This window comes from Arthrobacter sp. UYNi723, assembly GCF_054057635.1.
Window position 1 is genome coordinate 57,672 of sequence record NZ_JBSRZM010000017.1, and the last position, 42,061, is coordinate 99,732.

At 65.7% G+C, this 42,061-nt stretch carries 38 protein-coding genes, 1 tRNA gene and 1 pseudogene (1 of these 40 running past the window's edge); 10 read left to right on the top strand and 30 right to left on the bottom strand.

From position 1 onward, the window contains the following. A protein-coding gene (locus ACVWY0_RS13985; protein ID WP_485837220.1) for a pyruvate carboxylase crosses the window boundary here: on the bottom strand, nt 1–2,937 show its 5' portion. Its footprint begins 465 nt before the window's first position; the window shows 2,937 of its 3,402 coding nt (coding positions 1–2,937); the start codon lies at nt 2,935–2,937; the stop codon falls past the left edge of the window. A 301-nt stretch (nt 2,938–3,238) separates the two neighbouring features. On the opposite strand from ACVWY0_RS13985, the gene ACVWY0_RS13990 reads away from it, so the two are divergent. After that, nucleotides 3,239–4,060 (top strand): ParA family protein, encoded by an 822-nt coding sequence (locus ACVWY0_RS13990; protein WP_058929402.1) that lies wholly within the window; start codon nt 3,239–3,241, stop codon nt 4,058–4,060. A gap of 105 nt (nt 4,061–4,165) precedes the next feature. Here ACVWY0_RS13990 and ACVWY0_RS13995 read toward each other — a convergent pair whose 3' ends face one another. The 5 genes from ACVWY0_RS13995 to gcvH form a co-directional block, all read right to left on the bottom strand. Beyond that, nucleotides 4,166–4,762: a MerR family transcriptional regulator gene (locus ACVWY0_RS13995; RefSeq protein WP_056342309.1), complete on the bottom strand. Its 597-nt coding sequence runs from the start codon at nt 4,760–4,762 to the stop codon at nt 4,166–4,168. A gap of 237 nt (nt 4,763–4,999) precedes the next feature. Continuing rightward, on the bottom strand, nt 5,000–5,503 hold the full coding sequence (locus ACVWY0_RS14000) for a bifunctional nuclease family protein (protein ID WP_056342311.1): 504 nt from the start codon (nt 5,501–5,503) through the stop codon (nt 5,000–5,002). Then, nucleotides 5,503–6,219, bottom strand: coding sequence for a transcriptional regulator FtsR (ftsR, locus tag ACVWY0_RS14005; RefSeq protein WP_056342316.1), 717 nt, complete (start codon nt 6,217–6,219; stop codon nt 5,503–5,505). Before ftsR ends, ACVWY0_RS14000 begins: the two co-directional genes overlap by 1 nt. Nucleotides 6,220–6,242: 23 nt before the next feature. Then, the gene (locus tag ACVWY0_RS14010) at nt 6,243–6,719 is read right to left on the bottom strand and encodes an FHA domain-containing protein (protein WP_485837221.1); all 477 of its coding nucleotides are present in this window, start codon (nt 6,717–6,719) and stop codon (nt 6,243–6,245) included. 145 nt (nt 6,720–6,864) lie between these two features. Beyond that, on the bottom strand, nt 6,865–7,251 hold the full coding sequence (gene gcvH / locus ACVWY0_RS14015; protein WP_056342321.1) for a glycine cleavage system protein GcvH: 387 nt from the start codon (nt 7,249–7,251) through the stop codon (nt 6,865–6,867). Nucleotides 7,252–7,396: 145 nt separating this feature from the next. On the opposite strand from gcvH, the gene ACVWY0_RS14020 reads away from it, so the two are divergent. Together ACVWY0_RS14020 and ACVWY0_RS14025 are read left to right on the top strand one after the other, a co-directional pair. Next, complete coding sequence (locus tag ACVWY0_RS14020) at nt 7,397–7,987, top strand: hypothetical protein (RefSeq protein ID WP_485837222.1); 591 nt, start codon at nt 7,397–7,399, stop codon at nt 7,985–7,987. A 3-nt stretch (nt 7,988–7,990) separates the two neighbouring features. Continuing rightward, complete coding sequence (locus ACVWY0_RS14025; protein WP_485837223.1) at nt 7,991–8,860, top strand: Fpg/Nei family DNA glycosylase; 870 nt, start codon at nt 7,991–7,993, stop codon at nt 8,858–8,860. Between the two features lie 78 nt (nt 8,861–8,938). Here ACVWY0_RS14025 and ACVWY0_RS14030 read toward each other — a convergent pair. The 10 genes from ACVWY0_RS14030 to ACVWY0_RS14075 all read right to left on the bottom strand — a co-directional run bounded on the left by ACVWY0_RS14030 (nt 8,939) and on the right by ACVWY0_RS14075 (nt 18,605). Further along, nucleotides 8,939–9,015 (bottom strand) — tRNA-Pro (locus ACVWY0_RS14030). A gap of 147 nt (nt 9,016–9,162) precedes the next feature. After that, nucleotides 9,163–10,713, bottom strand: a complete 1,551-nt coding sequence (gene der, locus ACVWY0_RS14035; RefSeq protein ID WP_485837224.1) for a ribosome biogenesis GTPase Der — start codon at nt 10,711–10,713, stop codon at nt 9,163–9,165. Nucleotides 10,714–10,723: 10 nt separating this feature from the next. After that, nucleotides 10,724–11,404 carry a lysophospholipid acyltransferase family protein gene (locus ACVWY0_RS14040; protein ID WP_485837247.1) on the bottom strand — a complete coding sequence of 227 codons (681 nt, stop codon included), beginning with the start codon at nt 11,402–11,404 and terminating at the stop codon, nt 10,724–10,726. 31 nt (nt 11,405–11,435) lie between these two features. Then, nucleotides 11,436–12,149, bottom strand: a complete 714-nt coding sequence (cmk, locus tag ACVWY0_RS14045; protein ID WP_252600713.1) for a (d)CMP kinase — start codon at nt 12,147–12,149, stop codon at nt 11,436–11,438. Then, nucleotides 12,149–13,258 carry a prephenate dehydrogenase gene (locus ACVWY0_RS14050; protein ID WP_485837225.1) on the bottom strand — a complete coding sequence of 370 codons (1,110 nt, stop codon included), beginning with the start codon at nt 13,256–13,258 and terminating at the stop codon, nt 12,149–12,151. The genes cmk and ACVWY0_RS14050 overlap by 1 nt, the downstream gene beginning before the upstream one ends. Before the next feature lie 3 nt (nt 13,259–13,261). After that, nucleotides 13,262–14,533 carry a pseudouridine synthase gene (locus ACVWY0_RS14055; protein WP_485837226.1) on the bottom strand — a complete coding sequence of 424 codons (1,272 nt, stop codon included), beginning with the start codon at nt 14,531–14,533 and terminating at the stop codon, nt 13,262–13,264. Between the two features lie 110 nt (nt 14,534–14,643). Further along, a complete protein-coding gene (scpB, locus tag ACVWY0_RS14060) occupies nt 14,644–15,267 on the bottom strand; it encodes an SMC-Scp complex subunit ScpB (RefSeq protein WP_058932704.1) in 624 nt (207 codons plus the stop codon). Between the two features lie 35 nt (nt 15,268–15,302). Next, nucleotides 15,303–16,115, bottom strand: coding sequence for a segregation and condensation protein A (locus ACVWY0_RS14065; RefSeq protein ID WP_485837227.1), 813 nt, complete (start codon nt 16,113–16,115; stop codon nt 15,303–15,305). A 7-nt stretch (nt 16,116–16,122) separates the two neighbouring features. Next, complete coding sequence (locus ACVWY0_RS14070) at nt 16,123–17,022, bottom strand: ParA family protein (RefSeq protein ID WP_056342349.1); 900 nt, start codon at nt 17,020–17,022, stop codon at nt 16,123–16,125. 236 nt (nt 17,023–17,258) lie between these two features. Then, nucleotides 17,259–18,605 (bottom strand): cation:dicarboxylate symporter family transporter, encoded by a 1,347-nt coding sequence (locus tag ACVWY0_RS14075; protein WP_485837228.1) that lies wholly within the window; start codon nt 18,603–18,605, stop codon nt 17,259–17,261. 141 nt (nt 18,606–18,746) lie between these two features. Here ACVWY0_RS14075 and ACVWY0_RS14080 point away from each other — a divergent pair, with 141 nt between their 5' ends. Together ACVWY0_RS14080 and ACVWY0_RS14085 are read left to right on the top strand one after the other, a co-directional pair. Further along, nucleotides 18,747–20,387: a sensor histidine kinase gene (locus tag ACVWY0_RS14080; RefSeq protein WP_485837229.1), complete on the top strand. Its 1,641-nt coding sequence runs from the start codon at nt 18,747–18,749 to the stop codon at nt 20,385–20,387. After that, on the top strand, nt 20,384–21,097 hold the full coding sequence (locus ACVWY0_RS14085) for a response regulator (RefSeq protein ID WP_485837230.1): 714 nt from the start codon (nt 20,384–20,386) through the stop codon (nt 21,095–21,097). The genes ACVWY0_RS14080 and ACVWY0_RS14085 overlap by 4 nt, the downstream gene beginning before the upstream one ends. Before the next feature lie 15 nt (nt 21,098–21,112). Here ACVWY0_RS14085 and ACVWY0_RS14090 read toward each other — a convergent pair whose 3' ends face one another. From ACVWY0_RS14090 to ACVWY0_RS14100, 3 genes are all read right to left on the bottom strand, one after another. Beyond that, entirely contained in the window at nt 21,113–22,210 is a 1,098-nt protein-coding gene (locus ACVWY0_RS14090; protein ID WP_485837231.1) for a pyridoxal-phosphate-dependent aminotransferase family protein, read from the bottom strand. A gap of 41 nt (nt 22,211–22,251) precedes the next feature. Continuing rightward, entirely contained in the window at nt 22,252–23,691 is a 1,440-nt protein-coding gene (locus ACVWY0_RS14095) for an NCS1 family nucleobase:cation symporter-1 (RefSeq protein ID WP_485837232.1), read from the bottom strand. 267 nt (nt 23,692–23,958) lie between these two features. After that, nucleotides 23,959–25,857, bottom strand: a complete 1,899-nt coding sequence (locus ACVWY0_RS14100; RefSeq protein ID WP_485837248.1) for an acetate--CoA ligase — start codon at nt 25,855–25,857, stop codon at nt 23,959–23,961. Nucleotides 25,858–26,030: 173 nt separating this feature from the next. Between ACVWY0_RS14100 and ACVWY0_RS14105 the strand changes: the two are divergent. From ACVWY0_RS14105 to ACVWY0_RS14120, 4 genes and pseudogenes are all read left to right on the top strand, one after another. After that, a pseudogene (locus ACVWY0_RS14105) lies at nt 26,031–26,691 on the top strand (GntR family transcriptional regulator). Further along, complete coding sequence (locus ACVWY0_RS14110; RefSeq protein WP_485837233.1) at nt 26,684–28,204, top strand: MmgE/PrpD family protein; 1,521 nt, start codon at nt 26,684–26,686, stop codon at nt 28,202–28,204. The pseudogene ACVWY0_RS14105 and the gene ACVWY0_RS14110 overlap by 8 nt, the downstream one beginning before the upstream one ends. Before the next feature lie 33 nt (nt 28,205–28,237). Beyond that, nucleotides 28,238–29,143, top strand: a complete 906-nt coding sequence (gene prpB, locus ACVWY0_RS14115; protein ID WP_485837234.1) for a methylisocitrate lyase — start codon at nt 28,238–28,240, stop codon at nt 29,141–29,143. Nucleotides 29,144–29,217: 74 nt separating this feature from the next. Continuing rightward, nucleotides 29,218–30,357, top strand: coding sequence for a bifunctional 2-methylcitrate synthase/citrate synthase (locus ACVWY0_RS14120; protein WP_058929420.1), 1,140 nt, complete (start codon nt 29,218–29,220; stop codon nt 30,355–30,357). Nucleotides 30,358–30,465: 108 nt separating this feature from the next. On the opposite strand, the gene ACVWY0_RS14125 is transcribed toward ACVWY0_RS14120, so the two are convergent. From ACVWY0_RS14125 to ACVWY0_RS14170, 10 genes are all read right to left on the bottom strand, one after another. After that, nucleotides 30,466–30,939: an 8-oxo-dGTP diphosphatase gene (locus tag ACVWY0_RS14125; protein WP_058929421.1), complete on the bottom strand. Its 474-nt coding sequence runs from the start codon at nt 30,937–30,939 to the stop codon at nt 30,466–30,468. 30 nt (nt 30,940–30,969) lie between these two features. Beyond that, nucleotides 30,970–31,953, bottom strand: coding sequence for a site-specific tyrosine recombinase XerD (xerD, locus tag ACVWY0_RS14130; protein WP_485837235.1), 984 nt, complete (start codon nt 31,951–31,953; stop codon nt 30,970–30,972). After that, entirely contained in the window at nt 31,953–32,615 is a 663-nt protein-coding gene (locus tag ACVWY0_RS14135) for an NUDIX domain-containing protein (protein ID WP_485837236.1), read from the bottom strand. Before ACVWY0_RS14135 ends, xerD begins: the two co-directional genes overlap by 1 nt. 25 nt (nt 32,616–32,640) lie before the next feature. Next, complete coding sequence (pyrG, locus tag ACVWY0_RS14140) at nt 32,641–34,386, bottom strand: CTP synthase (RefSeq protein WP_485837237.1); 1,746 nt, start codon at nt 34,384–34,386, stop codon at nt 32,641–32,643. 88 nt (nt 34,387–34,474) lie between these two features. After that, nucleotides 34,475–36,214 carry a DNA repair protein RecN gene (gene recN / locus ACVWY0_RS14145; RefSeq protein WP_485837238.1) on the bottom strand — a complete coding sequence of 580 codons (1,740 nt, stop codon included), beginning with the start codon at nt 36,212–36,214 and terminating at the stop codon, nt 34,475–34,477. A 3-nt stretch (nt 36,215–36,217) separates the two neighbouring features. Continuing rightward, a complete protein-coding gene (locus ACVWY0_RS14150; protein WP_485837239.1) occupies nt 36,218–37,243 on the bottom strand; it encodes an NAD kinase in 1,026 nt (341 codons plus the stop codon). 13 nt (nt 37,244–37,256) lie between these two features. Beyond that, on the bottom strand, nt 37,257–38,069 hold the full coding sequence (locus tag ACVWY0_RS14155) for a TlyA family RNA methyltransferase (RefSeq protein WP_252609107.1): 813 nt from the start codon (nt 38,067–38,069) through the stop codon (nt 37,257–37,259). Between the two features lie 2 nt (nt 38,070–38,071). Then, nucleotides 38,072–38,302 (bottom strand): hypothetical protein, encoded by a 231-nt coding sequence (locus tag ACVWY0_RS14160; RefSeq protein WP_485837240.1) that lies wholly within the window; start codon nt 38,300–38,302, stop codon nt 38,072–38,074. Between the two features lie 9 nt (nt 38,303–38,311). After that, nucleotides 38,312–39,301 carry an HAD-IIA family hydrolase gene (locus ACVWY0_RS14165; protein WP_485837241.1) on the bottom strand — a complete coding sequence of 330 codons (990 nt, stop codon included), beginning with the start codon at nt 39,299–39,301 and terminating at the stop codon, nt 38,312–38,314. Nucleotides 39,302–39,307: 6 nt separating this feature from the next. Continuing rightward, a complete protein-coding gene (locus tag ACVWY0_RS14170; RefSeq protein ID WP_485837242.1) occupies nt 39,308–40,201 on the bottom strand; it encodes a hypothetical protein in 894 nt (297 codons plus the stop codon). On the opposite strand from ACVWY0_RS14170, the gene ACVWY0_RS14175 reads away from it, so the two are divergent. Then, nucleotides 40,154–41,035, top strand: coding sequence for a hypothetical protein (locus ACVWY0_RS14175; RefSeq protein WP_485837243.1), 882 nt, complete (start codon nt 40,154–40,156; stop codon nt 41,033–41,035). The genes ACVWY0_RS14170 and ACVWY0_RS14175 overlap by 48 nt on opposite strands. Nucleotides 41,036–41,644: 609 nt before the next feature. On the opposite strand, the gene ACVWY0_RS14180 is transcribed toward ACVWY0_RS14175, so the two are convergent. Beyond that, the coding region (locus tag ACVWY0_RS14180; RefSeq protein ID WP_485837244.1) for a transposase at nt 41,645–42,061 on the bottom strand (417 nt) is incomplete at its 5' end.

Sequence of the window (42,061 nt, forward strand, 5' to 3'; positions counted from 1 at the left end):
CTCGACGCTCTTGAGGTAATCCTTGGTGGGGCCTTCGAAGAGCAGGCGGTTCAGCGTGCTCTGGCGGGTCTTGGAATCGCCCTGGAGCGCGGCGCTGTCCTCGGGGCTGAGGTCAACGTCGCGGACCTTGATGCTGCGGCCCTGGAGCGCCTTGGTGCGGAAGGGTTCCGGCCATCCTCCGGGCGGGTCACCGAGTTCGCCGGACAGGAAGCCGATGACGGAGTCCGGGATGTCGTAGTTCTGCGGGTTTTCGTTGAAGTCCGAGGGATCCGCGTTGAGGCCAACGAGGTGCAGTGCGAGGTCGCCCACCACCTTGGACGACGGCGTGACCTTCACCAGGCGGCCCAGGATCCGGTCCGCCGCGGTGTACATGTCCTCGATCGCCTCGAAGCGCTCCCCGAGACCCAGCGCCATGGCCTGCTGGCGCAGGTTTGACAGCTGGCCGCCCGGGATTTCGTGCTGGTAGACGCGGCCGGTGGGGCCTGGCAGGCCTGACTCGAACGGCGCGTAGACGCGGCGCACGGCTTCCCAGTACGGCTCAAGGGAGCTGACTGCCTCAAGGCTCAAGCCGGTGTCCCGAGGGGTGTGCGCCAGCGCCGCCACCAGGGCGGAGGCGGACGGCTGGCTGGTAGTCCCGGCCAGCGATGCGGAGGCAACGTCAACAGCGTCCACGCCGGCGTCAACTGCCGCCAGCAGGGTAGCCAGCTGGCCGCCTGCCGTGTCATGCGTGTGGAGGTGGACCGGGAGGTCGAAGCGTTCGCGCAGTGCGGCCACCAGTTTGGCGGCCGCTGCCGGGCGGAGCAGCCCGGCCATGTCCTTGATGGCCAGGATGTGCGCGCCGGCGTCCACAATCCGCTGGGCCAGTTCCAGGTAGTAGTCCAGCGTGTACAGCTTCTCGTCCGGGTTCAGCATGTCGCCGGTGTAGCACAGGGCTACTTCGGCCACTGCGGTGCCAGTGGCCCGGACGGCGCGGATGGCGGGGGCCATCTGGTTCACGTCGTTCAGGGCATCGAAGATGCGGAAAATGTCGATACCGGTGGCTGCGGCCTCGTTGACGAAAGCCACCGTCACCTCTTCCGGGTACGGCGTGTAGCCCACCGTGTTCCGGCCGCGCAGCAGCATCTGCAGGCAGACGTTGGGCAGCGCCTTCCGCAGGGCGGCCAGGCGGTCCCAGGGGTCCTCGCCGAGGAAGCGAAGGGCCACATCGTAGGTTGCGCCGCCCCAGGCCTCCACGGACAGGAGTTCCGGCAGGAGGGCTGTGACCGCGGGACCGGCGGCCACGAGGTCGCGGGTACGCACGCGGGTGGCCAGCAGGGACTGGTGGGCGTCGCGGAAGGTGGTGTCGGTGACGGCCACGGCGGTCTGCTCCCGCAGTGCCTTGGCGAAGCCTTCGGGGCCAAGCTCAAGGAGGCGCTGGCGCGATCCCGGCACCGCCTGCTGGTCCCCAACGGCCGGGAGTTTGGCGGCCGGATCCGAGTGCACTTTCAGCTCGCCGTTGGGCTTGTTGACCGTAACTTCGGCCAGCCACGTCAGGAGCTTGGTGCCGCGGTCGGCGGAGACCCGGGCCTTCAGCAACTGCGGACGCTCGTCGATGAAGTTCGTGGCGACGTTGCCGGCAATGAAGTCGGCGTCGTCGAGCACGGCCTGGAGGAAGGAAATGTTGGTGGACACACCACGGATGCGGAACTCCGCGAGGGCCCGGCGTGCGCGGGCCACGGCGGCCGGGTAGTCGCGGCCGCGGCAGCTCAGCTTCACCAGCAGGGAGTCGAAGTGCGGGCTGATTTCGGCACCCGAGTACACGGTGCCGCCGTCGAGCCTTACACCGGCGCCGCCGGCGGAGCGGTAGCCGGTGATCTTCCCGACGTCGGGCCGGAACCCGTTGGCCGGGTCCTCGGTGGTGATGCGGCACTGCAGCGCTGCGCCCTTAAGCTGGACCGTCTCCTGGGAGAGGCCGAGGTCCGCGAGGGTCTCGCCGGAAGCGATCCGAAGCTGTGCCTGCACCAGGTCAACGTCCGTCACTTCCTCCGTAACGGTGTGTTCGACCTGGATGCGGGGGTTCATTTCGATGAAGACATGCTGTCCGGCGCGTTCGCCAACGGTGTCCACCAGGAACTCCACGGTTCCGGCGTTGACGTAGTTCAGGGCCTTGGCGAACTTCACCGCGTCACGGTAAAGGGCCTGGCGGATGCCCTCGTCCAGGTTGGGCGCCGGGGCGATCTCAATGACCTTCTGGTGACGGCGCTGGATGGAGCAGTCACGTTCGAACAGGTGGATGACGTTGCCCTCAGCGTCGGCAAGGATCTGCACCTCGATGTGGCGCGGGCGGAGCACGGCCTGCTCCAGGAACATGGTGGGGTCACCGAATGCAGCATCGGCTTCGCGCATGGCGGCCTGCAGCGCCTCGGGAAGGGCTTCCCTCGTGTCGACGCGGCGCATGCCACGTCCGCCGCCGCCGGCGACGGCCTTGGCGAAGATGGGGAAACCGATCTCGTCGGCTGCAGCGATCAGCTCATCCATGTCCTTCGAGGGTTCACTCGATTTCAGGACCGGAACACCGGCCTCACGGGCAGCCTTCAGTGCTGCCACCTTGTTGCCGGCCAGCTCAAGCACCTCAGCCGGCGGGCCAACGAAGGTGATGCCCGCTTCCTGTGCAGCGCGGGCCAGGTCGGGGTTTTCCGAAAGGAAGCCGTAGCCGGGGTAGATGGCGTCGGCGCCGGACTCCTTGGCGACGCGGACCACCTCGGCAACATCCAGGTAGGCCCGGACGGGATGCCCCACTTCGCCGATCAGATATGCCTCATCGGCCTTCTGGCGGTGGATCGAGTTTCGGTCCTCATTGGGGAAGACAGCAACGGTCTTAGCGCCCAGCTCGTAGCTGGCACGGAAGGCCCTGATCGCGATTTCGCCGCGGTTGGCCACCAGAATCTTGGAAAACATAATTCTCCTGCATCATTGCGGGTGTATCGGTAAGTGGTCACAGTGTCTAAGACCCGCACTTAGAAATACAAATCATTGTGGCCACAGTCACAGAAGCTTCCGTCATGTCCCGCGTGCATCGACAGAGGCTGGCAGAACCGGCCACCCATACCATCGCCGTGCCATGCCGCGTCCCCATAAGACGGGATTCACCGGCGAAGCCACATATGATGAGTAAGGCGGCTCGAGCCGCCGGCTTCGGCAGTGCCGGAGCAAACATTACCCCCAACACGGCAGCCGGCGTTAGGTTTTGGTCTCACAAGTGCAAGTAGTCAGCATCAGCAGCCTCAAGGGCGGAGTCGGCAAGACGTCCGTCACCACAGGATTGGCGTCTGCGGCGCTTGCCGCGGGCATCCCCACACTGGTGGTGGACCTCGATCCCCATGCGGACGCGACCACTGCTCTGGGGGTCCAGGCCGGCGACCAGCTGGACATCGGCAGGATGCTCAAGAGCCCCCGCCGGGCCAAACTGGCAGACAATGTCGCGGGCAGCTCCTGGACGGCACGGGCGCATGCCAACGGATCCGGACCGGCCGTGCTGGACGTCGCCGTGGGTTCGGCGTACACCGGCATCTACGACCGCCCGGACCTTGGCCGTCGGGACCTCCGCAGGCTTTCCGCGGTCCTGGCTGGCGCCGACCGCTACGAGCTGGTCCTCATTGACTGCCCGCCGTCGCTGAACGGGCTGACCCGGATGGCCTGGTCCGCGAGTGACAAGGTGGCGCTCGTGGCCGAGCCGGGACTCTTCTCGGTGGCGGGAACGGAACGGACCATGCGCGCCATCCAGCTGTTCAAGCAGGAATTCGCGCCGAACCTATCCCCCGCAGGCATTGTGGCCAACCGCGTTCGCACCGGCTCCTCCGAACACACGTACCGGCTCGCGGAAATGGAATCGATGTTCGGTGACCTGCTGCTGAGCCCACGCATCCCCGAACAGGCGAACTGGCAGCAGATCCAGGGCGCGGCCCACCCGGTGCACCACTGGCCCGGCGAATCCGCGAAGACATCTGCTGCGTTGTTCGACGCCCTCCTTGTCAACCTCCTGGCGACCGGAAGCGGCCTGCGAAACCGAACCCAGCGTTAACCCTTTGGGTGCAGCCCCGCTGCAGCCAAAGGTTCCGCGGACAACAAGAAGAGGCCACCCCCGCCGGGGGTGGCCTCTTCTTGTTGGTGTTGCGCCAGCCTGTTGTCAGCCGATCTTGCGGGCAGCGCGCCGCTTGCTCAGCTCGTCGTCGGGAAAGGAGTGTTCGGCGGCGTGTTCGCTCGGCAGGGAAGCCAGGCTGCCCTCGACTTCGCGCCAGACCCTGCCCACGGCGATGCCGAAGACGCCTTGGCCGCCCTGGACAAGATCGATGACCTCGTCTGCGGAGGTGCATTCGTAGACGCTCGCGCCGTCGCTCATGAGCGTGATCTGTGCCAGATCCTCCACGCCGCGTTCGCGCAGGTGTTCGACTGCCGTGCGGATCTGCTGAAGGGAGACGCCGGTGTCCAGGAGCCGCTTGACTACCTTAAGTACGAGAATGTCCCGGAAGCCGTAGAGTCGCTGCGAGCCGGAGCCTGCGGCGCCGCGGACTGCGGGCTCAACCAGCCCGGTGCGTGCCCAGTAGTCCAGCTGGCGGTACGTGATGCCGGCCGCCTTGCAGGCCGTGGGGCCGCGGTAACCGGCGTCCTCGTCCAGGACGGGAAGATCTTCGGTAAACAGGAGGCCCTGGGCACCGCTCGCGGGCACAGCCACACCAGCCGTTGTGGGCTGCTTCAGCCCGCCTGCTTCGCCTTTGGGACTCACCTGGATCCTCCTTGTCATAAGCTCCCGGGGACCACTGCATCAGCCGGTGCACACATGAAGTTCATGCATGTAATTTCGCGGGGGTCGTACTTTTACAGTGTGACTTGCGCGGCTGCTGTAAGCAATGGGAGCTTGTACCTTCGACGTTAGGCCCGCTGCGCCCCAAGGTCAAAGATCTAGGCCGCTTGGCGCAGGCGTGTCGGAACTTTCAGGCTCAACTTTAACCTTAATGTGACCTCAGCCGTCGAAGTCTTCGGGCTCCACATCGTCCAGGAACTCACGGAAGCGCCGCAGTTCGCGCTCCTCGTCCACGGTGGGGCCCGGGTCAGTGTCCTCTCCCTCGTCATGCTCGGTAATACGGACTCCGGCTTCATCCATTACCGAGTCGGCACACCAGATGCGGCATTTGGCCCGCAACGCGATCGCGAGGGCGTCCGATGCCCGCGAGCTGACGGTGGTGCCGTTCTCGAACTGGAGCTGGCCATAAAAGATGTTGTCCTCAACCGCCACAATGTTGACGCTGACAACCGAATGGCCCAGGGACTCCACCACGTCCACCAGGAGGTCGTGGGTCATCGGGCGCGGAGGCACTACCCCTTGCTGGGCCAGGGCGATGGCACTTGCCTCTGGAGTCCCGATCCAGATGGGCACGTGACGTTCGCCGTGGATCTCGCGCAGCAGGACGAGCGGCTGGTTGGACGGCAGTTCGATACGAACGCCTACGATCTCCACTTCGATCATCAGATGTCCATACGTGAGATACGGTCCTGGACCAGTGCCCGGTGCAGGACCAGGCAGAGGTCGCTGATTTCGCGGGCCGCTTCCGCAGCCCGCGCCTGTGACGCGGAATCGCGCCGGGACGCGAGCGGCGCAACTGCGCGCTCCACGAGTCCGAATTCACGTTCCGCGGCGGCCTGGAACGGCCGCAGGTGGCGCGGCTCAAGGCCGTGGCTCTCCAGTTGCACGCAGGCACGGGCCACCTGGAGGGCGTGCTCGTCGAACTTGCCGTTGCTGTGGCTGATCAGCCCGAAGCTCAGCAGCGATTGGAGTAACGGAATGCTGGCGCCGGACTCGGTCCGCAGCTGTTCCTCGCTGAATTTCCGGCCGCGGTTCTGAAGCTCCACGGCCAATTCGTCCGAAACGATCCGCGGCGAAACCACGACGCCGGGCGGCAGGTTCTCGGGCCGCTCTCCCCTGTCGATCGCATCAAGGTAGTCCTTGATGACTTTCAGTGGAAGGTACTGGTCCCGCTGCAGCGCCAGCACAAAACGGAGACGTTCGACGTCACTGTCCGAGTACTGCCGGTATCCGGCCGGAGTACGGCGCGGATTAATCAGTCCCTTTTCCTCGAGGAACCTGATTTTCGACGCGGTCATACCCGGAAAGTCGCCGCTGAGTTGCGCGAGGACTTCCCCGATGTTCAAAACTTGGGGCCCCCGGCGTTCCGGTTGTGCCATTGCCACAGGCAAGTGTCCCGGGATCAGGCGCGGCCTGCTGCGCGGGCAGGGCTCAGGTAGAAGGTGAGTCGGAACTTGCCGATCTGGACTTCGTTCCCGGACTTTAGCTCAACACTGTCCACGCGGTCGTGGTTGACGTAAGTGCCGTTGAGGCTACCGGTATCCACCACTTCAAAGCTCCGCGCCGTGCGGCGGAACTCGACGTGGCGCCGCGAGACGGTGACGTCATCCAGGAAGATGTCGGCGTCAGGATGACGGCCGGCCGTGGTGTTGTCCGTGTCAAGCAGGAAGCGGGCACCCGCGTTCGGGCCGCTGTGGGCCACCAGAAGCGCGGAACCGGCCGGCAGCGCCTCCACGGATGAACGCTCGTCCGTGGACAGCTTGGGGGCGATGGTGGGCTCGTCGGAGACGGGGGTGAGATGGATCGAGGTGGTCTCCGAAGCCCGGGCCGCACCTGTGCCGTACTCGCCTTCGGCAGGGTCCTGTTCGTGGCCAACCATGGATTCCTCCTCTTTCGCTGCAGCTCTCACGCCTGCAATCAACTTTTGCCCTGACAGATCCGCCTCGCGGATCCGTTGCCGGGCCCCGATCCGGCCACTGACGTGCGAAGACGCCCGTTGGCCGGACCGGATGAACCCGTTAGCTTCAGCCTACCTGCTGTTCGTACTCGGATGCACTGAGCAAGGATTCCACAGCGTCCGCTTCTGCTAGCCGGATCTCGATCAGCCAGCCGTCGCCGTACGGATCGGAGTTGATCAACGCCGAATCAGTATCGAGGGATTCGTTGCGTGCCACGACTTCGCCGCTGACAGGAGCATAGATGTCGCTGACGCTCTTGGTGGATTCGACTTCGCCCACGACTTCGTTTGCGGTGACTTTGGTGCCTGCTTCCGGCATCTGGGCATAGACAACATCTCCGAGTGCGTCCTGCGCGAAGTCGGTGATGCCCACCCGGACCACGCCGTCGGCGCTCGGTGCGGATACCCACTCGTGCTCGGCGGTGTAGGACAGGTCTTCGGGAATGTTGCTCATCAGGGGCCTTTCATCGGGTCAATCACCAATGTCAACGGGGCCTGGGAAACAAGCCGCCGCTGAAAGTATAGGCACAACTCCACGGGCGTTCGAGGAGGATTCTGACATGATGAGACGCATGAGAACACACTCACAGGATTCCCCCGTGAAACAGGCGAACTGGGCTGCGCGGATCATCCTCGTTGCGGTGGCGCTGGTGGTCCTCGCTATTGCTTACTTTGCCTTTGCGGCCATCCTCCCGGTCTGGTGGGCGAATGTTATCCGCAACCAGGTCCAGGGCAATCTTGGGGCGGGCATCCTGGTGGGGATGTTTTACGGGTTCGTTTTCACGTTCGTCCCCCTCCTGGTGGCCTGGCAGGCCACGCGCAAATCCGTGAGCTGGCCCTGGAAGCTGACTATCCTCGTCGCCGCTGTGGCTCTCGCGTCCCCGAATCTGCTGACCGCCGGGATCATGTTCGGCAGCTCGCAGGCCGCCCATAACGGACAGCGGATCCTTGGCACCGAGGCAACCTGGTTCCCGCTGTGGACACAGATCTCAGCCATCGCAGCCGCCGTCATTTTTGTGGTTGGCGTGATCCTATGGAGGGTCTGGCGGCAGCGCGGCAAAAAGATGAAGGTGTTCAAGAAGGCAGATGCCGAGCGTTCCCTGGCTGCGAAGGCGGCCAAGGGCTCCGCCGCCAGCTCACCTGTCCCTGAGGCGCAGTCCGCAACCGACAGCCAGGCTGACCGCAGGTAAACCATGCCGGAGCTTCCCGAGGTTGCAGGCCTGGCCGGTTTCCTGGACGAGCGCCTGCGCGGAGCGGTGGTGCGGAAGGTCCAGACCGTTTCTTTTGCCGTGCTGAAGACAGCGGATCCGCCGTTCACAGCGCTGGAGAACTGCACCGTCGCCGGCGTGCGGCGGTTCGGAAAGTTTGTCAGCATTGACACCGACGGGCCGTCGTTTGTCTTCCACCTCGCCCGGGCGGGCTGGGTCCGCTTCACGGACTCCCCCACAGACACCCAGCTCCGGATGGGAAAGGGCCACATCGCCATGCGGCTGGCGTTCACCGGGCCGGACGGTGCCCATGGCATGGATCTCACCGAGGCGGGGACCAAAAAGAGCCTTGCCGTGTACGTGGTGCGCGACCCCCACGATGTGCCGGGCGTCGCGGCGCTCGGGCCGGACCCGTTCAGCACAGCGTTCGACGCCGACATGCTGGCGGATATTCTCGGCTCCACTTCCCAGCAGATCAAGGGCGTCCTACGGAGCCAGAGCGTGATCGCGGGGATAGGGAACGCCTACAGCGACGAGATCCTGCATGCTGCGAGGATCTCCCCCTTTGCCACCGCCAAGTCCTTGGACCGCGGCACGGTGCAGGTGCTTTATGACGCCATCCACAGCGTGCTCGGAACAGCCCTGGCCGAAGCCGAGGGCAAGCCACCAAGCGAGCTCAAGGACGTCAAACGCAGCCACATGCGGGTCCATGCCCGCACCGGCGAGGCTTGCCCGGTGTGTGGTGACACAGTCCGGGAGGTGTCCTTCGCGGATACTTCCTTGCAGTACTGTCCCACGTGCCAGACCAAGGGAAAGATCCTGGCGGACCGCAGGACATCGAAGTTCCTGAAATAGGCCAGGCCGCCAAACATCCGAAAAGGACGGCACAAAACAGAAGCGTCCCGGAGAAAATTCTCCGGGACGCTTCTGTTTTGGTCGGGCTGACAGGATTTGAACCTGCGACCCCTTGACCCCCAGTCAAGTGCGCTACCAAGCTGCGCTACAGCCCGTTAGTTCCGCCGTTCTCCGCTGCGTTTACTCCTGATGTTAGCCAGGATTTCAACTCAGCAGTCCGGCCGAACCACCTTGAAAAGCTTACACGATTCCGGAGGGTGCAAGTGACACTTTGCCGCCTGCACGCCCCCGGTGTGTCCTAATTAACGCTTCTTGCCGCGCTTTTCGCGGACGCGCATGTTGACCTCGATGGGCGTGCCCTCAAAACCGAACGTTTCGCGGAGCCTGCGGGTGATGAAGCGGCGGTAGCCCGGGTCCAGGAATCCGGTGGTGAACAGCACAAACTTCGGCGGCCGGCTGGACGCCTGCGTGCCGTACAGGATGCGCGGCTGCTTTCCGCCGCGGACCGGGTGCGGGTGCGCCGCCACAAGCTCGCCGAGGAAGGCGTTGAGCTTACCGGTGGGGATGCGCCTGTCCCAGTTCTCCAGGGCCAGGTCCAGGGCGGGAACCAGGCGGTCCTTGTGCCAGCCCGTCAGCGCGGAGATGTTGACCCGCGGCGCCCAGGCCACGTGGGCCAGGTCCTGCTCGATTTCGCGCTCCAGGTAGGTGCGGCGTTCGTCGTCGAGCAGGTCCCACTTGTTGAAGGCCAGCACCAGGGCGCGGCCCGACTCGATGGCCAGCTGCAGGATGCGGACGTCCTGCTCGCTGAGGACCTCATCCACAGCGAGAAGAACGACGGCGACCTCCGCCTTTTCGAGCGCGGCCTGCGTCCGGAGGGAGGCGTAGTAGTCGGCGCCCTGCGCCATGTGCTGGCGGCGGCGGATGCCTGCCGTGTCCACAAAGCGCCACGTGCGGTCGCCGAGTTCAATGAACTCATCCACCGGATCACGCGTGGTGCCGGCGGTGTTGTCCACTACTACACGCTCAGACCCTGCCAGCTTGTTCAGCAGTGATGACTTGCCCACGTTCGGGCGGCCGATCAGTGCGATGCGGCGCGGGCCGCCCGAGCGTTCCATGCCTTCAATCGTGGAGAACTCCGGCAGGGTGTCCATCACGTGGTCCAGGAGGTCGGCAACGCCGCGTCCGTGCAGGGCGGAGACGGGGTAAGGCTCACCGAAGCCGAGGCCCCACAGGCTGGCGGAGTCCGCCTCCTGGGCGAAGTCGTCCACCTTGTTGGCCACCATGATGACCGGCTTCTTGCTGCGGCGGAGCATCTTCATGACGCCCTCGTCCGTTGCGGTAGCGCCCACCGCGGAGTCGACGACGAAGAGCACGGCGTCAGCCAGTTCCACGGCCATTTCGGCCTGTTCAGCCACGCGGGCGTGGATGCCGCGGGCATCGTGCTCCCAGCCGCCGGTGTCCACCACGGTGAAGTTGCGCCCGTTCCAGTGTGCCGAGTACATCACGCGGTCCCGCGTCACGCCGGGAGTATCCTCGACCACGGCTTCGCGGCGGCCCAGGATACGGTTCACCAGCGTGGATTTGCCCACGTTGGGACGGCCGATGATGGCAAGCACGGGATCGAGCTTGACCGGACCGTCGAAGTCCTCGTCATCGTAGTTCCCGCTCAGCAGGGCGGCGTCTTCCTCGTCGAGCTCGTAGTCGTCCAAGCCGGCGCGGAGCGACGCGGCACGCATCTCCGCTTCGTCGTCGTCGATGGCGGCCAGCCGCTCGGCCACCTGGTCCGTGCCGGTGGGCGTGTATTCATCTTCGCCGGCGCCGGAGTGGCTGGAGGTTTGAGTCGTATCGCTCATTGCACTTTCCTTAGTGGTCATCTGCCGGCGTCCCGGCTACTGCTGTGAAGTTCATGCGGAAATCCGCGTGGGGCAAAGGCTGCCCACTGTGTTGGATGGTCTCCTGGACGTGCCCCGCAAGCGCAGCGCGGATTTCCATTCCCGCCCTGTCCATTGAAGCACGGCCCGTTTCGCCGGGGTTGCGGCTGAGGGTCAGTGCGTTGCCGAAGCTGACGTGGAACCGCTGCCCCGGCCTGGGTACCGTGTCGAGGTGTTCGTTGCCCGTCCGGGTGCCGAGGATCGCCACGGGAACCACGGGGGCGCCCGAGTTCAGCGCCAGCCAGGCCACCCCGTTGTTGATGTCTGTTGCCTGGCCGCTCCCCCGAGTTCCTTCCGGAAGAATCCCGATGCAGCGGCCGGCGTCGAGCATGTTCTTGCCCAGCAGCAGCGCAGCCCGGTCCCCGGAGCGGTCAACAGGCAGCTGGCCGGAGGCCCGAAGGACCCGACCCAGCAAGCCCTTGAACATCTCCTTCTTGACCAGGATGTGCATGGGACGCGGCGACGCGCCGAACATCACCGGCCCGTCCAGGAAACTGATGTGGTTGCCGGCAAAAATCACCGGCCCGCCTGTAGGCACGTTGTCCCGGCCAGTGACGGACGTCCGGTACACCACGTGGTCCAGGAGCCAGCCGACGGGCCGGCTCCAGGTCATGGTCAGGCCGGAGGGAAGCCGCACGCCGCGGTCAGTCACGGTTAAGCACCTTCGTCACGATCACGAGCGCCGCGTCCACGGTCTCGGCGAAGTCCAGATCGGAAGAATCCAGGGTGACAACACCGTCGGCAGCCTGGGTGAAGTTCACCACCGTGGAATCCTTGGCGTCACGGTGGGTGACCTGGGCGGCGAGCTGCTCCGCATTCTGCGTGCCGCCCAGCTGGATGCCGCGGCGGCGAAGCCGGGCCTCCTCACTGGCGGTCAGCAGCATGCGGACTTCCGCGCCCGGGGCCACGACGGTAGTGATGTCCCGGCCCTCCACCACGATGCGGCGGTGGTGCTTTTCAATAAGCTCACGCTGCCGGCGGATCAGTTCGGTCCGGGCACCCAGGGTGGTGGCCACCGCACTGACCGCCGACGAAATTGCCGGTTCCCGGATGGCGTCCGTGACGTCGGCGCCGTTCACGCGGACGTATTCCTCCCGCGGCGTGGTGCTCAGTTCCAGGACCAGGTCCCGGGAAGCCTGCTCCACGGCGGCGGCGTCACTGAGATCAATTCCGCTGGTGACGCAGAACCAGGTCAGGGCCCGGTACATGGCGCCGGTGTCCAGGTAGGCAAGGTGCAGCCGGCGGGCCACTTCCTTGCTCACGCTGGACTTGCCGGAGCCTGACGGCCCGTCGATGGCAACCACCAGGGGCCTGCCGACGCGCAAGGCCGGAAGGGTGTCAAGAAGTTCTTGTGTCATTACTGCAATACCCGCCATCCGCGGTCGTTGAGTGCTTCGATCAGATGGTCATGCTTGTTCGGCAGCACGGACAGTTCCACCATGCCCACGTTCTGGCCCGAGGAATGGTCCAGCCGAAGGTCCTCCACGTTCACGCCGATCTCACCGATTTCGGTGAGGAGCTGCGCGATCTGTCCCGGCCGGTCATCCACGAGGACCGTCAGCCAGGAGTAGGCCTGCGGCGGGCCACCATGCTTGCCCGGAATACGGGCCTGCCCGGCATTGCCTTCGCTGATCAGCTGGGCCAGGTCAAGCCTGGCGCCCGGCGCAAGCGGTTCCTCCAGCGTGCCGATGAGCCGGTTCAGGTCCTCGCGGACTCCGTAAAGGATCTCCACGACCTTCCCTGCGTTGCCCCCCAGGATCTGGACCCACAGCGTGGGATCGCTGGCGGCGATCCGCGTGACGTCCCGCAGGCCGTTGCCGGCGAGGGACAGCGCGTGAAGCGGCGTCCCCTGCAGCCGGCTGGCCAGCAGGGAGGACATGATCTGGGGCAGGTGCGATACCAAGGCCACGGCTTCGTCGTGTTCGTCGGCAGTGAACTGGGAAACCACAGCTCCCAGGTCCGTGGCCAAGGAGCGCGCAGTCTGCACGGCAGCCGCGGATGACTCCGGGCCCGGACAAACCACCCACGGCATCGACGTGAAGAGCTCGCCGCGGGCCGCAACCGGCCCGGACTTTTCGCGCCCTGCCATCGGATGGGTGCCCACATAGCGGGTGAGGTCCGCGCCGCGCCCGCCCAACTCCGCCAGGATGGCGGCCTTGACGCTGGCGATGTCAACCACCACGGAATCCGGGTAGTCGGCAAGGGCGCGGGCCACGACGTCGGCGGTCACGTCCGGCGGTGCTGCCACCACCACAAGCTCCGGCGCCTCGTCCCCGAGCTGGTCCAGGGGCTGGCCGGCACCGATGTCGACGGCCACCGCCTGGTTGGTCGGCGACGGGTCAGACAGGAACACGGGCACGCCGCGCCCACGCAGGCCCAGCCCGATGCTGGCACCGAGCAGGCCGGTGCCAATCACGACGACCGGCCCGCTGAGGTGCCCCCGCCCGTGGGAGCGAAATGCGGACATGCCTCAGAGTCCTACGGATGCCAGCAGGTGGCCGACTTCCTGCTTGCCAAGGTTGCGGATGCTGCCCTGGCGCTGGTCGCCCAGGCCAATGGGACCCACCTTGACGCGTACCAGGCGCAGGACCGGGAACCCGACGGCGTCGAACAGGCGACGGACAATCCGGTTCTTGCCCGAGTGCAGGATCACTTCGATCAGCACGTGGCCCGGAGTGGAGTCCACCAGCTTGAAGGAGTCAACCGAGGCAAAGCCATCCTCGAGTTCCACACCTTCCCGGAGCTGGGCGCCGACTCCCTGCGGGAACGGGCCGCGGACCTGGACCAGGTAGGTCTTGGGGACCTCGTAGGACGGGTGGGTCAGCCGGTTGGCCAGTTCGCCGTCGTTCGTCAGCAGCAGCAGGCCTTCGGTGGCGACGTCCAGCCGGCCCACGTGGAACAGGCGTTCGCCCTGGTGGGTCTTCCGCACAAAATCGCTGATGCAGGGACGGCCATCGGGGTCCTCCATGGTGGACACCACGCCCTTGGGCTTGTTGAAGACCATGTACACGAGGTTTTCATCCAGCTGGATGCGCAAGCCATCAACGTGGATGACTGCCGTCTTGGGGTCCACGCGGACACCAAGCTCAGTGACAACCTGGCCGTCGACCTCTACCCGGCCTTCGGCGATCATCTCTTCGCAGACGCGGCGCGAAGCCACGCCGGCCTGGGCCATGACCTTCTGCAGGCGGGTGCCGTCGGCGTCGTGCATTTCCGACTGCGGAACGTCACCGCGGGGTCCACGCTTGCGGGCAGGCTTCCGCACGGGGCCAAGGTTCTGGCCAAACCGTTCGCTGCCGAAGGCGCGTGACGCCGCCGCCCCGGGCCTGCCGGTGCGCGGCTTGGGCTTGAGTGCGCCCGGGGTGCCGGGAGCCTTGTTGGCGCCCGGCTTGCGGGCAGCAGGCTTGCGCGCCGATGTGCTGCCGGCCGGCTTCCAGTCGGAGGCACCGCGGCCGGCCGGTGACGACGCCGGGGCGTCGCCGGGATCCACAAATGGCTCCTCACGAGGCCTCGGGGCCTTGTACGGCCGGTCGCCGCCGCCGAATCCGGCGTTGCGCTTGCCTGCGCCGGCGCGGAATCCGCCGCCCGCCGCGCTGGGGCGGCCGCTGCCGCCCTGTGCAGGGTTCCGGCTTGCGCCGCCCTGCGCCGGATTACGGCTGGCGCCGCCCTGTCCGGCATTGCGTTCTGAACTGTTGCGTCCCGAACTGTTACGTGGTGAACCCTGGCGTCCCGCCTGTGTCATGACCCGTCCTTCGTTATTTGGCCCGCCGGTTGTCCAAGAACAACCCTAGCCAGCCATGCAGAAATTATCTGCCCTTATGAATATTCGTGTGCGCACGCGGGATTTCCCGCCTACATTCTGTCGGCGTCGTAGAACTCCGCGATGCCCTCAAGCCCCGGAAGATGGGGTGAGAGCTGAGGCAGTTCCGCTGCGGAGCCGATTCCCATCCGTTCCAGGAAATACGACGTGGTCCGGTAGAGGATGGCTCCCGACTCAGGATCGTGTCCCGAATCTTCGATCAGCCCGCGCTGGGTCAATGTCCGTACGACAGAATCGACATTGACTCCTCGAATTGCAGACACCCGGGCCCTGGAGACAGGCTGGCGGTACGCGATGACAGCCAGTGTTTCCAAGGCCGCCTGCGTGAGCCTGGCCGTCTGACCCTCAAGCACAAACCGTCCGACGATCTCGGCGAAGTCTGCGCGGGAGTAGATCCGCCAGCCACCGGCGATGTTCCGCAATTCAAAACCCCGGGGGCTGGCGCTGAAACCAGCATCGCTGGCACGGTCCATGTCCGGGGCTTTAACAGTATAGCCGCTATACTCCCGTTGCAGTTCCGCCAGTAACTGCTCAACGACGGCGACGGTCAGGTTAAGCCCGGCGGCCAGCTCAGTAGCGCTGGCCGGTTGGTCCAGGACCATCAGGACCGCCTCAAGGGCAGCCTTGGCACCGCCGGGAAGATCCCGGACGTCCATGCCTGACTCCGCCCCAGTCTCCGGAAGTTCTTGGCTCACGACAGTTCCTCGTATTCTTCGCTTAGGTTTTCTGTTGACCAGTCCCGGCCATCCACCGTCCAGCGCACGGTGAGATCCCCCAGGGGCGACACCTGGTCGAAGGAGACTGCCCTGTCCCGGAACATCTCCAGCAATGCCAGGAACCTGGCCACCACCACGAGGGTGGAATCGGCGTCGGCGATCAACGCACGGAACGACAGCGGCTTCCCCAACTGGAGCCGGAGACCCAGGATCTCGGCCTGTTCCTTCACGCTGACGGCACTGCCATGCAAGTGGGCAAGGCCCACCTCGGTGGGCCGCGGCGTCTTGGCCTTCAGGGCGGACTCGGCCAGGCGGGCGAACTGGTCCGGTGTGTGCTTCCACACCAATTCCGGGAGCATGGCGGCGAAGTGCTCCTCCAAGCCAACCTGACGCGGAAACCGGCTGGCTTCCTGTTCCAGGGTTCCGGCCATCAGGGCTGCCACCTGTTTGAACGCCTTGTATTGGAGCAGCCTCGCAAAAAGGAGGTCCCGCGCTTCCAGCAGGGCGATGTCCTCGTCATCCTCGACTTCACCGGCGGGCAGGAGCCTTGCCGCCTTGAGATCCAGGAGGGTGGCGGCGATGACCAGGAATTCGCTGGCTTCATCCAGCGCCCATTCCTCGCCGAGCTTCTGGAGCTTCCTGATGTACTTTATGAACTCATCAGTGACGGTGGCAATGGCCACCTCGGTGATGTCCAGCTGGTGCTTGGCGATCAGGCCCAGCAGGAGGTCGAACGGGCCGGTGAAGTTGGCAAGCCGCACCTCAAAGCCGGGTTTGGACTCGGCCACGGCGTGTTTAGGGTGCGCCGCCGCGCGAAATCAGCTCTTTGGCCAGGCGGCGGTAGGCATCGGCGCCGATGTGGCTGCCTGCGTAGCTGGTGATCGGCTCGGCCGCGACGGTGGCGTCCGCGAACTTGATGGAGCGTTTGATGACGGTCTCGAAGACTTTGTCACCGAAGGCTTCCACCAGGCGAGTGATGACTTCGCGGCTGTGGAGCGTACGGGCGTCGTACATGGTGGCCAGGACGCCATCAACCTGCAGGCCGGGGTTCAGCCTGTCCTGGACCTTGTCGATGGTTTCCACCAGCAGGGCTACCGCACGGAGTGCGAAAAACTCGCAGATCAGCGGGATGATCACGCCGTGGGCGGCGGTCAGGGCATTGACCGTCAGCAGGCCCAGGGAGGGCTGGCAGTCAATCAGGACGACGTCGTAATCGTCTTCGACTTTTTTCAGCGCCCTGTCCAGGACCTGCTCACGGGCGACTTCATTGACCAGCTGCACTTCTGCGGCGGAGAGGTCGATGTTGGCCGGCAGCAGGTCCACGTTTTCGACGCCGGTCTGGTGGATGGCGTCGCGGATGTCCACCTTGCGGTCCATGAGGACGTTGTAGACCGTCAGGTCCAGTTCGTGCGGGTTGATGCCCAGGCCCGCGGACAGCGCGCCCTGCGGGTCGAAGTCAACCAGCAGCACCCTGCGGCCGTATTCGGCCAGGGCCGCTGCCAAGTTGATGGTGGACGTGGTCTTGCCGACGCCGCCCTTTTGGTTGACCATGGCGATCACGCGCGCGGGACCGTGGGACGACAGCGGGGCGGGTTCCGGAAATTCGCGGTGGGGGCGCCCGGTGGGACCCATCACGGCGTCTTCCAGATCGAGTTCCGTGCCTTCCAGAGTTGCCGAACCCTGTTCGCTGCTCACGTATCTATCCACACTTTCGATGACGGTGATTTTCCTGCCGCTGGAACTCCAGCGCCGATCCTGCTTTCCACCTAGGCTACAGGCCCCGACACGGTATTCGAGGGAACTTGACTTTGCGTGGATTCTGAGCCTTGACCTTCTGGTAGAGGTCGAAGGTTAGCCTCCCGCACGCAGGAACCGCCCGCACAGCCTGGGCTGTGCGGGCGGTCCGCAGCTTGGTCAGATTCAGTGCCGCCTTAGGCGTTGACCAGCACAGGCTCGGCCTTGGGGTCCTTGGCTTCCGGCTCGCCATGTCCGGCGATCATGGTCTGCTCGTCGAAGGGAGCCTGGCCCGAGAGAACTTCGCCGACCTGCTTGTTGTCGATTTCCTTGACCCAGGTCCCAATCAGCACGGTGGCAACCGCGTTGCCCGTGAAGTTGGTCAGGGCCCGGGCTTCGGACATAAAGCGGTCGATGCCAACGATCATGCCCACGCCACCCAGCAGCTCCGGCTTGTGTGCCTGGAGTCCGGCAGCCAGAGTTGCCAGGCCTGCACCGGTCACTCCGGCCGCGCCCTTGGAGGCAATGATCATGAAGATGAGCAGGGATACCTGGGCACCCAGGTCCAGCGGCGTGCCCATGGCATTGGCCACGAACAGCGACGCCATGGTCAGGTAGATTGCGGTGCCGTCCAGGTTGAAGGAGTATCCCGTGGGGACGGTGACGCCGACAACCGGCTTGGAGACGCCCAGGTGTTCCATCTTGGCGATCAGGCGCGGCAGGGCCGCTTCGGACGAGGACGTCGAGAAGATCAGGAGGTATTCGCGGGCCAGGTACTTCATAAGCTTGAAGATGTTGACGCCGGCAACCAGCTGCAGGAGTCCGCCAAGGATGATCACGATGAACAGGGCGCAGGTGATGTAGAACGCGACCATCAGGGTGAACATGCTCACGATTGCCGCGACACCAGTGGCGCCGACCACAGCGGCGATGGCACCGAAGGCGCCCACCGGGGCGAGCCACATGATCATGATGAGGATCCTGAAGACCAGTCCCTGGCCATGGCCGATCGCCTTCAGGACAGGAGCGCCCTGCGGGCCCATTTTCTGGAGGGCGAAGCCCACAAGGATGGCGGCGAGGAGTGTGGGCAGGACCGGGATGTCGCCGGGAATGATGCCCAGGAGGAAGGCGACGGTGCTGTCTACTTCGGCCTTCTTGGTGGGGTCGTACGCCGCAAGCTTCAAACCTTCACCCGGGTGGATGAGGTTGCCTACCACCAGGCCGATGCCCAGGGCGAAGGTGGACATGAGCACAAAGTAGCCCAGGGCCAGGCCGCCCACCTTGCCGACCGTTGCGGCTTTGGCGATGGAGCCGATTCCCAGGACGATGGTGCAGAAGATGATCGGTGCAATCATCATTTTGATGAGCTTGATAAAGCCGTCACCGAGGGGCTTCAGTGATTTGCCGACCTCGGGGAACAGCAGGCCGACGACGGCGCCCAGGATCACGGCGGCAATAACGGCAATGTAAAGGTAGTGGGATTTGTCCAGGCCCTTGCGCCGCGTCTTCACGGTGCCGAGCGACTCTCCTCGTTGAGAGGCCATGATGTGTCTCCTTATGGATAATCTGGTAGACGCTGCGGCGCATTCTCTGGGCTCACCGCGTCGGTCCGGTGTGATATCCATCATTGGCCACACCGTGACTTAGCTCACTGTTGCGTTCATATTGGTCATGGGAGGTGCTTGATGATTCACCGCTGGAGTATCGCCCGCAGGCTGTTCGTGGCGAATCTGCTGATTGTGCTGGCCTTCATTGCGGTGGCGGGCACCGCAACGTTCGTCGATGCCAGGGACCGGAGCTATGAGGAAGCCGGCCGGCGGATGGCCGGGGTTGCTGCCGCCGTCGCCGCTAATCCGCTGGTCCTCCAGGCAGCGGACCATACGGATCCGTCGGCGTTGCTCCAGCCCTACGCCCTGGACGTCATGGCCGGATCCGGAGCGGACTTCCTCACCATCATGGCGCCGGACAGAACGCGGTGGACGCACCCCCGGGACGAGGAGCTGGGCAGGCCGTACATCGGCTCCATCGAGGCGTCGCTGCGTGGCGAGGTGTTCACCGAGGTCACCGCAGGAACGCTGGGGCCGTCGGTGCGGACGGTTGTTCCGGTCAAGGATGCCGCGGGGAACGTCAAGGCGCTGGTTGCCGCCGGCGTCACGGTCCGGACAGTTGACGTGGCGCTTTCCGGCCGGCTACCCGCACTGCTGGCCTTCGGCCTGGCCCTGCTCGTGGGCGGATCCTTGGCGTCCTGGCTGTTGGGCCGCTACCTGCGCCGCGTGACCAGGGGGTGGGGGCCGGAGCAGCTGGCGCAGCTGTTCGCCTACTACGAATCGGTCCTGCATTCCGTGCGTGAGGGGCTGATCCTGATCGACACCAAGGGCCGGGTGGTGATGTACAACGACCAGGCCGCTGAGCTGCTGGGACTGGAGCCGCGCGACTCGGAAGACGATCCGTCCCGGCCGCCCTCCCTGACGGACCTCCCGCTGGCCCCCAGCCTGAAGGAGCTCTTTGAATCCGGCCGCACGGCCCACGACGAAATCCACCTGACGGGCCCGCGGATCGTGGTGGTGAACCAGGGTCCGGCCGTCGGGCCCGACTCTCCCGGCCTCCGCCGCCCCGCGGTGTTCGGCACCGTGTCCACCATCCGGGACCGGACGGAGATCGAATCGCTGGGCAGTGAACTCGAAACGATGCGGACGCTGTCCGACGCCCTCCGCGCCCAGACCCACGAGCACGCCAACCGGCTGCACACCATGGTTTCGCTGCTGGAGCTGGGCCGAACCCGGGAGGCCTTGGAATTCGCCACCAAGGATCTCGAACTGAGCCAGCAGCTGACCGACGAGATGGTGAGTTCCGTGGACGAGCCGGTTCTCAGCGCCCTGATCATGGGGAAGGCCGCCGAAGCGAATGAGCGCGGAGTGAAGCTGACGCTCTCCACCGAGGGGTCCGCGTCCGTTGCCGGCCTGGCTGTCCAGGACCTTGTCACCATCCTGGGAAACCTCCTGGACAACGCGATCGACGCCGCCGCGGATGGCGCGGCTCCCAGGACGGTGGAGCTGACCGTGGAGTCCGATGCCGAGGGCCTGGACATCACTGTGGCGGATTCCGGCCCCGGCGTGGACCCCGCCGCCGTGGAGGACATTTTCCGGCACGGCTTCAGCACCAAGGCCTCCGGTCCGTTCGGACGCGGCATTGGCCTGGCCCTCGTCCGCCAGGCCGTGCAGCGCCTGGACGGTACCATGACCATCACAGGCAAGGACGGCGCACGCTTCCATGTCTTCCTGCCGGCCATGGCCGCCGGGACCGACAAAGAGGAGCAGTTCCAGTGACCGATATCCGCGTCCTCGTGGTGGAGGACGAACCGCTGGCCTCGGCCGCGCACGCGGCCTATGTGGGGAGGATGGCAGGGTTCACTGTTGCCGGGACGGCCCCTGACGGCCAGTCCGCGCTCAGGCTCCTGACGGATCTGGCGGCCGCCGGCCAGCCGGTGGAACTGGTCCTCCTCGATATGAACCTTCCGGACCTGCATGGCCTGGACATCGCCCGGCGCATGCGTGCGGCAGGGATCCTGGCGGACATCATTGCCATCACCGCGGTCCGGGAAGTGGCGATTGTCCGCAGCGCCGTCGCCATCGGCGTGGTCCAGTACCTGATCAAGCCCTTCACGTTTGCCACGTTCGAAGACAAGCTCTCCAGCTACCGGCTGTTCCGGCAGCAACTGGCTTCCCCGGAGGCCGGTGCCGGCAGGACCGGCGCCTCCCAGAGCGACGTGGACCAGGCCTTCGCAAGCCTCCGGGCGCCGTCGGAACTGCCCCTGCCCAAGGGCCTCTCAGTCTCCACTCTCGACTCGGTCCAGGCGTACCTGAAACAGCATTCGGAATCTGTTTCAGCTACGGAAGTCATGGCCGCCCTGGGCATGTCCCGCGTTACCGCCAGGCGCTACCTCGAATACCTCGCCGACGCCGGCCGCGTTTCGCGAGCGCCCCGCTACGGCACGCCCGGCAGGCCGGAGAACGAATACGGCTGGAAGCGGCCCTGAGCCTACAGAGTGTGGCTAGGCAGCGGAGATGGCTTCCTTGAGAGCCCCCAGCGCCAGAGTCACTGATGCGGCGTTTGCGTTCGGGCCCATCATTCCGATCCGCCAGATGCTGGAAGCGTACTTGCCCGCCCCTGAGCCAATCTCGATGCTGAAGTGCTCCAGCAGATGGCGGCGTACGGCCGCGGAGTCGACGCCGTCCGGGACCTTGACAGTGGTAAGGCTGGGCAGCCGGTGGCCCTCGGCCGCGAACAGCTCAAGTCCCATCTCCTGGAGCCCCGCCTGCAACGCGGCCCCTGCCGCGCGGTGGCGCGCCTGGACCGCGGCCAGTCCCTCGGCCAGGATTCTTTGCAAGCCCGCCTCGAGACCGGCGATCATGGTGACCGGCGGCGTGTGGTGGTAGGTTCTGCCCCTGCCACTGGCGGCCCCGACGTAACCGCCGAGCAGACCGACGTCCAGGTACCAGGAGCGGGGATTCTTGATCCTTCGCTCGAAGGCCCTACCCGACATGGTGAAGGGCGAAAGCCCTGGCGGCACGCCGAGGCATTTCTGAGTGCCGGCATAGCCGACGTCGATTCCCCAGTCGTCTGCCAGGAGTTCCAGCCCGCCGATGGATGTCACGGCGTCGACAATCAACAGCGCATCGCCCTTGTTTTGCCCGAGCGATGCGACGTCGGACAGCACCCCAGTGGACGTTTCGGCGTGGACGGCCGCAATCACCTTCGGCCGCGGGTGGGCCGCCAGGACGCGTTCGACGTCGATGGGCGTGCCCCATTCGTGGTCTACACGAACCACGGTGGCGCCGCAGCGGCGGGCCACCTCACACATGCGCTCACCGAAGAGGCCGTTGACGGCGATCACTGCCACATCGCCGTCGTCCACGGTGTTCACAAAAGCCGCTTCCATGCCGCCGGAACCGGTGACGCTCAATGGCAGCGTGCGGGCATTCTGAGTCCCCCAGACCGTGCGGAGGCCTTCGCACGTGTTGTCGAGCCGTTCAATGAAGACCGGATCCAGGTGCCCAATCACCGGATGCGCCAATGCGGCGGTCACTTCCGGGTAGCAGTTGCTCGGTCCCGGACCGAACAGGAACCGCGAGGTCAAAGCCTGTGGCATTGGAACTCCTTCGTTGGGGGCTCTTGCCCTTGTGGGGCCGGTCAGTGCTTCGGTGCGACGGCGATGTGCTCGCCGTCGACGGCCTCGAACGGCGGGTGGCGGTCCATGATCAGCAGGTAGGTGACGGCGGCCAGGATCGCGCCGACGAACCAGGAGAAGCCGGAGATATAGGTGAACGCCGGGACGAGGGCCAGTACCATCGCTACGATGGCAGCCGGTGTGCCCGCGATGACGGCCTTCCGGTTGACGCCACGGGTGTAGGCATACGCCCCGTCGGGGGAGTCCGAGTACAAATCCGGAATGTTGACCCTGCCCTTACGGACCAGCCAGTAGTCGGCCATGATGACGCCGAACAGTGGTCCCAGGAGGGCGCCCAGCCCGCCGAGGAAGTAGACGATAACCACGGGCGAGTTGTACAGGTTCCAGGGCAGGATCACCAGGCCGATCACCGCGGAGATAATGGCTGCGCGCCGGAAGTTCAGCGTCCGCGGGAAAAGGTGGGCCAGCGTGTATATGGGTGCCACGAAGTTGGCCATGAGGTTCACGGCCACCGTCAGGATGATCAGGGCCAGACAGGCCAGCACCAGCAGGAGCGTGTTCGGGATGGCGTTGACGACGTCGGTGGGCGACTGGATAACCGTGCCGTCGATCTTGTACTGGGCGCCGGCGAGGACAACGACGATGGCGGCGAAGAAGAGCATGTTGATGGGGATGCCGAAGAAGTTGCCCCGCACCACCGACCGCCTGGAAGGCGCGCCCCGGGTGAAGTCGCAGAAGTTCAGTACGAACGTCCCGTAAACGACCACCCACAGCGCGGCCGACTGGAAAATCCGCACCCACATCACCGGGCCTGTCAGTGAGTCAGCGGTGGACCAGGCGATGGTCCCGCCGGCTTCCACCAACATCCAGACGGCCAGCGTGAGCATGGTGACCAGGATGATGGGGCCAGCGAACGCCTCGTACTTGCGGATCATCTCCATGCCGAAGCTCACGATCACCGTCTGCACCGCCCACAACGAAACGAACGAGATCCAGCCCAGGGTCGAGAGCCCGAGGAACGAGTCTGTATCGAGCGGTGCCAGCGACGGCGCGAGGGCTAGGATCAGCACCCGGAGCACCACCGAGGCCAGATAGGTCTGGATGCCGAACCAGGCGACGGCCACGGCGCCGCGGATGATGGCGGGGATATTGGAGCCCCTGATGCCGAACGCGATCCTGCTCATGACCGGGAACGGTACGCCGGTCCGCTCGCCCATGAAGCCCGAAAGGTTCAGGAGAAGGAACAGCAGGACGGCGCCGAGCAGGAAGGCGAGCATGATCTGCCAGGCGCCCAATCCCAGGGCGAACAATCCGATGGCAAACACGTAATTGCCCAGCGAGTGCACGTCGTTCGCCCAGAGCGTGAAGATGCTGTAGGCGTGCCAGGTGCGCCCCTGGCGCGTGGTGGGCGCCAGGTCCTCGTTGTAGAGCCGGGGGCTCACGCCCGCAGGCACCCGGACCAGAGTGGCTGGCTCCCCCTCACGATCTCCTCGACCGCGGGGTCCCCGGTGCCCCACGGCTCAGGGTCAATCAGATGCGGATGCCCGCGCTCGTCATGCGCGCCGGGATCGTGGTGGTGGAACATAATGCAGACCTCCGTGTGGCGGAGAGGGCGTTTCGGGTGAGGAGTGGTGTGGACGGGAACTGGTGCCGCGGATACGGTAACCGCGGGTCAGGTCACAGTCAAGACTTCTGTGCGTCCGGGGGTACTAAACGGCGCCGTCCGGCCGGAGCACGCCCAGCAACTGCCCGATCACCTCGGGATCCTCAATCGTTGAGGGCACAACGTACTCGTCGCCGTCGGCTATCTGGCGCATGGTCTTGCGCAGGATCTTCCCTGACCTGGTCTTGGGGAGTGCTTCGACCACCGTGGCGTGCTTGAAGTCGGCCACCGGCCCGATGTCCTTCCTGACAAGGGCGATCAGCTCGCGGACCAGCTGATCCTCCCCGGCGGTGACGCCTGCTTTGAGCACGACGTAGCCGCTGGCGCGCTGACCCTTGAGGGGATCCGCCACGCCGATCACGGCACATTCAGCGACGGCCGGGTGGCTGGCGATGACCTGCTCAATCGCACCGGTGGACAGCCGGTGGCCGGCAACGTTGATGACGTCGTCAGTCCGGCCCATCACAAAGACGTAGCCGTCGGTGTCCCGGTAGCCGCTGTCGCCTGTGGCGTAGCTGCCTTCAAAGGCCGCCAAGTACGAGGACACATAACGGTCGTCGTTCTGCCACAGGGTGGTCAGAGTACCGGGAGGCAAGGGAAGCTGCAGGACAATGTTGCCCTCCTCCCCCGGCGGCACCGCCGCCCCGGAGCCGTCCACAATCTTCAGTTCGAAGCCGGGCATGGGCACGGTAGGTGACCCGGGCTTGAAGGGAAGGTCCTCCAGCCCGCGCGGGTTGGCGCAGATGGCCCAGCCCGTTTCGGTCTGCCACCAGTGGTCCACCACCGGAACACCCAGGACCTCACCCGCCCAGCGGTAGGTGTCCGTGTCCAGCCGCTCGCCGGCGGCAAACAGCGTTCGCAGCGTGGAGATGTCGTAGTTGGCCAGTTCCGCAGCATGGGGGTCGGCCTTGCGGATCGCGCGCAGGGCCGTGGGCGCGGTGAACAGGACGCTGACCTTGTGGTCCTGCACCACGCGCCAGAACGCTCCCGCGTCAGGGGTCCCCACGGGCTTGCCCTCGTAGAGGACCGTGGTGGCACCGGCCAGCAGCGGGCCATAAACAATATAGGAATGCCCCACCACCCAGCCGACGTCGGACGCGGTCCACATCACGTCACCCGGACCGACGTCGTAGATGTTTGCCATGGTCCAGCTGAGCGCGACAGCATGGCCGCCGTTGTCCCGCACGACGCCCTTGGGCGTGCCAGTGGTGCCCGAGGTGTAGAGGATGTAGAGGGGGTCGGTTGCTGCGACCTCCACGGCAGCCGCCGGGGCGGCAGCGTCCATGCACCGGTCCCAGTCCAGCCAGTCCGGATACTCGGAGGCCGCATGCACAAAACCTTCCCGGCCCTTGACAATGACGGGCGTCTGCCCTGCGCCTGCGAGTTCAAGCGCTTCGGCGACCGCCGGGAGATACTCGACCCGGCGCGAGGGCTCTATCCCGCCGGACGCCGTGACGATCGCGGCCGGACCGGCATCCTTGATGCGGGCGGCGAGTTCCTTGGGCGCGAACCCGCCGAAGACCACCGAATGCACGGCCCCGAGCCGGGCCGTCGCCAGCATCGCGATGGCGGCCTCGGGAATCATGGGCATGTAGATGACCACCCTGTCCCCTTTGCGGACCCCCTGCGAGCGCAGCACACCCGCGAACCGCGCCACGAGGTCCGTCAGTTCGGCGTAACTGTACGTGCGTTTGATTCCCAGCATCGCGGAATCGTAGATGAGGGCATCCTGGTCCCCGCGGCCGGCCTCAACGTGGCGGTCCAGTGCGTTGTAGCTCGTGTTGAGCATGCCATCGGGAAACCATTGGAACAGCGGGGCGGCCGATCCATCAAGCGCGGTTTCCGGAGTCCTGGACCAAGTCACGCCGCCTGCTGCCTCGAGCCAGAAGGCATCCTTCTGTTCGATGCTGCGCGAATATGCTTCCCGGTAATTTCCGCTGACCATCATGGGCTCCCGTTCACGTCGCTGTGTTGCCACCATGCTATGCGGGCAACACGCCGCAAACAAGGTTTGTGTATACATGGATGCGGATATTTCGCTAAAGTACCGGCTTATACTGGGCCATTCGGGAATCTGTGTATACACTGGTGCTCATGAGCAGATTGACGGGAGGGACCATGCGGGCCAGCGACAAAGCATATGCAACGCTTCGCGAAGACATTATCGAATGGCGTCTGACGCCCGGAACGGTCCTCGCCGAAGTGGAGCAGTCGGAGCGCCTGGGCGTCTCACGCACTCCGGTCCGGGAGGCGCTGAGCCGGCTCAGCGCTGAAGGGCTGACGACGGCGGCAGGAGGCCGCGGCGTCGTCGTCACCGACATCTCACTGGAGGACATCGACGAGATGTTCGAGCTCCGCGAAACCCTGGAGGGCAAGGCAGCCGCACTCGCTGCCGAACGCGGCGAGCGCGCGGTCTTTGAGAAACTCCACGCGGATCTCCTGCGGGCGCAGGAGCTGATCAGCGACGCCGATCCCGCCCGGCATGAGTACTACGCCCTGGTGGGCCGGTTGGATGAGGCGATCGACGCCGCCATCTCCAACTCCTACCTCGCCCAGGCGATGCGCAGCCTGCGTGTCCATCTGGTCCGGGTCCGCCGCCTCGCCGCCGATGACGCCCCGCGACTGAACGCGGCCGCCGTCGAACACGCGGCCATCGCGGAGGCCATCGCCGCAGGCAACGCCAGGCTCGCCGAGGCAGCCACCACCCTGCACCTGCACCGCAGCCTTTCCCACGTCAAAGCTACCCACCCACAGCACTAAGAAGGAGCACCATGGTTAAGCTCAACCACGTCCGCGTCTACAAGAGCGAAGAGAACCTCGCCCGTGAAGACCAGCTGGCGCACAAGATCGCCATCGTCGCCGCCGACGCCGTCGAGGTCACGCCCGAGGTCACCGAGATGGTCATCAACCGCGTCATCGACAACGCCTCCGTTGCCATCGCCTCCCTGAACCGCGGCCCGATCGTGGCTGCCCGCGCCCAGGCGCTGACCCACGCACCGACCACCAACGGCAAGGGCGCCGGCGTCTTCGGGATCACGGACCGCGTCTCCCCCGAATGGGCAGCCTGGGCCAACGGCGTGGCCGTCCGCGAGCTCGACTACCACGACACGTTCCTGGCGGCTGACTACTCCCACCCCGGCGACAACATTCCACCGATCCTGGCCGTCGGCCAGCACGTGGGCTCCAGCGGCAAGGACCTGATCCGCGGCATCGCCACCGGCTATGAGATCCAGGTCAACCTGGTCAAGGCCATCTGCCTGCACAAGCACAAGATCGACCACGTGGCGCATCTCGGCCCGTCCGCCGCCGCCGGTATCGGCACACTCCTGGGCCTGGACGTCGAGACGATCTTCCAGTCCGTCGGCCAGGCGCTGCACACCACCACCGCCACCCGGCAGTCCCGCAAGGGTGAGATCTCCACCTGGAAGGCCCACGCCCCCGCGTTCGCGGGCAAGATGGCGGTGGAAGCCGTGGACCGCTCCATGCGCGGCCAGACCTCCCCCGTGCCGATCTACGAAGGCGAAGACGGCGTGATCGCCTGGATGCTGGACGGCCCGGACGCCTCCTACGAGGTCCCCCTCCCCGAGGCCGGCGAAGCCAAGCGCGCCATCATGGACACGTACACCAAGGAACACTCCGCCGAATACCAGGCCCAGGCCTGGATCGACCTCGCCCGCAAGCTCCACACTGAGCACCCCGAGGCAACGGACCCGGCCAACGTGGCGTCAGTCCTGATCAAGACCAGCCACCACACGCACTACGTGATCGGTTCCGGCGCCAACGACCCGCAGAAATACAGCCCCACGGCCAGCCGCGAAACCCTGGACCATTCCATCCCGTACATTTTCACCGTGGCACTCCAGGACGGCTCCTGGCACCACGTTGACTCCTACAGTCCTGAGCGTGCCGGCCGCGCCGACACCGTGGAGCTGTGGAACAAGGTCAGCACCGTCGAAGACCCCGAATGGACCCGCCGCTACCACTCGCTGGACATCGCCGAGAAGGCCTTCGGCGGTTCCGTGGAAATCACCCTGGCTGACGGCACGGTCATCAGCGACCAGATCGCTGTCGCCGACGCCCACCCGCTCGGCGCCCGGCCGTTCGCCCGCCAGCAGTACATCAACAAATTCCGCAGCCTGGCAGCAGGCCTGGTCGCCGAGGCGGAAATCGAGCGTTTCCTCGCGGCCGCCGAAAGCCTCCCGGACCTGGGCCCGGGCGAACTGGACCAGCTGAACATCACCGCCGCTCCGGGTGTCATCGACCTCAGCAACGCACCCGCCGGCCTCTTCTAAGCTCTGCTCACCCACCCTGCACAGGAGCATCAGATGCTGTATTCCAAGACCACCCCGGAACAGAAGCGGATCGCGCTGCGCGACATGCTCGCGTCCGGCACCATCCAACAGTTCCCGGGCGCCTTCAACCCGCTCTCGGCGCGGCTGATCGAGGAAAAAGGCTTCGCCGGTGTTTACGTCTCCGGAGCCGTGCTGGCCAATGACCTTGGCCTGCCGGACATTGGGCTGACCACCCTCACCGAGGTGGCCACGCGTGCCGGGCAGATCGCCCGCATGACCGACCTGCCCACGCTGGTGGACGCGGACACCGGCTTCGGCGAGCCCATGAACGTGGCCCGCAGCATCCAGGAGCTGGAGAACGCCGGACTGGCCGGCTGTCACATCGAAGACCAGTTCAACCCCAAGCGCTGCGGGCACCTGGACGGCAAGAACGTGGTGGACCTGGACACGGCCACCAAGCGCATCCGCGCCGCGGCTGATGCCCGCCGCGATCCGAACTTCCTCATCATGGCCCGCACCGACATCCGCGCCGTTGAAGGGATCGAAGCGGCCAAGGACCGGGCACGGGCCCTCGTGGATGCCGGTGCGGACGCCATCTTCCCGGAAGCCATGAAGGACCTCAGTGAGTTCCAAGCCATCCGTGGCGCCGTGGACGTGCCCATCCTGGCCAACATGACCGAGTTCGGCAAGAGCGATCTGTTCACCGTGGACCAGCTGCAGGGGGTCGGCGTCAACATGGTCATTTATCCGGTCACGCTGCTGCGCATTGCCATGGGCGCAGCAGAGCGTACTCTGGAATCGATCAAGGCAACAGGGTCGCAGGAAGCACAGGTGGAGAACATGCTCACCCGTGCGCGGCTTTATGACCTTGTGGACTATGAGGCCTACAACCACTTCGATACCGGCGTTTTCAACTTCCAAATTCCCGGCGTCCGCTAGGACCCGAGAGCCACCAAGGAGACTGCAAGCATTCCGGCACATCCGGGCTTGCCCAATGAACGAAGGAGGACAGCATGGAAGCTGTTGATATCAAGAAGGGCCTGGCCGGCGTCGTGGTGGACTACACCGCGGTTTCGAAGGTCAACCCGGACACCAATTCGCTGCTGTACCGCGGCTATCCCGTCCAGGAGCTCGCCGCCAGATGCAGCTTCGAGGAAGTGGCCTTCCTCTTGTGGAACGGCGAACTGCCCACCCCTGAAGAGCTGTCCGCGTTCTCTGCCCGCGAGCGCGCCGGCCGCGCCCTTGATCCTGTGGTGAAGAAGATCGTCGACACAATTCCCACTACCGCCCACCCGATGGATGTCTGCCGGACCGCAGCATCCGTCATGGGCGCCCGCCACCCTCTGGCCGAGGACTCCTCGCCCGAGGCCAACATGGCCAAGGCAGTGGATCTCTTCGCCGCCATGCCCGCGGTGGTCGCCTACGACCAGCGGCGCCGGCGCGGCCAGGAAGTCGTGGAGCCCCGGGATGACCTGGGCTACTCGGAAAACTTCCTGTGGATGGCGTTCGGCGAAGACCAGGTCCCGGAGGTCGTGGAGGCCTTCAACGTCTCGATGATCCTGTACGCCGAGCACTCCTTCAACGCCTCCACCTTCACCGCCCGCGTGATCACGTCCAGCCTGTCCGACCTGCACTCGGCAGTAACGGGCGCGATCGGCGCACTCAAGGGCCCGCTGCATGGCGGCGCCAACGAAGCCGTGATGCACACCTTCGACGAGATCGGCATCCGGCCCGAGGAATCACTGGACGAAGCGGCCGCCCGCGCCAGGGCCTGGATGGAGGATGCGCTGGCCCAGAAGAAAAAGGTCATGGGCTTCGGCCACCGCGTCTACAAGCACGGGGACTCCCGCGTCCCCACCATGAAGGCCGCGCTGGACAAGATGATCGCCCACTACGGCCGCCCTGAACTGCTGGGGCTGTACAACGGCCTCGAGCAGGCCATGGACGAGGCCAAGGCCATTAAACCGAACCTCGACTACCCGGCCGGCCCCACCTACCACCTGATGGGCTTCGACACTGCCACGTTCACTCCCCTGTTTGTGGCCAGCCGCATCACCGGGTGGACCGCCCACATCATGGAACAGGCAGCCAGCAACTCCCTGATCCGCCCGCTGAGCGAGTACAACGGACCGGACGAACGGCACGTTCCCTAGTCCTCCCCACCGGCTCCCAAACCTCTGAACGCACGACGGCGGGCCGGTCACCTTTGAAGGTGGCCGGCCCGCCGTCGGCCGTTACGCCAACGCAGAGGTGGGGCGTGATCAGTCCAGCACTTCGCGGACGGTCTCGTTGTCATCGTTCAGGACCACTGTCAGGCGCAAGAAAGACCCCGCAAGCGCGAGCGGCAGCCAGTGCGCGGCGTCCTGCCACATCCGGTCCACCGGCAAGGCGCCGACGTCGAACCATTCCGGCCGGATCTCGGCACTTTCGGCCGGCTGCCCGGTCCAATTGGCTGCGACAAAGAGCCGCGAACTCATGTTCCACTCCGGGCGGGCAGGAAAATCGAAGGTCACCACGCCGGCGTCGCGCAGATCCTCCTGCCGGACCACAATCCCGGCTTCCTCGTGGACTTCGCGGCAGGCAGCCTCTGCGTCCGTCTCCCCCGGCTCAACATGGCCGCCGAGGCCCACCACCTTGCCGCGGCCGAAGCCGGTCTTCTTCAGGCCAAGCAGGACCTGTGGCACACCGGCGGACTCACGGGTGAGAAAGCACAGCGTGACAGGGGTAAACGTCATGCCCCCAACCCTATAGCGTGGCCGCCGGCGTCAGCCCAGCGCCCGGGGGTGGGCTGCTGCGTAAATTTCCCTCAGTGTGTCAGCCGTAACCAGGGTGTAGACCTGCGTTGTGGTAACTGAGGCGTGCCCCAGGAGTTCCTGCACCACGCGGACATCGGCGCCGCCTTCGAGCAGATGCGTCGCGAAGGAGTGCCGCAGTGTGTGCGGGGAAACATCCTTGGTGACGTTGGCTTTGTCCGCGGCCGCCTTCAGGATGGTCCAGGCGCTTTGCCGGCTGATCCTGCCGCCGCGGGCGTTCAGGAACAGGGCGGGCGTTCCCTTGCCCTTCGCCGCCAGCAGTGGACGGCCGCGCACCAGGTACGCGTCCACAGCCCGCGCCCCATAGGATCCCAGCGGCACCAGCCGTTCCTTGGATCCCTTGCCGAACAGGCGGACCACGGCGGGCCCGGCTTCGGCCTCGTGCAGGTCGATGTCGTCAACGTCCAGGCCCACGGCCTCGCTGATCCTCGCCCCGGTGGAATAGAGAAATTCGAGCAGGGCGCGGTCCCTGAGCCCTGTGGCGGTGTCCGTGCCCGCGGCTTCAAGGATCCGGGTGACTTCGTCCACGCTGATGGCCTTCGGCAGCCGTTTGCCCGGCATGGGCGGGTGGACGTCGCTGGCGGGGTCCGTCGTTGTGATCCCCTCCAGAGCCCAGAACTTGTGCAGTCCCCGGACGGCCACCACAGTCCTGGCAGCAGACCGGACGCCCAGGGCCGTGCCGCCGTCGGATCCGTCGTTGAGGGCCATCAGGAACCCCGTCACGTGGTGGCGGGTGACCTGGCCCGGGCCCTGGCAGCCCTCCGCCGTCACGTAACGGGAGTAGCGCGCCAGGTCACGGCGGTAGGCGGAGAGTGTGTTGGCTGCCAGGCCGCGTTCCACGCCCATATGTTGCAGATACTCGGTGATGGCACGGTCGATGGCCGTCTGTGGCCGGACGGGCGGCGTCGGGGCTTCCGCCTCAGTGCTCGCCGTCATCAACGCTGGCTGGGGTGCGCAGGCCAGGGTGCATCCGCGGGACGCAATCCCGCAAAGCCGTCAGCTTTCGCCGCGGCGGCAGCCAGGATTCCGACGACGGCGGACGGATTGTGCAGCCTGCCTTCCAGGACCGCGGCCACGGCGTCGTCCAAAGCGATCCAGTGGAACTCAATCTCGGCCTCCTCATCGGTCCGCTCATGGCGTTCGTGGTGAGGCACGTCGGTGAGGTCCCGGGCGAGGTAGATGCGGATGGCCTCGCTGGAGGAGCCCGGCGAGTTGAAGAAGTCCACCAGGACGTTCCATTCGCCGGCCGCGAGGTCCGCCTCCTCGGCAAGTTCGCGGGCAGCACCCGCCACAAAATCCTCGCCTTCCACATCCAGCAGGCCGGCTGGGATTTCCCAAAGGTCCATGCCCACGGGGTGCCGGTACTGCCTGATCAGCAGAACCTCGCCGGCATCGTTCATGGGCAGGACGGCCACGGCGCCAGGGTGGTCGATGTAGTCCCGGGTCAGGGACTCCCCCGTTTCGCTCAGCTGGAAGCTGTCGCTGACTACATCCCAGATCCGGCCCTCATAGACCTTCTCCGTAGACAGAAGACGGCGCGGGCTCGGTGCATCCGAAACCTGCCGTGCAGCTTGGGGGGGGTCAGGTGTGCCGGGCATCGCGCCGTCCTCTACTTATTCGGTTTTATTTTGCGGCAACCGTACGCAACGGCTTGGCTGCCGGCGCGTCCTGCGCGTTCTGGTGGTCCAGGGCGGCCTTGATGAGCCCGGCGAAGAGCGGGTGCGGCCGCGTGGGCCGTGAGCTCAGTTCGGGGTGCGCCTGGGTTGCCACATAGAACGGGTGGACCTCTCGGGGCAGCTCAACGAATTCCACGAGCTTGCCGTCCGGTGACGTTCCGGAGAACACGAGGCCCTCGGCAGCGATCTGGTCCCGGTACTTGTTGTTGACCTCGTAGCGGTGCCGGTGGCGTTCGCTGACAGTGGTCTTGCCGTAGGTCTCTGCAATGACCGAGCCGTCGTCGAGCTTTGCCTCGTACAGGCCAAGACGCATGGTGCCGCCAAGATCGCCCTTGCCGTCCACGATATCCAGCTGCTCTTCCATGGTGGCAATCACCGGGTATTTCGAATCCGGTTCGAACTCGGACGAGGAAGCTCCTTCGAGGCCCACCACGTTGCGCGCATATTCGATCACCATGCACTGCAGGCCCAGGCACAGGCCCAGTACTGGCAGCTTGGTTTCGCGGGCGTACTTCAGGGCGCCCAGCTTGCCTTCGAGGCCGCGGATGCCGAAGCCACCGGGAACACAGATGGCGTCCACGCCGTCCAGGGACGCCACGGCGCCTTCATGGGTTTCGCATTCATCCGAGGGAACCCAGCGGATCTTGACCTTGGTGTCGTTGGCGAAGCCGCCGGCACGCAGAGCCTCGGTCACGGACAGGTAGGCGTCAGGCAGGTCGATGTACTTGCCCACCAGTGCGATTTCCACGTGGTGCTTGGGGTTGTGGACTGCTTCGAGCAGCTTGTCCCAGCTGGTCCAGTCAACGTCCTTGAACGGCAGGTCCAGGGCGCGGACGATGTAGGAATCCAGTCCCTGCGTGTGCAGGGTCTTGGGGATGTCGTAGATGCTGGGGGCATCCGGGCACCCGATGACGGCTTCGATATCGACGTCGCACATGCGGCCGATCTTGGCGCGCATGGGTTCCGGGACTTCGCGGTCCGAACGGACCACGATTGCCTCGGGCTGGATACCGATGGAGCGCAGGGCTGCCACGGAGTGCTGGGTCGGTTTAGTCTTCAGTTCCTGCGAGGGTCCGATGTAGGGCACCAGGGAGACGTGGACGAAGAAGACGTTGCCGCGGCCGATGTCCTGGCGGACCTGGCGGGCCGACTCGAGGAAGGGCTGCGACTCGATGTCGCCCACGGTGCCGCCGATTTCGGTGATGATGACGTCCGGCGCGTTTTTGCCCTCGGACGGAAGCCGCATGCGCCGCTTGATCTCATCGGTGATGTGCGGGATGACCTGGACGGTGTCACCGAGGTATTCGCCGCGGCGTTCCTTGGCGATCACGGTGGAGTAGATCTGGCCGGTGGTCACGTTGGCTGAGCCCTCGAGGTTTTCGTCGAGGAACCGCTCGTAGTGTCCGATGTCCAGATCCGTCTCGGCGCCGTCGTCGGTGACGAAGACTTCGCCGTGCTGGAAGGGGTTCATCGTGCCCGGATCCACGTTCAGATAGGGATCGAGCTTCTGCATAGTTACAGACAGGCCGCGTGCCCGCAGGAGGTGACCGAGGCTCGAGGCCGTCAGTCCCTTACCGAGCGAGGACGCCACACCACCGGTTACGAAGATGTGTTTGGTCGTCTTGGACGAGCCCGGGAACCGGGAATTTACACGGGAATTTGATCGCTGCACCACGGAATTCGAGCCTATCATCAATTGAGCCTTTCCCCGATCAGGAACTGTCTCCCCAAATGATCCAGTGTGCATGGCGAGGCGCCCTGCGATCAAGGGGTGTCCGCCGTCAGGCCCGCTGCGGCAGCAGTTTTGCGTCGTCCAGCAGCTCCTGGGCGTGCGCCCGGGCCGATTCTGAATCCTCCTGGCCGGCCAGCATCCGGGCGAGTTCCCGCACGCGCTCAGGACCGTCGAGGAGGCGAACATCACTGGACGTGAACCCGGTGGCGGTGCCGCCGTCGGCCCCTCTGACGGATGTCTTGGTGACGGTGATGTGCTGGTCCGCGAAGGCTGCCACCTGCGGCAGGTGCGTGACCACCAGGACCTGCACATGCTGTGCCAGCATGGCCAGCCGGCGGCCAATTTCGACGGCGGCCCGCCCGCCGACCCCGGCGTCCACCTCATCGAACACAAACGTAGGCACCGGATCCACCGCGGCCAGCACCACCTCGATGGCCAGCATCACGCGTGACAGTTCGCCGCCGGAGGCGCCCTTGCCCAGCGGACGGGCCGGGGCTCCGGAGTGCGGCTGGAGCAGGAACGTGATCTCGTCCGCTCCATGCGGTGTCAACTGAGCGGCCGCCTCACGGGTGATCACCAGGGTGGCGTCCGCCATGGCGAGTGCCTTCAGCTCCGCGCTCACCCGGCCGGACAGGTCCTTGGCAGCCTTGGCCCGGATTTTGCTGACGGCGGCTGCCTGCGTCTGCAGTTCCGCTTCGGTCCGGACCACGTCCGCGTCCAGGGCTTCGATCCTGGTGGAGTCGTCCTGCAGCTCGTCGAAGCGGACCCGGGCGTTTTCCGCCCACACCAGGACTTCGTCAATGCTGGGGGCGTACTTGCGGACCAAGGTGGCTAGGGCGGCCCGCCGGTCCTCGATCTCGGCGAGCCGTTCCGGGCCCTCCGAGTCCAGGCCGGCCTGGTAGCTGGCCAGCTCCGTGGCGATGTCGTTAAGCAGGAAGCCCACTTCGGCCAACCGTGCTGCGGCGGACCCGAGCTCGGCGTCGTGCTCGGCCACGTGCTCCAGGGTCCTTTTTGCGACGTCCACGAGGGTGGTGGCGTCGCCCGCGTCACCGTAGTCCTCCGCGATGAGCGCCTGGTGCGCCGTGTTCGCCGCAATCCTGAGCTCTTCCACGTTGGCCAGTTTCACAGCCTCCGCCTTGAGGGATTCGTCCTCCCCCGGCTGCGGATCCACGTTGCTGATTTCGGCCAGGGCGACTTCCAGCGACTCGGCCTCGCGGAGCCTGTCGCGGGCGGCGCTGCGCAGGGTTTCCAGCTCCGCCTGGCTGGCCTTCCAATGGCTGTAGAGCGCCTGGTAGGAGGCCATCGGGCCCGCCAGCGCATCGCCGGCAAATTTGTCCAGGGCGCCGCGCTGGGCGGCCGCCCCCTTCAGCCTGATCTGGTCCGACTGGCCGTGGACCACCACGAGGGTTTCACCGATCTCCGCGAGAACGCCCACCGGGGCGGCCCGCCCGCCCAGGAAGGCCCGGCTGCGCCCGTCCGCACCGAGGCGACGCGCAAGAATAAGCTCAGCGCCGCCGTCGAACTCCTCCACGTCGGCACCCGCTTCAACTGCCCGGGCAATCGCCGGATGCCCGGCGTAGAGCTTGAGGACGGCCTCCGCCGTGGCGCTCTTCGCGCCGCTCCGGACCGCGCCGGCGTCGGACCTCGCCCCCAGCAGGAGGCCGACGGCGGTGACGACCATCGTTTTGCCGGCTCCGGTTTCGCCGGTAACGACGCTCAGCCCGGGGCCCAGCGGCAGCGTGGCGTCGGTGATGACGCCCAGATCGCGGATTCTCAGTTCTTCAAGCATGGTTCACTTTGCGGTCGCGGGATCGGTATCGTCCTCCGGCTGGTCGCCGGAGGCAAGCTGGAGCGGCGGCCTGGGCCCCGGCGTCCGGACGATCGGGATGGGTCCGGTGTGGATGGTCTCCGACTGCGGCACGGGGCCGCGCCAGCCGTGGATGGGGAGTTCAAATTTGCGGACCAAACGCGCTGAAAAGGGCGTCTGGTGCGTCCTGGCCAGCCGCACCGGGGTGGCGGACTTGGTCACTTCAACCCGAGCGCCGGGCGGCAGGTCCACGGAGCGCCGGCCATCGCACCAGAGCACCCCCTGGGCACCGGTGCGGGTGAGGACTTCCACGGCCAGCCGGGACCGGGGCGATACCACCAGGGGTTTGGCAAAGAGCGCGTGGGCGCTGATGGGAACTATTACCAGGGCCTCGACCTCCGGCCAGACGACGGGCCCGCCGGCGGAAAACGCGTACGCGGTGGAGCCTGTGGGGGTGGCCACCACCACGCCGTCGCAGCCGAAGGAGGTCAGCGGGCGCTCGTCCACTTCGGTCACCACCTCGATCATGCGTTCGCGGTTGCCTTTTTCGATCGCGGCCTCGTTCAGCGCCCAGGTGTGCCAGATCTTCTGGCCGCGGACCCAGACCTGGACGTCGATGGTCATGCGCTCTTCAACCGTGTAGTCGCGGCGAGCAATCCATTCCACCGTTTGGGCCAGGTCCGCCCGCTCGCTCTCGGCCAGGAAGCCGACGTGGCCAAGGTTGACGCCCAGCAGGGGTACGTCCACCTCCCGCACCAGCTCCGCGGCCCGCAGGATGGTGCCGTCACCGCCCAGGACCATCACCAGCTCGACGTCCGGCAGCTGTACGTGGTCATGCAGGATCTCCACCGGCTGCGTGAGCTGCCCGAAGAATCTTTCCATGTCACGCAGCTCAGACTCCTGCATGACGGGAACAATGCCGGAGTCATGCAGTTGGGCGCAGGCTTCCCAGGCGGCCTTCAGTGACTCCTCGCGGCCAGTGTGGGCAAGGACAAGTACTCGCCTGCTCATCGGGTTCCGCTTTCTAGTGGTTCGGCCAGATTCGGCCAAGCAATCCGTCAATGGCTGCGAGGCGCTCTTCGATCTTAGGCAGTTCTTGGGTCATCCTGCGCTTTATCCACAGGAAGTATTCGACGTTTCCGTCCTGGCCCGGCAGCGGACTGGCCGCCAAGCCGCATAAGTCCAGTCCGGCGTCGAGCGCTGCATTGGCAACTTTTTCCACTGCCATCCGGCGTTCGCGCTCGGAGGTGACCACGCCGGTGCGGCCCAGCCGGTCCTTGCCGATCTCGAACTGGGGCTTCACCATGAGCACCAGGTCGCCGCCCGGCTGCGTGCACAGCGCCAGGGGCAGGACCACCAGGGTCAGCGAGATGAAGGACAGGTCGGCCACCGTAAGTTCGGCCTGGCCACCGATGTCCTCCGGCGCCATGTACCGCACGTTCATGCCTTCATGCACGGCTACGCGGTCATCGGCGCGGAGCTGCGGGACCAGCTGGTCATGGCCGACGTCGACCGCCACCACGTGTGCCGCACCGCGCCGCAGGAGCACCTCGGTGAAGCCGCCGGTGGAGGCGCCGGCGTCCAGGCACCTCTTGCCCGCAACAGTGACCTCCGGGAATACGTCCAGAGCGCCCGCCAGTTTGTGCCCGGCCCGGCTGACGTAGCTGTCCTCTTCCGTGTGTTCGACCGACAGGTCCTTGCCGTCGTCGACCTGGAGGGACGCCTTGGACAGGACCTGCCCGGCTGAGCTCACCTTGCCCTCGGCAATCAACGAAGCAGCGTGGGTCCGGGACCTGGCCAGGCCGCGGGCGACGAGCGCCTGGTCAAGTCGTGCCATGCTCAAGCTTCTCCTTCGCCGTTTGGGGCCTCTTCGTTCAACGCGTGCAACAGGGCATCGTGGACGTCGCTGTAAACAGCCTCATGCTCAGACACGGGCAACCGTTCGACGCCGTCCAGCGCGGCCGTTATCGCCGCAATGGATGGATCGGTGGATGCCGGCGCCGCTGTGTCCGGCCATTCCGGCGTTGGCTGGGCTGGTTCCGGATGGTGCGGTTCGTTCAGCTCAGTCATTGGACCAGTCTAATGATTGCGCCACTCGAGTTTAGGTTCGGTGGGCAGTGTGGCGTCAGGGACCGCAGTCCACCAGGCGGCGCAGGCGGCCCGCCAGGAATCCAGGTCGCTCTCGCTGCCGCTGACGTGGATAGTGTCACCGCTGACCCGCGCGGTGGAGGCCCCGCAGCGGTGCGTTCCGTCAGTGTGGTCCAGCGCCGGGTAGGGGCGGTGGAGGTCGCTGAGGGAATTGATAATGTAATCCGGGCGTTCCGCAGTGCGTGCGGCCAGGATGGTAGCTGTGGTGTCGACGCCGGTCAGCACTGCCACCGTGGCAAACCCGGCGTTGTTGCCGCCGAGGATGTCGGTGTCCAGACGGTCGCCCACCACCAGCGGGCGGTCAGCCGCGAGCCGTTTGGCGGCGGCGTGGAAGAGCGGGGCCTCCGGCTTGCCGGCAACCCGCGGCGTCTGTCCGGTGGCGGCGGCTACAGCTGCCACCAGGGTGCCGTTGCCCGGGGCTATGCCGCGTGCCTGCGGAATGGACATATCGGTGTTGGTTGCGATCCACAGTGCTCCGGCCGACACGACGTACGCCGCCTCGGCAAGATCTTTCCAGCCGATCCCGGGATTGAATCCCTGGACCACGGCCACCGGATCCTCGTCCTGGCTGTGGACAGGCGTCAGTCCCACCAGTTCGATTTCCTGCGCCAGAGCGGGGCTGCCGGTGATCAGCACCCGGGCTCCGGGGGCGACGAGTGATGCCAGGAGTTCGGCCGCGGCTTGCGAGGAACTGACCACCTGGTCGTCGTCTGCCGGTGCACCCAGTTCACGGAGATGCGCCGCCACCTGCGCCGGGGTGCGAGAGGCATTGTTGGTGACATACCCCAGGCCAATGCCCAAACCCTCCAGTTGCTGCAGCGAGTCCACGGCGCCTGGGATGGCGTGCTGCCCGGCGTAGACCACGCCGTCCAGGTCCGCCAAAAGGGCGTCGAACAGGGAAATCAGTGGAACTTCAGTCATGGCGGGCTAGCTGTCCCGTCCTTCAGAGTGGCCATCGACGGCGTTGTTGCTGTCGTCTGCTTCGCTGTGCTCTTCCTCATCACGCTCGGCTTCACCGGGCTCGGCGTCGCCGGCTTCCAGCTCGTCTGCTTCGAGGGAATCCTCGTCAGACTCGGCGTCATCGGACTCGAAGAAATCCGATTCCACGTCGTCGATGTCTGCATCCACGGCGGCGGCCTCAACGGCAGTCTTGTCCGCGGCTGCTTCGGTCCGGGCAGCAGGCGTGGAAGCAGGGGCTTCGGGGCCTGCGGCAGCGCGCTCCAGCAGACGCCGGCGCTGAGCTTCCTCGCGGGCTTCCTCTTCCTCGTCCCAGCCGAGGTCCACGATGTCGGGTTCCTCATCGACGCCGAGGCCCAGGGCATTTTCAGCCACAACTGCCTGCTTCTGCCATTTTGCCGCCTCATCTTCGCGACCAACGGCCGACAGGGCGTTTGCGTACGCCCGGAACAGCCGCGGGCTGTAGGAGAACGCCCGGTTCATGTCCAGCTGGGCTATTTCAAGTTCAGCCACGGCGGCGTCCAGCTGCCCGAGGTCAGTCCGGGCCCCGGCAGCAACGATGGCCAGCTCAACTTTGCCGGGGGCGTCCAGGTCTTTGGCTTCCTCGGACCGCACCACGTCAAGGGCACGGTCAGGCCGGCCCAGTCCGCGTTCGCAGTCTGCCATCACGGGAAGGTGGACGTTTGAACCGCTGATGCGGCGGTAGGTCCGGAATTCGCGCAGCGCTTCGCCGTAGTGTCCTGCCGCGTAAGCAGTGAGTCCGACGGCTTCCCGGACGGCAGCCAGCCGGCCACCACGCCGGCTCGCGGCGAGGGCATGCTGGAAAGCCAGCTCGGGCTCTTCGTCGATCAGGCGTCCGGCCATTACCAGGTGGCGGGCAACCCACTCGGCGCTCTTGTCTTCCAGGGTCTTGATCTGGTGCTGCGTAGCGCGGTCAAGCTCCTTGCCCGTGACATCCTCATCGATTTCCGGGGAACGTTCGCGGTCCGGGCGGTTGGCGCTGCGAAGATCACGCGCGTTGGGTACACGGACCGGGCGGTCTTCCGCACGGTCCCTGCCAAACTGGCGGGGGCCGGAATCACCACGGTCGAAGCTGCGAGGGGCACGGTCCTGGCGCTCACCGAACGGCTTGCGGTTGTCGCCGCCGGAGAACCCACGACGCTCACCGTCACCTTCGCGGCGCGGACGGTCACCGAAGGGCTTGTTGTCACGGTCACCGTAAGGCTTGCGTTCGCCACCGCCGCTAAAGGGCTTCCGCTCTCCGCCGCCAAAGCTACGACGCTCGCCATCACCTTCGCGGCGCGGACGGTCACCATAAGGCTTGTTGTCACGGTCACCGTAAGGCTTGCGTTCACCGCCGCCGCCGCCGGTGAACGGTTTCCGGTCCCCGCCGCCGATGCTACGACGCTCGCCATCACCTTCGCGACGCGGACGGTCACCAAAAGGCTTGTTGTCACGGTCACCGTAAGGCTTCCGCTCACCACGGCCGCCACCCGTGAACGGTTTCCGGTCCCCGCCGCCACTGAAAGGCTTTCGCTCTCCACCACCGAAGGTCCGACGCTCGCCATCACCTTCACGACGCGGACGGTCACCATAAGGCTTGTTGTCGCGGTCACCATAGGGTTTGCGTTCGCCGCCGCCTGTGAACGGTTTCCGGTCCCCGCCGCCACTGAAAGGCTTTCGCTCTCCACCACCTAAGGTCCGACGCTCGCCATCACCTTCACGACGCGGACGATCACCAAAAGGCTTACGTTCGCCGGAACCAGGCGCGCGCTTCGGAGCCTCTGGGTTACGGTCTTCGCGGGAACGGAATCCGCGCGGGTCGCCGCCAGAATTGTTGTTGCCGCGGAAAGGACCGCGGTCGTTGCCGCCGCGGTTGCCGCCGTTGTGCTCAGCCATGGGGATTCCTCCTGTTATGAGCCGACCACTGGCGCAATCGCAGCCGCTCGTTCCGTGTTTCGTTATCCTACGCAACCCGAAATCAAGCGCTTCGAAGTCCGTACATCTCAGTCAATTCTAGGCGAGACCCCACCAACAGATGACATGGATCCGTCTCCAGACCGCCGTCGTGGGAATGTTCACACTCCCCAGGTGACGCTCTCGCAGTTTCTGCGGGTTTCCGGCGGACGCTCTCTCACTTCCTGTGCGTTTCGGCGTGACGCTCCCGCAGTGGCCTGTATCCCCGGGGGGTGTCCCTATGTTTTTTGTCAAGCGTTGGACCGGGTTTTCTTTCGCAAATGGTGTGACTTGTTTATGGGCAGGGGCGAGTGGCCAGCGGTGTCGCCGCCAGCTGACAGGCCGCTCCGTTCAGGCGCTCTTGGGTCCGGGTGCTTCGTAGAGTGTGCCGTCGCGGAGCATTGCGAAGAGGACGTCGCAGCGGCGCCGTGCGAGGGCGATGAGGGCCTGGTTATGGCGTTTGCCTTCGGCGCGTTTGCGGTCGTAGTACGCCCGTGACAGCGGGTCCTTCAACGCGGCGAATGAGGAGAGGAAGAAGGCCCGTTTGAGGCTCTTGTTGCCCTTCTTGGACGGGTGGTCGCCGCGGATCGAGGTTCCCGACCGCCAGGTCACTGGGGCCAGTCCGGCGTAGGAGGCGAGGTGTCCGGCGGACTTGAATTCCTTGCCCGCAACTTCGGTGAGGATGCGCGCTTCCGTCCTGACCCCGACCGCCGGCATGGAGGTCAGGACGTCGTGAAGAGGGTGGGCCTCCACCAGCGCTTCGACCTG

What these genes read in the sequence shown, in the direction of transcription:
- xerD (WP_485837235.1), bottom strand. Translation starts at nt 31,953, where the DNA reads ATGACGGCGAGCACTGAGGCGGAAGCCCCGACGCCGCCCGTCCGGCCA.
- ACVWY0_RS14125 (WP_058929421.1), bottom strand. Translation starts at nt 30,939, where the DNA reads ATGACGTTTACCCCTGTCACGCTGTGCTTTCTCACCCGTGAGTCCGCC.
- ACVWY0_RS14150 (WP_485837239.1), bottom strand. Translation starts at nt 37,243, where the DNA reads ATGAGCAGGCGAGTACTTGTCCTTGCCCACACTGGCCGCGAGGAGTCA.
- ACVWY0_RS14110 (WP_485837233.1), top strand. Translation starts at nt 26,684, where the DNA reads ATGGTTAAGCTCAACCACGTCCGCGTCTACAAGAGCGAAGAGAACCTC.
- cmk (WP_252600713.1), bottom strand. Translation starts at nt 12,149, where the DNA reads ATGACACAAGAACTTCTTGACACCCTTCCGGCCTTGCGCGTCGGCAGG.
- der (WP_485837224.1), bottom strand. Translation starts at nt 10,713, where the DNA reads ATGAGCGATACGACTCAAACCTCCAGCCACTCCGGCGCCGGCGAAGAT.
- ACVWY0_RS14100 (WP_485837248.1), bottom strand. Translation starts at nt 25,857, where the DNA reads ATGGTCAGCGGAAATTACCGGGAAGCATATTCGCGCAGCATCGAACAG.
- recN (WP_485837238.1), bottom strand. Translation starts at nt 36,214, where the DNA reads ATGCTTGAAGAACTGAGAATCCGCGATCTGGGCGTCATCACCGACGCC.
- ACVWY0_RS14165 (WP_485837241.1), bottom strand. Translation starts at nt 39,301, where the DNA reads ATGACTGAAGTTCCACTGATTTCCCTGTTCGACGCCCTTTTGGCGGAC.
- scpB (WP_058932704.1), bottom strand. Translation starts at nt 15,267, where the DNA reads ATGGACGTCCGGGATCTTCCCGGCGGTGCCAAGGCTGCCCTTGAGGCG.
- ftsR (WP_056342316.1), bottom strand. Translation starts at nt 6,219, where the DNA reads ATGGCACAACCGGAACGCCGGGGGCCCCAAGTTTTGAACATCGGGGAA.
- ACVWY0_RS14160 (WP_485837240.1), bottom strand. Translation starts at nt 38,302, where the DNA reads ATGACTGAGCTGAACGAACCGCACCATCCGGAACCAGCCCAGCCAACG.
- ACVWY0_RS14175 (WP_485837243.1), top strand. Translation starts at nt 40,154, where the DNA reads ATGCTGGAAAGCCAGCTCGGGCTCTTCGTCGATCAGGCGTCCGGCCAT.
- ACVWY0_RS14025 (WP_485837223.1), top strand. Translation starts at nt 7,991, where the DNA reads ATGCCGGAGCTTCCCGAGGTTGCAGGCCTGGCCGGTTTCCTGGACGAG.
- ACVWY0_RS14135 (WP_485837236.1), bottom strand. Translation starts at nt 32,615, where the DNA reads ATGCCCGGCACACCTGACCCCCCCCAAGCTGCACGGCAGGTTTCGGAT.
- prpB (WP_485837234.1), top strand. Translation starts at nt 28,238, where the DNA reads ATGCTGTATTCCAAGACCACCCCGGAACAGAAGCGGATCGCGCTGCGC.
- gcvH (WP_056342321.1), bottom strand. Translation starts at nt 7,251, where the DNA reads ATGAGCAACATTCCCGAAGACCTGTCCTACACCGCCGAGCACGAGTGG.
- ACVWY0_RS14075 (WP_485837228.1), bottom strand. Translation starts at nt 18,605, where the DNA reads ATGGCCTCTCAACGAGGAGAGTCGCTCGGCACCGTGAAGACGCGGCGC.
- ACVWY0_RS14120 (WP_058929420.1), top strand. Translation starts at nt 29,218, where the DNA reads ATGGAAGCTGTTGATATCAAGAAGGGCCTGGCCGGCGTCGTGGTGGAC.
- pyrG (WP_485837237.1), bottom strand. Translation starts at nt 34,386, where the DNA reads ATGATAGGCTCGAATTCCGTGGTGCAGCGATCAAATTCCCGTGTAAAT.
- ACVWY0_RS14080 (WP_485837229.1), top strand. Translation starts at nt 18,747, where the DNA reads ATGATTCACCGCTGGAGTATCGCCCGCAGGCTGTTCGTGGCGAATCTG.
- ACVWY0_RS14155 (WP_252609107.1), bottom strand. Translation starts at nt 38,069, where the DNA reads ATGGCACGACTTGACCAGGCGCTCGTCGCCCGCGGCCTGGCCAGGTCC.
- ACVWY0_RS14170 (WP_485837242.1), bottom strand. Translation starts at nt 40,201, where the DNA reads ATGGCCGGACGCCTGATCGACGAAGAGCCCGAGCTGGCTTTCCAGCAT.
- ACVWY0_RS14040 (WP_485837247.1), bottom strand. Translation starts at nt 11,404, where the DNA reads ATGACCTGGAGCCGGCCCGTCGGCTGGCTCCTGGACCACGTGGTGTAC.
- ACVWY0_RS14000 (WP_056342311.1), bottom strand. Translation starts at nt 5,503, where the DNA reads ATGATCGAAGTGGAGATCGTAGGCGTTCGTATCGAACTGCCGTCCAAC.
- ACVWY0_RS14010 (WP_485837221.1), bottom strand. Translation starts at nt 6,719, where the DNA reads ATGGTTGGCCACGAACAGGACCCTGCCGAAGGCGAGTACGGCACAGGT.
- ACVWY0_RS14090 (WP_485837231.1), bottom strand. Translation starts at nt 22,210, where the DNA reads ATGCCACAGGCTTTGACCTCGCGGTTCCTGTTCGGTCCGGGACCGAGC.
- ACVWY0_RS14055 (WP_485837226.1), bottom strand. Translation starts at nt 14,533, where the DNA reads ATGACACAGGCGGGACGCCAGGGTTCACCACGTAACAGTTCGGGACGC.
- ACVWY0_RS14050 (WP_485837225.1), bottom strand. Translation starts at nt 13,258, where the DNA reads ATGTCCGCATTTCGCTCCCACGGGCGGGGGCACCTCAGCGGGCCGGTC.